Annotated in this window: 49 protein-coding genes, 1 rRNA gene and 2 pseudogenes (1 of these 52 running past the window's edge); 8 read left to right on the top strand and 44 right to left on the bottom strand. The window is 60.0% G+C overall.

Annotated elements, in window-relative coordinates:
- The 6 genes in view from rpsS to rpsJ are tightly spaced (at most 24 nt apart) and all read right to left on the bottom strand, a layout consistent with a single transcriptional unit that may run on beyond the window.
- Positions 1-94, bottom strand: the start of a protein-coding gene (gene rpsS / locus HMPREF0045_RS07830) for a 30S ribosomal protein S19 (RefSeq protein ID WP_005987231.1). 185 nt of this gene lie to the left of the window's left edge; only the first 94 of its 279 coding nucleotides appear in the window; its start codon is at positions 92-94; its stop codon lies off the left edge, out of view.
- Positions 95-106: 12 nt separating this feature from the next.
- Positions 107-943 (bottom strand): 50S ribosomal protein L2, encoded by an 837-nt coding sequence (gene rplB, locus HMPREF0045_RS07825; RefSeq protein ID WP_005987228.1) that lies wholly within the window; start codon positions 941-943, stop codon positions 107-109.
- 24 nt (positions 944-967) lie between these two features.
- A complete protein-coding gene (gene rplW, locus HMPREF0045_RS07820; protein WP_005987226.1) occupies positions 968-1,273 on the bottom strand; it encodes a 50S ribosomal protein L23 in 306 nt (101 codons plus the stop codon).
- Complete coding sequence (gene rplD, locus HMPREF0045_RS07815; RefSeq protein ID WP_005987224.1) at positions 1,270-1,914, bottom strand: 50S ribosomal protein L4; 645 nt, start codon at positions 1,912-1,914, stop codon at positions 1,270-1,272. The genes rplW and rplD overlap by 4 nt, the downstream gene beginning before the upstream one ends.
- 4 nt (positions 1,915-1,918) lie before the next feature.
- Positions 1,919-2,569: a 50S ribosomal protein L3 gene (gene rplC, locus HMPREF0045_RS07810; protein ID WP_005987222.1), complete on the bottom strand. Its 651-nt coding sequence runs from the start codon at positions 2,567-2,569 to the stop codon at positions 1,919-1,921.
- Positions 2,570-2,582: 13 nt separating this feature from the next.
- Positions 2,583-2,891, bottom strand: a complete 309-nt coding sequence (gene rpsJ, locus HMPREF0045_RS07805) for a 30S ribosomal protein S10 (protein WP_005987219.1) — start codon at positions 2,889-2,891, stop codon at positions 2,583-2,585.
- A gap of 689 nt (positions 2,892-3,580) precedes the next feature.
- Here rpsJ and HMPREF0045_RS10550 point away from each other — a divergent pair.
- The gene (locus tag HMPREF0045_RS10550) at positions 3,581-3,718 is read left to right on the top strand and encodes a hypothetical protein (RefSeq protein ID WP_021604411.1); all 138 of its coding nucleotides are present in this window, start codon (positions 3,581-3,583) and stop codon (positions 3,716-3,718) included.
- 426 nt (positions 3,719-4,144) lie between these two features.
- Here the strand turns inward: HMPREF0045_RS10550 and tuf are convergent, their stop codons facing one another.
- The 13 genes from tuf to HMPREF0045_RS07740 all read right to left on the bottom strand — a co-directional run bounded on the left by tuf (position 4,145) and on the right by HMPREF0045_RS07740 (position 20,467).
- Positions 4,145-5,335, bottom strand: a complete 1,191-nt coding sequence (tuf, locus tag HMPREF0045_RS07800; protein ID WP_005987214.1) for an elongation factor Tu — start codon at positions 5,333-5,335, stop codon at positions 4,145-4,147.
- 267 nt (positions 5,336-5,602) lie between these two features.
- A complete protein-coding gene (fusA, locus tag HMPREF0045_RS07795; RefSeq protein WP_005987211.1) occupies positions 5,603-7,729 on the bottom strand; it encodes an elongation factor G in 2,127 nt (708 codons plus the stop codon).
- 95 nt (positions 7,730-7,824) lie between these two features.
- Complete coding sequence (rpsG, locus tag HMPREF0045_RS07790) at positions 7,825-8,295, bottom strand: 30S ribosomal protein S7 (RefSeq protein WP_005987210.1); 471 nt, start codon at positions 8,293-8,295, stop codon at positions 7,825-7,827.
- A complete protein-coding gene (gene rpsL, locus HMPREF0045_RS07785) occupies positions 8,295-8,669 on the bottom strand; it encodes a 30S ribosomal protein S12 (RefSeq protein ID WP_005987208.1) in 375 nt (124 codons plus the stop codon). The genes rpsG and rpsL overlap by 1 nt, the downstream gene beginning before the upstream one ends.
- Positions 8,670-9,168: 499 nt before the next feature.
- Positions 9,169-10,110, bottom strand: coding sequence for a prephenate dehydratase (gene pheA / locus HMPREF0045_RS07780; RefSeq protein WP_040316284.1), 942 nt, complete (start codon positions 10,108-10,110; stop codon positions 9,169-9,171).
- A gap of 152 nt (positions 10,111-10,262) precedes the next feature.
- The gene (gene lysS, locus HMPREF0045_RS07775) at positions 10,263-11,897 is read right to left on the bottom strand and encodes a lysine--tRNA ligase (protein ID WP_005987204.1); all 1,635 of its coding nucleotides are present in this window, start codon (positions 11,895-11,897) and stop codon (positions 10,263-10,265) included.
- Positions 11,898-11,930: 33 nt separating this feature from the next.
- Positions 11,931-12,377 carry an aspartate 1-decarboxylase gene (panD, locus tag HMPREF0045_RS07770; protein WP_040316238.1) on the bottom strand — a complete coding sequence of 149 codons (447 nt, stop codon included), beginning with the start codon at positions 12,375-12,377 and terminating at the stop codon, positions 11,931-11,933.
- Between the two features lie 6 nt (positions 12,378-12,383).
- Positions 12,384-13,298, bottom strand: a complete 915-nt coding sequence (panC, locus tag HMPREF0045_RS07765) for a pantoate--beta-alanine ligase (RefSeq protein WP_005987200.1) — start codon at positions 13,296-13,298, stop codon at positions 12,384-12,386.
- A 10-nt stretch (positions 13,299-13,308) separates the two neighbouring features.
- Positions 13,309-14,217, bottom strand: coding sequence for a Rossmann-like and DUF2520 domain-containing protein (locus HMPREF0045_RS07760; RefSeq protein ID WP_081466841.1), 909 nt, complete (start codon positions 14,215-14,217; stop codon positions 13,309-13,311).
- A 127-nt stretch (positions 14,218-14,344) separates the two neighbouring features.
- Positions 14,345-17,056, bottom strand: coding sequence for an ABC transporter permease (locus HMPREF0045_RS07755; RefSeq protein ID WP_005987198.1), 2,712 nt, complete (start codon positions 17,054-17,056; stop codon positions 14,345-14,347).
- A 3-nt stretch (positions 17,057-17,059) separates the two neighbouring features.
- Positions 17,060-17,827: an ABC transporter ATP-binding protein gene (locus HMPREF0045_RS07750; protein ID WP_005987197.1), complete on the bottom strand. Its 768-nt coding sequence runs from the start codon at positions 17,825-17,827 to the stop codon at positions 17,060-17,062.
- 370 nt (positions 17,828-18,197) lie between these two features.
- The gene (locus HMPREF0045_RS07745) at positions 18,198-19,991 is read right to left on the bottom strand and encodes a PH domain-containing protein (protein WP_005987196.1); all 1,794 of its coding nucleotides are present in this window, start codon (positions 19,989-19,991) and stop codon (positions 18,198-18,200) included.
- Positions 19,991-20,467 (bottom strand): PH domain-containing protein, encoded by a 477-nt coding sequence (locus HMPREF0045_RS07740; RefSeq protein WP_005987195.1) that lies wholly within the window; start codon positions 20,465-20,467, stop codon positions 19,991-19,993. The genes HMPREF0045_RS07745 and HMPREF0045_RS07740 overlap by 1 nt, the downstream gene beginning before the upstream one ends.
- Positions 20,468-20,673: 206 nt before the next feature.
- Here HMPREF0045_RS07740 and HMPREF0045_RS11090 point away from each other — a divergent pair.
- Positions 20,674-20,865, top strand: a pseudogene (locus HMPREF0045_RS11090) (LLM class flavin-dependent oxidoreductase); the annotation flags it as partial.
- A gap of 33 nt (positions 20,866-20,898) precedes the next feature.
- On the opposite strand, the gene HMPREF0045_RS07730 reads toward HMPREF0045_RS11090, so the two are convergent.
- The 9 genes and pseudogenes from HMPREF0045_RS07730 to dacB form a co-directional block, all read right to left on the bottom strand.
- Entirely contained in the window at positions 20,899-22,803 is a 1,905-nt protein-coding gene (locus HMPREF0045_RS07730; RefSeq protein ID WP_005987194.1) for a heavy metal translocating P-type ATPase, read from the bottom strand.
- Positions 22,800-23,168 (bottom strand): Cd(II)/Pb(II)-sensing metalloregulatory transcriptional regulator CmtR, encoded by a 369-nt coding sequence (cmtR, locus tag HMPREF0045_RS07725; RefSeq protein WP_005987193.1) that lies wholly within the window; start codon positions 23,166-23,168, stop codon positions 22,800-22,802. The genes HMPREF0045_RS07730 and cmtR overlap by 4 nt, the downstream gene beginning before the upstream one ends.
- A 273-nt stretch (positions 23,169-23,441) precedes the next feature.
- On the bottom strand, positions 23,442-23,912 hold the full coding sequence (locus HMPREF0045_RS07720) for a DUF3180 domain-containing protein (RefSeq protein ID WP_005987192.1): 471 nt from the start codon (positions 23,910-23,912) through the stop codon (positions 23,442-23,444).
- The gene (gene folK / locus HMPREF0045_RS11085) at positions 23,909-26,530 is read right to left on the bottom strand and encodes a 2-amino-4-hydroxy-6-hydroxymethyldihydropteridine diphosphokinase (RefSeq protein WP_005987191.1); all 2,622 of its coding nucleotides are present in this window, start codon (positions 26,528-26,530) and stop codon (positions 23,909-23,911) included. The genes HMPREF0045_RS07720 and folK overlap by 4 nt, the downstream gene beginning before the upstream one ends.
- Positions 26,527-27,432 carry a dihydropteroate synthase gene (gene folP, locus HMPREF0045_RS07710; protein ID WP_005987189.1) on the bottom strand — a complete coding sequence of 302 codons (906 nt, stop codon included), beginning with the start codon at positions 27,430-27,432 and terminating at the stop codon, positions 26,527-26,529. Before folP ends, folK begins: the two co-directional genes overlap by 4 nt.
- An 85-nt stretch (positions 27,433-27,517) precedes the next feature.
- Complete coding sequence (gene folE, locus HMPREF0045_RS07705; RefSeq protein ID WP_040316281.1) at positions 27,518-28,102, bottom strand: GTP cyclohydrolase I FolE; 585 nt, start codon at positions 28,100-28,102, stop codon at positions 27,518-27,520.
- 103 nt (positions 28,103-28,205) lie between these two features.
- Positions 28,206-30,438, bottom strand: a pseudogene (ftsH, locus tag HMPREF0045_RS07700) (ATP-dependent zinc metalloprotease FtsH).
- Between the two features lie 3 nt (positions 30,439-30,441).
- Positions 30,442-30,996: a hypoxanthine phosphoribosyltransferase gene (hpt, locus tag HMPREF0045_RS07695; protein WP_005987181.1), complete on the bottom strand. Its 555-nt coding sequence runs from the start codon at positions 30,994-30,996 to the stop codon at positions 30,442-30,444.
- A gap of 178 nt (positions 30,997-31,174) precedes the next feature.
- Positions 31,175-32,557 carry a D-alanyl-D-alanine carboxypeptidase/D-alanyl-D-alanine endopeptidase gene (dacB, locus tag HMPREF0045_RS07690; protein WP_005987179.1) on the bottom strand — a complete coding sequence of 461 codons (1,383 nt, stop codon included), beginning with the start codon at positions 32,555-32,557 and terminating at the stop codon, positions 31,175-31,177.
- A 286-nt stretch (positions 32,558-32,843) separates the two neighbouring features.
- Between dacB and HMPREF0045_RS07685 the strand changes: the two genes are divergently transcribed.
- The 3 genes from HMPREF0045_RS07685 to HMPREF0045_RS07675 all read left to right on the top strand — a co-directional run bounded on the left by HMPREF0045_RS07685 (position 32,844) and on the right by HMPREF0045_RS07675 (position 35,724).
- Positions 32,844-34,391, top strand: a complete 1,548-nt coding sequence (locus HMPREF0045_RS07685; protein ID WP_005987178.1) for an MFS transporter — start codon at positions 32,844-32,846, stop codon at positions 34,389-34,391.
- A gap of 91 nt (positions 34,392-34,482) precedes the next feature.
- Positions 34,483-35,061: a TetR/AcrR family transcriptional regulator gene (locus tag HMPREF0045_RS07680; protein WP_005987176.1), complete on the top strand. Its 579-nt coding sequence runs from the start codon at positions 34,483-34,485 to the stop codon at positions 35,059-35,061.
- Positions 35,062-35,232: 171 nt separating this feature from the next.
- Complete coding sequence (locus tag HMPREF0045_RS07675; RefSeq protein ID WP_005987174.1) at positions 35,233-35,724, top strand: inorganic diphosphatase; 492 nt, start codon at positions 35,233-35,235, stop codon at positions 35,722-35,724.
- Between the two features lie 99 nt (positions 35,725-35,823).
- Here HMPREF0045_RS07675 and HMPREF0045_RS07670 read toward each other — a convergent pair whose 3' ends face one another.
- The 4 genes from HMPREF0045_RS07670 to HMPREF0045_RS10780 form a co-directional block, all read right to left on the bottom strand.
- Positions 35,824-36,651, bottom strand: coding sequence for an IS3 family transposase (locus HMPREF0045_RS07670; RefSeq protein ID WP_231196718.1), 828 nt, complete (start codon positions 36,649-36,651; stop codon positions 35,824-35,826).
- A gap of 32 nt (positions 36,652-36,683) precedes the next feature.
- Complete coding sequence (locus HMPREF0045_RS07665) at positions 36,684-37,199, bottom strand: helix-turn-helix domain-containing protein (RefSeq protein WP_005987171.1); 516 nt, start codon at positions 37,197-37,199, stop codon at positions 36,684-36,686.
- Positions 37,200-37,372: 173 nt separating this feature from the next.
- A complete protein-coding gene (locus tag HMPREF0045_RS07660) occupies positions 37,373-38,833 on the bottom strand; it encodes a C40 family peptidase (protein WP_005987169.1) in 1,461 nt (486 codons plus the stop codon).
- Positions 38,834-39,088: 255 nt separating this feature from the next.
- Positions 39,089-41,305, bottom strand: coding sequence for a glycoside hydrolase family 3 protein (locus HMPREF0045_RS10780; protein ID WP_005987167.1), 2,217 nt, complete (start codon positions 41,303-41,305; stop codon positions 39,089-39,091).
- Between the two features lie 262 nt (positions 41,306-41,567).
- Between HMPREF0045_RS10780 and HMPREF0045_RS07650 the strand changes: the two genes are divergently transcribed.
- On the top strand, positions 41,568-42,809 hold the full coding sequence (locus HMPREF0045_RS07650; protein WP_050807479.1) for an alpha/beta hydrolase: 1,242 nt from the start codon (positions 41,568-41,570) through the stop codon (positions 42,807-42,809).
- A gap of 31 nt (positions 42,810-42,840) precedes the next feature.
- Here the strand turns inward: HMPREF0045_RS07650 and HMPREF0045_RS09790 are convergent, their stop codons facing one another.
- The 3 genes from HMPREF0045_RS09790 to HMPREF0045_RS07635 form a co-directional block, all read right to left on the bottom strand.
- Entirely contained in the window at positions 42,841-44,313 is a 1,473-nt protein-coding gene (locus tag HMPREF0045_RS09790; RefSeq protein ID WP_005987163.1) for a restriction system modified-DNA reader domain-containing protein, read from the bottom strand.
- Positions 44,314-44,477: 164 nt separating this feature from the next.
- The gene (ppdK, locus tag HMPREF0045_RS07640) at positions 44,478-47,183 is read right to left on the bottom strand and encodes a pyruvate, phosphate dikinase (protein ID WP_040316277.1); all 2,706 of its coding nucleotides are present in this window, start codon (positions 47,181-47,183) and stop codon (positions 44,478-44,480) included.
- Positions 47,184-47,464: 281 nt separating this feature from the next.
- Positions 47,465-50,011: an ATP-dependent Clp protease ATP-binding subunit gene (locus HMPREF0045_RS07635; RefSeq protein ID WP_005987159.1), complete on the bottom strand. Its 2,547-nt coding sequence runs from the start codon at positions 50,009-50,011 to the stop codon at positions 47,465-47,467.
- 560 nt (positions 50,012-50,571) lie between these two features.
- Here HMPREF0045_RS07635 and HMPREF0045_RS07630 point away from each other — a divergent pair.
- Positions 50,572-50,874, top strand: coding sequence for a hypothetical protein (locus tag HMPREF0045_RS07630; RefSeq protein WP_005987157.1), 303 nt, complete (start codon positions 50,572-50,574; stop codon positions 50,872-50,874).
- A gap of 177 nt (positions 50,875-51,051) precedes the next feature.
- On the opposite strand, the gene dtd is transcribed toward HMPREF0045_RS07630, so the two are convergent.
- The 6 genes from dtd to HMPREF0045_RS07600 all read right to left on the bottom strand — a co-directional run bounded on the left by dtd (position 51,052) and on the right by HMPREF0045_RS07600 (position 54,859).
- The gene (gene dtd / locus HMPREF0045_RS07625) at positions 51,052-51,477 is read right to left on the bottom strand and encodes a D-aminoacyl-tRNA deacylase (protein ID WP_005987155.1); all 426 of its coding nucleotides are present in this window, start codon (positions 51,475-51,477) and stop codon (positions 51,052-51,054) included.
- Positions 51,477-51,842: a DUF2516 family protein gene (locus HMPREF0045_RS07620; RefSeq protein ID WP_005987153.1), complete on the bottom strand. Its 366-nt coding sequence runs from the start codon at positions 51,840-51,842 to the stop codon at positions 51,477-51,479. The genes dtd and HMPREF0045_RS07620 overlap by 1 nt, the downstream gene beginning before the upstream one ends.
- 56 nt (positions 51,843-51,898) lie before the next feature.
- Complete coding sequence (gene ygfZ, locus HMPREF0045_RS07615) at positions 51,899-52,408, bottom strand: CAF17-like 4Fe-4S cluster assembly/insertion protein YgfZ (protein ID WP_005987152.1); 510 nt, start codon at positions 52,406-52,408, stop codon at positions 51,899-51,901.
- 5 nt (positions 52,409-52,413) lie between these two features.
- Positions 52,414-53,175 (bottom strand): hypothetical protein, encoded by a 762-nt coding sequence (locus HMPREF0045_RS10775; RefSeq protein WP_005987151.1) that lies wholly within the window; start codon positions 53,173-53,175, stop codon positions 52,414-52,416.
- Positions 53,176-53,186: 11 nt separating this feature from the next.
- A complete protein-coding gene (locus tag HMPREF0045_RS07605) occupies positions 53,187-53,858 on the bottom strand; it encodes a heme-binding beta-barrel domain-containing protein (protein WP_005987150.1) in 672 nt (223 codons plus the stop codon).
- Positions 53,859-53,920: 62 nt separating this feature from the next.
- Positions 53,921-54,859, bottom strand: coding sequence for a hypothetical protein (locus tag HMPREF0045_RS07600; protein WP_005987149.1), 939 nt, complete (start codon positions 54,857-54,859; stop codon positions 53,921-53,923).
- 109 nt (positions 54,860-54,968) lie between these two features.
- On the opposite strand from HMPREF0045_RS07600, the gene HMPREF0045_RS07595 reads away from it, so the two are divergent.
- A complete protein-coding gene (locus HMPREF0045_RS07595; protein WP_005987148.1) occupies positions 54,969-55,649 on the top strand; it encodes a winged helix family transcriptional regulator in 681 nt (226 codons plus the stop codon).
- Between the two features lie 252 nt (positions 55,650-55,901).
- On the opposite strand, the gene HMPREF0045_RS07590 is transcribed toward HMPREF0045_RS07595, so the two are convergent.
- The 3 genes from HMPREF0045_RS07590 to rrf form a co-directional block, all read right to left on the bottom strand.
- Positions 55,902-56,516 carry a sugar O-acetyltransferase gene (locus tag HMPREF0045_RS07590; RefSeq protein WP_005987147.1) on the bottom strand — a complete coding sequence of 205 codons (615 nt, stop codon included), beginning with the start codon at positions 56,514-56,516 and terminating at the stop codon, positions 55,902-55,904.
- Between the two features lie 108 nt (positions 56,517-56,624).
- The gene (locus HMPREF0045_RS07585; protein ID WP_005987146.1) at positions 56,625-57,014 is read right to left on the bottom strand and encodes a DUF1304 domain-containing protein; all 390 of its coding nucleotides are present in this window, start codon (positions 57,012-57,014) and stop codon (positions 56,625-56,627) included.
- 277 nt (positions 57,015-57,291) lie between these two features.
- Positions 57,292-57,409 (bottom strand): 5S ribosomal RNA (gene rrf / locus HMPREF0045_RS07580).
- Between the last annotated feature and the right edge of the window lie 262 nt (positions 57,410-57,671).

Genomic DNA, 57,671 nt, shown 5'->3' with positions numbered 1-57,671 from the left:
TGATGACGTTGTGGGTGCCCTTTTCGTTCTGAGCGTCTACCTTCTTCTGCAGGTGCTCGTCGACGAAGGGACCCTTCTTCAAACTACGCGGCATATCAGGCTCCTATCAGCGCTTCTTGCCGGTCCGACGACGACGCACGATGAGGCGGTCGCTGGACTTGTTGGGACGACGGGTACGGCCTTCGGGCTTACCCCAAGGCGAAACAGGGTGACGACCACCAGAGGTACGACCCTCACCACCACCGTGGGGGTGGTCAACCGGGTTCATAACCACACCACGTACGGTCGGGCGGACGCCCTTCCAACGCATACGGCCGGCCTTACCCCAGTTGATGTTGGACTGCTCGGCGTTGCCGACTTCACCAACGGTGGCGCGGCAAGCAACCTCAACCATGCGGATTTCGCCGGAAGGTAGACGCAGGGTAGCGTACTTGCCTTCCTTAGCTACTAGCTGGGCGGAGGTACCCGCGCTACGAGCCAGCTTGGCGCCGCCACCGGGACGCAGCTCAACAGCGTGCACCACGGTACCAACCGGGATGTTACGCAGCTGTAGGTTGTTACCGGGCTTGATGTCGGCCTCGGGGCCAGACTCAACGCGGTCACCCTGGGACAGCTTGTTGGGGGCGATGATGTAGCGCTTCTCGCCGTCTGCGTAGTGCAGTAGGGCGATGCGGGCGGTGCGGTTGGGGTCGTACTCGATGTGAGCGACCTTGGCGGGAACGCCGTCCTTGTCGTGACGACGGAAGTCGATCACACGGTAAGCGCGCTTGTGACCGCCACCCTTGTGACGGGTGGTCACGCGGCCGTTGTTGTTACGGCCACCAGTCTTGGATAGGGGACGAACCAGGGACTTCTCGGGCTCGCTACGGGTGACCTCAACGAAGTCTGCCACGGAGGAGCCACGACGGCCGGGCGTCGTCGGCTTGTACTTACGGATTGCCATTTCGATCCTTTACCTCTCGTAGCCTCAGTTAGCTACTTCGCCAAAGATGTCAATGGTCCCCTCGCGCAGCGTGACGATCGCGCGCTTGGTGTCCTTGCGCTTGCCGATCCCGAAACGGGTGCGGCGGCTCTTGCCCTTGCGGTTAGCGGTGTTCACCGAAGCCACCTTCACGTCGAAGATGGTCTCAATGGCGTTCTTGATTTCGGTCTTGTTGGCCGAAGGCGCCACCAGGAAGGTGTACTGACCGCGGTCCATGCAGGCGTAGGACTTCTCAGAGACCACGGGGGCGACGATGACGTCGCGCGGGTTCTTGCTGGATTCGAGGCTCACTTGGACTCCTCCTCACCCTTGCCCAGGAAAGCGTCCAGGCCAGCGGTGGTGAAGACGACGTCGTCGTTAACGAGAACGTCGTAGGTGTTCAGCTGGTCGGCCCAGAGAATGTGTGCCTCAGGGGCGTTACGCAAGCTCAGGGCGCTCAGTTCGTCGGCGCGGTCCAGAACGATCAGGCTCTTGCGAGTGCTGATGTTGCGTAGAGCGCTCAGAGCGGCCTTGGTAGAAGGCTTGCTCTCGGTGACGAACTCAGTAATTACGTGCAGGCGGCCGTTACGCACGCGGTCAGACAGGGCGCCACGCAGAGCAGCAGCCTTCATCTTCTTGGGGGTGCGCTGGCTGTAGTCACGCGGCTGCGGGCCGTGGACGGTGCCACCACCGGCGAACTGCGGTGCACGGGTCGAACCCTGACGAGCGCGACCGGTACCCTTCTGACGGTAAGGCTTGCGACCACCACCGCGGACCATGCCGCGAGTCTTGGTGGCGTGGGTGCCCTGGCGGGCAGCAGCCAACTGAGCAGTCACAACCTGGTGCATCAGGGCGATGTTGGTTTCTACATCGAAGATCTCGGCGGGCAGAGCGGCGGTGCCGGTCTTTTCACCCTTGGAGTCAACGATGTCAACGTTGATTACGTCAGACATGCTTTCAGGCTCCCTTCACAGCGGAGCGAACCAGTACCACGGCACCCTTGGGGCCGGGGATGGCGCCGTTGACGAGGATGTAGCCCTTCTGAGCGTCCACGCCGCGGACCTTTAGGTTCTGAACGGTACGGCGCGCGTGGCCCATACGACCGGCCATGCGCAGACCCTTGAAGATGCGACCGGGAGTGGCGCAAGCGCCTACCGAACCGGGCTTACGGTGGTTGCGGTGTGCACCGTGGGAGGCGGAAACACCCTTGAAGCCGTGACGCTTCATAACACCAGCGAAACCCTTACCCTTGGTGGTGCCGGTGACGTCCACCAGCTCGCCGTCGGCGAAGACCTCGGCGGTCAGTTCCTGACCTAGCTCTAGGCCCTCAACGGAGGTACGAATTTCAGCAACGTGGCGGCGCGGGGACACGCCAGCCTTGGCAAAGTGACCAGCCATGGGCTTGGTGACCTTGTTTTCTTTTAGCTCACCAAAAGCAAGCTGTACGGCTTCATAGCCGTCGTTTTCAACGGTGCGCAGCTGGGTGACGACGTTAGTGTCGACACGCACAACGGTGACGGGGCGGAGGACGCCGTTCTCATCCCAGATCTGCGTCATGCCGAGCTTGGTGCCCAGCAGAGCCTTACGGCTCTTGTTCTGCGTAGTCATGGTGTAGCAATCCTCAGAGCTTGATTTCGATGTTGACATCTGCAGGCAGGTCGAGACGCATCAGCGAGTCAACAGCCTTGGGAGTCGGGTCGATAATGTCGATCAGTCGCTTGTGAGTACGCATTTCAAAGTGCTCACGACTGTCCTTGTACTTGTGCGGAGACCGGATAACGCAGAATACGTTCTTCTCGGTCGGCAGCGGCACTGGGCCTACGACCGTCGCACCAGCGCGAGTTACGACGTCGACGATCTTACGCGCCGAGGAGTCGATGACCTCGTGGTCGTAGGACTTTAGCCGGATGCGGATCTTCTGTCCCGCCATGGCGCCTAACCTCTTTCTTCTTGACGACCGGTCCACGCGCTCGGGCGTGTCGCATGCCGCGACTCACCAAGCCCCTATTAAGTAATTAAAAGGATTGCGAACCAGTCTGGACACACGGAATTCACAACTTGCGTTGCGTCCGTCAGACAATCACTGCATTGCTCGGAAGGCGACCAACCGAGATACAGCGGCTGCGCAGGGCAAGCCCCAAGCAACCCCTCTAACTTACCAGCGTTAGGCCGCAGTGGTTAAGGCACTGCATCACTTTATGTTTGTGAAGCCCAGCACTCTGCACTATCCATGCATCATCCATAGGCAAAATCAGTGCCACAAATACAGGCAAAATCATCCCTTCCCTATGATTTTTTCATGGGGTTTTATAGGCAACGGACGAAATGTCAGTATTTGTGAACAGGCAAAGCAGCAGAGATGGCTGGCGGGCCAGGCAGGCAAAGTAGCTCGGCAGACAGGGTTGACTGGCAGGGCAGGCTCAGAGTGTAGGCAGCACTGCGGCAGTCAGTATTTCGGCAGACAATATTTAAGCAGGGACAGCATTACAACAAGCCGGAGGGCCCGACAGACCCAACAGGCCCAGCAGACCCGGCAGCCCCCGCAGACAAGCCAACCAATAAGCAGAGCTCACGGGCAGGTCCAACAGACAATATTGCAGAAGCGCGGCCGACAGTTAGGTGTCTCCTGGTCTTCGCCAGCTGGGGGCATCCGTCTCCCGGGCACATCGCCAACCCTACTTCATCGCCAACTCCTACCACATCGACGACGCCGCCCACTCCCCCGCCTCTGGTGCAGCCCCGGTCGGCTGGGACTAAACATCACCAACGTACTCCAGCGGCGCCGTCGTTAGTTGGCACTGACTCCTGTTAGCCAAGCGGTATCTGAAAAACAAAATGACGACGACGCTCTCCCCTAAAACCTGCACTACCGCCGTCGGCCACCAACCCTGGTACACCTTCCCAGCAGCATCAGCCCAGCCAGGCTTACCCTGCCAACCCCAGCCAGTCTTGCCCCAGCCAGGCTTACCCTGCCAACCCCAGCCAGGCTTACCCCCCAGCCAGGCTTACCCTGCCATCCTCATGCCTGTTCACAAATACTGACATTTCGTCCGTTGCCTATAAAACCCCATGAAAAAATCATAGGGAAGGGACGATTTTGCCTGTATTTGCACTACCTGTAGATACAAATATCCCCGGCACCCACTGGGGGGCACCGGGGATATCAGTTAAAGATCAATCAGTTCACTTGATGATCTTGGTAACACGGCCGGAACCAACGGTGCGGCCACCCTCACGGATAGCGAAGCCGAGGCCCTCTTCCATGGCGATGGGCTGGATCAGCTGAACGGTCATCTCGGTGGTGTCACCGGGCATAACCATCTCAGTGCCCTCGGGCAGGGTGATAACACCGGTCACGTCAGTGGTACGGAAGTAGAACTGCGGACGGTAGTTGCTGTAGAACGGGTTGTGACGGCCACCCTCGTCCTTGGTCAGGATGTAGACGTGACCCTCGAACTCGGTGTGAGGAGTGATGGAGCCGGGCTTGCAGACAACCTGGCCACGCTCGACGTCCTCGCGCTTGATACCACGCAGCAGCAGACCACAGTTCTCACCGGCCCATGCCTCGTCCATGGCCTTGTGGAACATCTCGATACCGGTAACGGTGGTCTTCTGAGCGTCGCGGATACCCAGGATCTCAACCTCAGAGTTGATGGGGAGCTTACCGCGCTCAACACGACCGGTAACCACGGTGCCACGACCGGTAATGGTGAAGACGTCCTCGATGGGCATCAGGAACGGCTTGTCCATGTCACGGACGGGGGTGGGGATGAACTCGTCAACGGCGTCCATCAGCTCTTCAACGGACTTGGTCCACTCGGGGTCGCCCTCCAGAGCCTTCAGAGCGGAGACGCGGATTACGGGGGCGTTGTCGCCGTCGTAGTCCTGGCTGCTCAGCAGCTCGCGAACCTCCATCTCGACCAGGTCGAGAAGCTCTTCGTCGTCCACCATGTCGGACTTGTTCAGAGCAACCATCAGGGCGGGCACACCCACCTGACGGGCTAGCAGAACGTGCTCACGGGTCTGGGCCATCGGACCGTCGGTGGCGGCCACAACCAGGATGGCGCCGTCCATCTGAGCAGCACCGGTGATCATGTTCTTGATGTAGTCAGCGTGACCGGGGGCGTCCACGTGAGCGTAGTGACGCTTCTCGGTCTCGTACTCGATGTGCGCGATGTTAATGGTAATACCGCGCTGCTTCTCCTCAGGAGCCTTGTCGATGGAGTCGAAGGGGGACTCCTCGTTTAGGTCCGGGTACTTGTCGTGCAGCACCTTGGAGATGGCGGCGGTCAGAGTGGTCTTACCGTGGTCAACGTGACCGATGGTACCGATGTTAACGTGCGGCTTCTTACGTTCGAACTTGGCCTTTGCCACTTGTGTCCTCCTGGACTCGGGTAGATCTACGCATACGCGACATGCCAATGATACCGGCTTGTGGGCGCTTAGACCTACAGGAAATTATGAGTTGAATCTATCGGAATAGGGTGCCCGGCGCTAGTTGACATGATCTAGAGGGTTTTCTAGTTATCACTTGGCCTGTTGGGGGGCCTACCGGGCGGTGGGGGCGGGGGCGACGACGTCGAGCAGCGGATTAGCCTGTAGCTAACTGCCTGCCGTGGTCGCCCCTTTCCCTAGGAACAATCAGTTACCGCGAACCTTGGCGATGATCTCGTCGGCCACGTTGCGGGGAACCTCGGCGTAGGAGTCGAAGGTCATGGTGTACACGGCACGTCCCTGAGTCTTGGAACGCAGGTCACCAACGTAACCGAACATTTCGCTTAGCGGCACCTGGGCGCGAATAACCTTTACACCCACGGCGTCTTCCATGGACTGGATGGTGCCACGGCGAGAGTTAAGGTCACCGATAACGTCACCCATGTACTCCTCAGGAGTACGCACCTCGACGGCCATGATCGGCTCTAGCAGAACCGGGGAGGCCTTCTTGGCGCCCTCACGGAACACCATGGTACCGGCGATCTTGAATGCCATTTCGGAGGAGTCAACCTCGTGGTAGGCACCATCGATCAGGGTAGCCTTGACGTCCACCATCGGGTAGCCAGCCAGTACACCATTGAGCATGGCGTCCTGGATACCGGCGTCGACGCTGGGGATGTACTCACGCGGCACGCGACCACCGGTGACGGCGTTCTCGAACAGGTAGTGTTCGCCTTCTTCAACTTCACTCGGGTCGAGCGGCTCGAAGGTGACCTGAACCTTAGCGAACTGACCGGAACCACCAGTCTGCTTCTTGTGAGTGTATTCGACCTTCTCGACCTTCTTGCGGATGGTCTCACGGTAGGCAACCTGGGGAGCACCCACGTTAGCCTCAACCTTGAACTCACGACGCATACGGTCAACCAGAATGTCCAGGTGTAGCTCACCCATACCACCGATAACGGTCTGGCCGGTTTCCTCGTCCAGGCGCACGGTGAAGGTGGGGTCTTCGTCGGACAGCTTCTGAATAGCGGTCGACAGCTTCTCCTGGTCACCCTTGGTCTTGGGCTCGATGGCCACGTGGATAACCGGGTCCGGGAAGGTCATGGACTCAAGCACGATCGGGTCGCTCTGGGCGCACAGGGTGTCACCGGTGGTGACGTCCTTGAGGCCGATGAAAGCGTAGATGTGACCGGCGTGAGCGGTCTCGACCGGGTTCTCCTTGTTGGAGTGCATCTGGAAGAGCTTACCGACGCGCTCCTTCTTACCCTTGGTGGCGTTTAGTACCTGTTCACCCTGGCTTACCTTGCCGGAGTAAACACGTACGTAGGTTAGCTTGCCGTAGAACGGGTGGGCGGCAACCTTGAATGCCAGGGCGGAGAAGGGGGCGTTCTCGTCGGCGGGACGGGTCAGCTCGGTCTCCTCGTCGCCTACCTTGTGACCGGTTACGTCGGGCACGTCCAGCGGGCTGGGCAGGTAGTCAATGACGGCGTCCAGCATGCACTGCACACCCTTGTTCTTGAAGGCGCTACCGGCCAGAACCGGGAAAGCTTCACCGGCGATGGTCAGCTTACGGATACCGGCCTTGATTTCCTCAATGGTGAGTTCTTCACCTTCGAGGTACTTCTCCATTAGCTCTTCGCTGGTCTCGGCAACAGCCTCAACTAGCTCGGTGCGCAGGATTTCGGCCTGGTCGCGTAGGTCTTCGGGGATCTCTTCGTATTCGACGACGGAGCCACGGGTTTCCTTACCGTCGGCGTCCTTCTCCGGGAAGCGCACAGCGCGCATCTCGATCACGTCAACTACACCAGAGAACTCGTTCTCAGCGCCGATGGGGAAGTTAATCACCAGCGGGGTGGCGTGTAGACGCTCACGAATGGTCTTAACGGAGTAGTCGAAGTTAGCACCCAGCTTGTCCATCTTGTTGATGAAGCAGATGCGGGGCACGTTGTACTTGTCAGCCTGACGCCATACGGTCTCAGACTGAGGCTCGACACCTTCCTTACCGTCGAAGACAGCCACGGCGCCGTCGAGCACACGCAAAGAGCGCTCAACCTCAACCGTGAAGTCCACGTGTCCGGGGGTGTCAATGATGTTGATCTGGTTCTTCTTCCAGAAACAGGTGGTAGCAGCGGAGGTAATGGTAATACCGCGCTCCTGCTCCTGCTCCATCCAGTCCATCGTCGAGGCGCCATCGTGAGTCTCACCGATCTTGTAGTTAATACCGGTGTAGAACAGGATGCGCTCAGTAACGGTGGTCTTGCCGGCATCGATGTGAGCCATGATGCCGATGTTGCGGACCTTCTTAAGGTCGGTCAACACTTCGAGTGCCACAGGTGGTGTCCTTCGGTTGTGTTTAAAAAGTAACTACCGCAGCGGCAACCAACACCAGCTTCACCAGGCTGGCCACCGCCGTCGGTATAGCTGTACTACCAGCGGTAGTGAGCGAAGGCCTTGTTGGACTCGGCCATCTTGTGGACGTCTTCGCGACGCTTGACAGCGGCGCCTAGACCGTTGGAGGCGTCCAGAATCTCGTTCATGAGACGCTCGGTCATGGTGTTTTCGCGACGCTGGCGGGAGTAGTCAACCAACCAGCGCAGAGCCAGGGTGGTGGCGCGGCCGGGGCGAACCTCAACCGGAACCTGGTAGGTAGCACCACCGACACGACGGGAGCGAACCTCAAGGGTAGGACGGATGTTGTCCAGGGCGCGCTTGAGAACGCTTACCGGGTCCTGATCGGTCTTGGAGCGAACACCCTCAAGAGCACCGTAAACGATGCGCTCGGCGGTGGACTTCTTACCGTCCAGGAGTACGCGGTTAACCAGCTGGGTTACAACCGGGGAACCGTATACGGGGTCAACAACGATAGGACGCTTAGGTGCGGGACCCTTACGAGGCATTACTTCTTCTCCTTCTTGGCACCGTACTTGGAACGAGCCTGGGCACGGCCCTTAACACCCTGGGTGTCGAGGGCGCCACGGACGATGTGGTAACGCACACCGGGGAGGTCCTTAACACGACCACCGCGCACTAGCACGATGGAGTGCTCCTGCAGGTTGTGGCCAACACCGGGGATGTAAGCGGTGACCTCAATACCAGAGGACAGACGCACACGGGCGACCTTACGCAGAGCGGAGTTCGGCTTCTTCGGGGTGGTGGTGTACACACGGGTGCATACACCGCGTCGCTGCGGGCTGGCCTTCAGCGCGGGGGTCTTGGAAGACGAGCGCTTCGAGCTGCGGCCCTTGCGGACGAGCTGCTGAATAGTAGGCACTACTGATTCTCCATCTTAAGTGCTTGAATCTGACAAATTTTGCTATCCGCGCTGGTAATTGTTACGCCTTGACGACGCCGGACGCTGATCCCTCAGCCACTTGCTAGATGAAAACTAACTAGGCTTTGCGGCGCACGTTGCCACGAAGCTCTAGGCCGGCCCGCAGCAGTCAGCTTTAACGCTGAGTTCTAAACGCTGCGTCCGGAACCGCGTGGCGCGGTCCGTCGGTTCCCGCCGTGGCAGACCCACGTGGCCAACAAACCCTGTTTGTACACAAGATTAAAACTGCTAGCTGGGAACGGAAGCGTCCGCCTATGCGGACACCGTCCCTAAGTTTACGGCCCCCACCCGGTTTTGACCAGAACGCTGGAGGCATAAAGCACTGTGGCGGTGGACTCAACCACCGCCACAGTTTTGTGTGCCGTTTTAATTTGGCTTTATTTGGCTTTACTTAAGCCTCGCGCAGCTTAAGCTTTGCGCCGCCTAAATTTCATGCCGCCTAAATTTCGCGCCGGCCAATATCAGCCCGGCCCGCCAGCAAACCCTCAACCCAGTTGCGGGCGCTGCGGAAGGCGTCGTCGGAAGTACCCACAGCCGGGGCGTTAGCGACGCCGTCGATGCGCGGATACGAACCCATAAAACGCACCCACGGCGAGTGGCGATGCAAACCCACCAAAGCCGCCTGCACGCGCTCTTCAGATACGTGCCCCACGATGTCAATGGAGAACTCATAGTTACCCAGGCCATCGCCGCTGGGGCGCGACTCAATACGCGACAGGTCCACTCCGCGCACAGCGAACTGCTCCAGCATGGTTAGCAGCGCACCGGACTCGTTAACCGGCAAGGCCACCTGAATGGTGGTTTTGTCGGCCCCAGTGGGCGCCGGCAGTGATCCGGGGCGTGAAACCAGCACAAAGCGGGTCACCGCGCCGGGGTTGTCGGCCACATCCTGATACAGCGCCTGCAAGCCATAGCTGCTCACCGACACCGCATTACACAGGGCCGCATCAAAACCAGCCTCGCCCTGGCTAAGCAGCTGGGCGGCGGCAGCGGTGGAGGTGGCGGGCACATGCACAGCGCCAGGGAAGGTGGACTCCACCCAGCCTCGGCACTGGGCCCAGGCGTGGGGGTGGGTGCCGATGCGACGCACCTGCTCAGGGGTAGTACCCGGACGCACGGCCAGCTGGAACACCACGCTGACGTGCATCTCCCCCACAATCACCAGTGGCTGGCCGTGGGCTAGCGCGTCCAGGGTGGCGTTGACGCCGCCCTCAATGGAGTTCTCAATGGGCACCACGGCTCGATCTGCCTGCCCGTTGCGCACTGCCGCGAGCGCCTGGGGGGCGCTGGTCATGGGCAGTAGCACCGCGTCGGGGCTGGCTACCTGGCGTACGGCTTGCTCGGTGAAGGTGCCAAAGGGCCCTAGAAAGGCGATCCGCAGCGGGGCGCCGGCCTGTGGGACAGCCGGGGCTTGCGGGCCGCCGGATTGCGGGCGGGCGCCCCCAACCTGCGGGCTGGCAGCGGCGCTTGGGCCGCCGGCTTGCGAGGCAGCGGCTCCGGCGTCGGCGCTACTTTGTGCTGGTACGCTCACGCTCAGACGCGCTTTACCAGCGGGAAGGTGATGGTTTCGCGAATACCCTGGCCGGTTAGGGCCATGAGCAGACGGTCAATACCCATACCCATACCACCGCAGGGCGGGAAGCCCTGTTCCATGGCTACCAGGAAGTCTTCGTCTAGCACCATGGCTTCGGGGTCGCCGTTGGCGGCGGCTAGGGCCTGGGCTTCGAAACGCTGGCGCTGCACTACCGGGTCTGCCAGCTCAGAGTAGGCGGTGGCGGCCTCAAAACCGCGAATGTACAGGTCCCACTTTTCGGTTAGGCCCGGGCGGGAGCGGTGGTAGCGGGTTAGCGGTGAGGTGTCCTCGGGGAAGTCATAGACGAAGGTGGGGCGCCATAGCTTGTTGCCCACTAGTTCTTCGAAGATGTCTTCAACGATCTTGCCGTTTACGGCATAGTCGTCAACTTCCAGGCCCACCTTTTCGGCCAGCTTGATTAGCTCTGCGCGGGGGGTGTTGACGGTGATTTCTTCACCTAGGGCCTCAGAGACGGAGCCGTATAGGTCGATCTTGTCCCACTCGCCCGACAGGTCGTATTCGGTGCCGTCAGCTAGGGTGACTACTTCCTCACCTTCGCTGAAACCAAAGGCGTCGCGGGCGGCTTGTTGCACTAGGTTGCGGGTTAGCTCAGCCATGCCGTTGTAGTCAGAGTAGGCTTCGTAGGCTTCCAGCGAGGTGAATTCGGGGCTGTGGGAGGAGTCCACGCCCTCGTTGCGGAAGTTGCGGTTCATTTCGAACACGCGGTCTACCCCGCCAACTACGGCGCGCTTTAGGTAGATCTCGGTGGCGATACGCAGGTAGAGATCCATGTCGAAGGCGTTCATGTGGGTTACGAACGGACGCGCCGCTGCCCCACCGTGAATTACCTGCAGGATCGGGGTTTCTAGCTCAATGTAGTCGCGCTTGTAGAAGTTTTCGCGGATTGAGCGGTTGACGGCGGCGCGGATACGCACCATGTCACGGGCGGCAGGGCGCATGATTAGGTCTAGTTCACGACGGCGCACGCGCTGCTCTTCGGACAGGCTTACGCTCTGGCCTTCTTCGTTGGTCCAGGTCTTGGGTAGGGGACGCAGGGCCTTGGAGGCGATGCGCCAAGCCGGGACGAGCACGTCGTCGTCGCTGGCCTGAGCCACCTCTACGCCCTCACGTAGCTGCGGGGCGGCAAATACGCTCAGCTCACCGCGACGCGAGGAACCTACCTGGCCGTGTACGAATAGGTGATCGCCTAGGTCGACGTCGGTCTTGAAAGCTGCCAGTGAGGAGTGGCCCTGGGTGGGCATGGCCTTAGCTGACAGCATGGCCTGTAGGGTTACCCCGGCGCCGTCCTGGAGGGTGACGAAGCATAGGCGACCGGTGTTGCGCAGGAAGATTACGCGTCCGGCCACGCCCACAGTGGACTGCGGGTCGTTTTCGTCAGCCATCTGGCCGGCTTCGAGTGCCCCGAAGCGCTCACGCACGGCGGCGATAGTGGTGGTTACCGGGACAGACACCGGGTAGGGGTCCCAGCCTTCTTCGCGCAGGCGCTCGCGCTTGGCGGCGCGCACGGCGAATTGTTCGTGTACGGGGGTTTCGGCTGCGCTCTTGGTTTCGCTTGCGCTGTTAGTTTCGCTCACGAGCGCTAGTTTAACCGCCCACTGCGGCCGCCTCTAACCCTGAGTGCGATAGTCGGCGAAGCTCACGCCGCTAGATTGCAAACCGGAGAAGTTGTCGGGAACCTGGCCGGGTTCGTTGCCGGTTTCAATGATCTTGTTGGCTTCATCCACGAACACCACATGGGGGGTGTACATGCTGGCGGTGACGTCATCCATCTGCCCATAGGCGATCAGGATCACGATGTCGCCGGGGTTTACTAGGTGGGCTGCGGCGCCGTTGATTTTGATGCCGCCAGCCCCGCGTTCACCGGGGATCACGTAGGTGGACAGGCGGTTACCGTTGGTGCAGTCACAGATATCTACCCGTTCACCGGGCAAAATATCGGCTGCTTCCAGCAGCGCCGCATCAACAGTGATAGAGCCAACATAGTTAAGGTCAGCTTGGGTGACGGTAGCCCGGTGGATTTTACCGGTCATCATGGTGCGAGTCTTCATGGTCAAGTAAGCCTAGCGCAAAGTAATCAAAGTGTTATCAATTAATCGCGTAGAGCCTACCTTAGCGGCTAGCGCTAGCAGGGCCGACTCCCCCGCTACCGGCTGGTATTTTTGCGGGTCTAGCCCCAGGCCAGCGCCGGCTAGATCCACGAAGGAGTCAGCTCCCACCACGGCCACGTAATCAACTTCAACCCCGTCAGCATTGGCCAGATAGGCCAGGGCAGCCTGTCGCACCGCTGCGCCGTCGCCCCCGTTTTCAGCTGCGGCAATACCGGCCTTTAGAGCCTGAGATAGGGCCAGGGCCTGCTGGCGCTGAGCGGGGGTGAGATAAGCATTACGCGAGCTCATAGCCAACCCGTCGCTTTCGCGGCGAATATCAACTGGCTCAATGCTTAGCGGCACCGACAGGTCACGCACCATGGCGCGCACGATAGCTAGCTGCTGGGCGTCTTTGCGGCCAAATAGCGCCCAGGTGGGGCGGGTCAGGTGCATCAGGTTGAGAACCACCTGGCACACGCCGGCAAAGTGGGTGGGGCGGGTGACGCCTTCAAGCACGGTGGCGATGGGGCCGGGGTTGATAGTTACTTGGGGATCTCCCGAGGGGTAAATCACTTCCGGGGTGGGGGCGAAAACCACTAGTTGGTTTAGCTGCAGCTCATTTTCGGCTACTGTGCGTAGTTTTTCGACGTCGCCCTCTAGGTCACGCGGGTAGGCGTCCAGGTCCTCGCCGGGTGCGAACTGCAGGGGGTTGACGAAAATGGTCACCACTACGGTGCCGCCGGCCCCTACCAGCGCACCGGCGCGGCGCAGCAGGTCCAGGTGCCCTTCATGCAAGGCGCCCATGGTCATTACCACGGCGCGGTTGGGCTCATTTGCAGCAATAGCGGCGGCTAGTTCTTCACGGGTATGGGCCAGGCTTAGCAACATGGCTACCAAATTAGTCCGGGTCGATCACCTGGTATAGCTGCTGGGCCACTTCAGTGGTGATTTGGCTATTAATCTCACAGCGCTGGGTGGTTGCCCGGGCCAGGGCACGGTAGCTGGCCGGGATATCCCGGTCGCGCCCGTCAGGCTCTTTGGCCTGCTCCAGGCTGTCTAAAGCGTTTAGGTGGCTACTTACAGTGCCGACGTCGCCGCGCGAGATAGGCCCGGTTAGGGCGCCTTCTCCTTCGTTTAAGGCCCGCTCCAGGGCAGCGTTTAGTAATGGGCGCAGCACGGCGGCGGCGTCTTCAATGCCGATAGTGTTCAGGGTACGCATTGCCTGGGTGACCAGGGTGACTAGGTGGTTGGCACTGTGGGCCAGGGCGGCGTGGTAGACGGGCCGATCACTGTCAATCACGCTGAAGGGTTCGCCGCCTAGTTCCACCGCGAGCGCCTGCACGATTGGTAGGAATGCGGGGGCGGCGGCCACCGCCATGGGGCAGCCAATTAGTCGCGGCAGGTCTAGGGATGTGCCCGAGAAGGTCATTACCGGGTGCAGGGCGGCGGTGATGGCCCCGGCTTGGGCGGCAGGGGCCAGTACTTCTAAACCGTAACTGCCTGAGGTGTGTAGCACGATTTGTCCCATGCGCCAGCCTTGGCGAGAAGCGACGCCGCTGACCAGGCCTGCTAGAGCGTCGTCGGGAACTGCCAAAATAACTAGCTCTGCGCTGGCTACAATGTCGTCCACGCTGGCCAGGGGCACGCCGGGAACCATCACTTGGGCGCGTTCGCGTGAGGCGGCGGAGACGGCGTGGATACCCACGATTTCGTGGCCTACCGCGCGTAGGGCGCTGGCTAGGGGCGAGCCCACTTTGCCGGCGCTGATAATTCCTATGCCAAGCCGTGAGGCACGCTGTTGATTCACGCTGGCAATTATATGGGCCCGCCACACAAAAACCCCGGGCCGCAGTTCACCATTGAGGCACCCTCCGGGGCGTTACTTTCTCACACCGAGTATCCGGGGATACACCGAATACAGTGACTATGCCGGGTTAGCCGCGCATACCCTCAACCGGGGACATGCGAGCCGAACGAGCCGCCGGCAGAGCCGAAGCGAGCATCGCGGCGAGCACACCCACAATGAGGATGACCACGTACCAGACGTACGGCAGGTCAAGCACGAGCGGGGCGCTGGCACTCACGGCAGCCATCACGATCTTCGCAGAAACCGCACCGATGACCGTACCAGCAATCATGCCGAGCACCACTGCTGCGAGCGTAATCAGGATCGCCTCAATGGAGATCATGCGGCGCAGCTGCTTGCGGGACAGGCCCAGCGAGCGGAGCATCGCGTTCTCACGGCGGCGTTCGTTGACCGACAGGGTCATCGTGTTTGCCACACCGATGATGGAGATGATCACTGCGAGCAGGAGCATCACCAGGGTGAAGGTCAGCATAACGGTCAGCAGCTGGTCGTAGGTCTGACGTTCCTGCAAACCACCGGTAAAGGAGCTGTCCGGGCTGATTCGGTTCAGGTCAGCCTGCAGGGTCACATTCTCGCTGCTGGTCAGCGGGGTTGCCGCACGCACCAGAACGACGGTGCTATTACCGCGTGCCTGGCTGGTGACGGTCAGATGTGCTGCCTTGGTCTGAGCTTCCTCAGCGGCGGGGTTGGCAACTGCCTGCGGGTTCTTGGCGTCCTGCAGCTTAGCGGCGGTGGCAGGGTTGACGATCAGCAGGTTCTGCTTGGTTTCGGACTTGACGGGCTTGAGTTCCAGTTCGCCGAGCGGGCCGCGCGCTTTCAGTCGGCTGGACTCATTCAGTCCGAGAGAGTTCCAGAGTGCCTGAGGTACGAGCACAGTGTCGTCGGCAAGGTTCGAGTTTTCGTCCGGCAGGATAGCCTTCAGGTCGGAGGAGCTTAGCGCCACCAGGTCAGCGTTCTGGTTGACGCTCTGACCCTCGTACTCGACGGTGTAGTCAACCACGCCGGCGGCGTAACCAACAGCGGCCGCTTGAACGTTCTTAATGCCCTTGGCCTTGGAGGCAATCTCTTCCGCCTTGGTCACGGTGGAGGCAGCCTCAGACTGGTCATAGGAGCTGTACTTCGCCTGCGCAGAAATCGGGTACTGCTGATCCAGCGCCTTGACGAACGATGCGCTCAGAACCGTGTAGCCGGTCAGCACAATCGACACGACCAGGGTACCGACGAGCACGGTACGGCCGGTGGAGACGGTGCGCTTGGGCGAACGCAGCGCGTTGGCGAGCGCAAGCTTACCGGTCTGAGTGCGGGTGACCATGCCGAGGGCACGTACCAGCGGGGGCAGCACCAGCGGGGTGATGAGGAAGACCGCAATACCGAGCAGCAGTGCTGCGAACATGCCGAGGAAGATTGCGAAGTTACCGTCGCGGTCCGTGCTGGTTGCCTTATCAAGAGCAGTCACAACAGCGACCACGCCACCGATGGCGAAGAGCACGCCGAAGATCGGGCCGACCTTACCGGGCTTGCTGACTTCGCGGTTGGTGTGCTCGCTCATCGCGCTAATCGGTGAGATGCGCAGGGCGCTTCGTGCCGGGGAGAGCGACGCCAGCACCGTGACGATGGTGCAGATCAGGGTACTGATAATCACCGGGGTGATGGAGTACGAGATCATGATGGTCGAAACCATGCTTCCCACCAGCATGCCGACCGGGAAGGTCAGCAACGCACCGATGAGGGAGAACACCACGCCCACGGTAATGGATTCGACGAGTAGCATCCGCACGAGGGAGCCGCCGCGGGCACCGAGGGTGCGCAGCAGGGCGAGCTCGCGGATGCGCTGGCCGACCAGCACCGCAAAGGTGTTGGAGATAACGAAGGACGAAACCAGCAGAGCCAGGGCCGCGAAGGCACCCAGGACCACGCTAATGGAGGTGAAGACCGTGGAGATACTCTTCTGGTAGTCTTCCAGCAGCTGCTGACCAGTCATGACGCGCGGGTCGTTCTTGGTGTCGCCGCTGCTGAGGGACTCCTGCAAGCTCTTGAGTTTGGCGTCGGTTACGCCGTCCTTGAACTTGAGGTAGATGAGGTTCGCGCCACCCCTGCTCCGGTAGCCTGCCGCCGAGCTACTGTTTTCTGTCTCGGCTGCTTTCAGGGTGGCTTCACCGAGGCTGGTGCCACCAATGAAGACAGCCTGGTTGGTGGTGGAGCCTTCAAAGCCGGGGTCGAAGAGACCGACGACGGTGTATTCGGCGGTCTTGTCAGTACCGGGTGCACTGACGGATTCTACAACGTCGGTGCTGGTGACCTTGCTGTTCAGCGAGAGGTTGTGCTTCTTCGCGAAGTAGGTAGAGACCATGATTTCGTGGTCGCTACCGGGGATTTTGCCCTGCACCTTGTACGGGAAGAGGCTCGAGTCGGCGGGTAGCTGGTTGTACTGCACCTGGGCTGCCTGGTCGCCGGTGCCGATCGTACCCGCAACGGCGTACTGCACCCAGTAGCCGGAGAGCAGGTCGCTCTGTTCTACTTTCTGAATCTGCTCACGGGTCAGGTAGATGGCGCTGCTGTCTTGACCGTCGCTGGTTGTAGCGGCGGAGGCGACGACCGCCTCGGCACGGGAGAGCACGTCACTGACGGAGGAGTTGACGGTCGCCTGCAGCGAGTTCGTTAGCATCATGATGGCGGCGATGAAGAAGGAGGAAATCGCGATGCCTATGCCCGTGAGGACGTATTTTCCTTTGGAGGCGCGCAGGTTGGAGCGCGCCACCGTGTTCAGTGTGGTTGCCACGGCTTATCGACCTTCCAGCTGTGCCATTGCGCCGAGGACGGCGTCGTAGGTGGGTTCGATCATTTCGCCGGCGACCATGCCGTCCTTGATGAAGACCACGCGGTCTGCGTAGGAGGCGGCGTTTGCGTCGTGGGTGACCATGAGGATGGTCTGTGCGTGGTCGGTTACGGCGGCACGCAGCAGGCGCAGCACCTCGGCGCCGGAGTTGGAGTCGAGGTTACCGGTCGGTTCGTCGGCGAAGATCACTTCGGGGCGTGCAAGCAGGGCGCGCACGATGGCGACGCGCTGCTGCTGACCGCCGGAGAGCTGTTCGGGGCGGTGGTCGAGGCGGGTTTCCAGGCCGAGGGTCTTGACCAGGTAGTCACGCCACTGCGCATCGGGCTTCTTACCGGCGAGGCCCAGGGGCAGGTCAATGTTCTGGCCCGCGGTGAGGGTGGGTACCAGGTTGAACGCCTGGAAGATGAAGCCGATTTGTTCGCGGCGGAACTCGGTGAGGGCGTTGTCCTTCAGGCCGAAGAGTTCGGTACCGCTAATACGGATGGAAGTTGCCGGGTTCGGGTCGGGGGTGTCCAGGGTTGCGATGGTCTGCATCAGCGTGGACTTACCGGAGCCGGAGGGGCCCATGATGGCGGTGAACTTGCCCTGCTCAAAGTCAACGGAGACGTTGTTGAGGGCGTGGACGGTAGCTTCGCCCATGCCGTAGGTTTTGGAAAGGTTTCGTGCGGAGACGGCAGGCTGTGCCGTCTGGGCGTGAGGAGTTGTCGTAGTCATAGTTCAACTATTTAACGCTATATGGCGCTGACTACAGGGTTTTTCTCATCCTCCAGGTTGATTTTGGTGGGTGTTCACCGGGCCTTTAGCTACGGATGCGGGGCTCCTCGCTACTTCCGCGGGCTGAGATGAGCCTGTGGTGGGCGGGGCGGGGCGCGGACCTCATCCTTAAGTATGAGTGGCGGCCCAATCTGCGTTCTCACCCCGCTTCTCTCTCCCCCCGCTTCTCTCCCCCTCTCTGCCTCGCGCCTAAACCTATATACATAGTGCATGCGAAAAGCCTCCCATTCCCTGGACTTCAATTTCGATGTCCAAGAAACGGGAGGCAGTTCAAGGCTGGGCCCGGGGCTAGTTAAGTTACGGTTGGCTATTAGCTTGGGTGGGTGGTGCTAACGCGCCCTAGCCAGTTTTCTTCGGCGGCGCGGCGCATGCGGGCACGATGTGCCTGGTGCGCCCACAACTGGCGGGCCTGGCCAGTGTCTAGGTGGCGGATCACCGGCTTGATCGGGCCGGGCACCATATCGAACTTAATGTTGGCTACATCCACTAGACGCTCGAAGGGGCCTTGGCTTAGCGCCAGGGATTGGCTGCGCTCGTGGGTGAGCACAATCAGGCGTCGCTTGAAGCGCCCGGCGCGGATAAGCACGGCGGTGTCGGTTACGGCCACCGCGTTACGCTTGTATAGCAGCGGGTCGAGCCAGCGGGTGCGGCCCGGGGCGCACCACAGGTGGTCGCCGCTGGGGTTGGCAGTGCCGACGCCGTAGGCCATGTTGCTTAGCAGGGCTTGCGGGTTGGCGCTGGCTAGCTCTGGAATAACCAGCCATAGGGCGTAGAGAGCTTGACCCCAGTCACCTACTGGCAGAAGCGAGTCGGCGGTGAAGTTGGCTTTGTTTTCACCGGTGGAATCAGTGCCCTCACTTGCGCCGCTGACGCCGGCGGTGAGTACCTCCACACGCCACCAGCCCTTTAAGCGCCACATTAACGGTTGGGTTAGCTCGACGGCGTGAATGCGGTTAGGTGGCAAGGTACGTGAATAGGTTTGGGTTAGGCCTCCGTGCAGACGCAGGCCCACGCGGGAAACCGCTAGGGAGAAGTTGAAGTCGTGGTTAAAGCGACCCCACAGGCTAGAGGCCATGGCGCTGGCTGCAGCAAATACACCAAAACCAGCCCCCATAATGGCGCCAGCGTTACTTACCCCGCTTAGCGCTAAAACTCCGGTAATAATGATGGCAATTACAGCCACCGCGCTCACCACTAGGGCCGGGGTGAGCAGGTAGGAGCCAATTAGCCTAGTGGTGCTGACCGAATACAGGGTTTGTTCTTGCAGCTGCGCGCCCGCAGCGTACTGACCGGCGCCATACTGGCCGGCCTGAGTGTAGTGATCACCTTGAACATACTGGCCCGGCATTTGACCGCCCGGCTGCGGCGGCACCTGAGCCCCGGCAGCCTGCACCGCCTCCGCAGGCACACCGTTCGCCGTCGGCATTTGACCGCCCGGCTGCGACGCTGGCTGCACGCCTGGAACCGGCGCCCCAGGAGCCATCTGAGCCAGGCCCATAGCCGCCCCCTCATGGGGAGCCTTAGCAGCAAAAGCCGCTTCCAACAGCTGGGCGCGAATCCCAGCCAACTCAGAGTTCTTCAGATAAGACAGATCCAGGTTAGAGCCACTGCCACCAGCACTTTCAATACGCACTGTACCCAAACCCAGCAGGCGAGCCACCAGGGTGCGATTGATATCTACCGACTGAATGCGCTCTAGATATACGCTGCGCTTATTTTTAAAAATAATGCCCTGGTGCAAAGTAATGGATTTAGCATCCAGAGTGTAGCTCATGCACCGCCAAGACACATACGCATACAGGCCCATAATTGCCAAAAACGCAACCACGCCCACAAGCACAACCAGCACCACTAAGCCCACATCATCAAGCAGGTGGTAATTTTCGGCTTGCTCAGATAGCTCACGTATTTCCTGCAAATTCTGGTAAGCCAGGAAAGCAAGCAGCGCCAACACTAGCTGCCAGGTTTTAAGGATTGGGGTCAACCAGTGCAGGCGTTGGGGCTGACCTAACGCTATGGGTTTAGGGGCGCCAGCTTGCATGCGCTGATTAAACAGCTCACGCGAAGAGGCATCAAAGCCGTTTGCAGGCAGAAATTCACTCATCACAGCCCTGCCATCTGGGAGCTACCAAGGCGGCTAAGGTGTTCACGTAGCGCCTCAGCTTCACCAGTGGGTAGACCCTGAATATTGGAAATAGTTGAGGCGCTCGCGGTGTGTAGGCGCAGGTCAGAAATGCCAAACATGCGCATCAGCGGGCCCTGGCTTAGATCCACATACTGCATACGGCCATAGGGCACCACGGTAACTGTGCGCCACATGGCGCCACGCTTGTAGATCAGCTCCGTGTCGGTTAGGGCGTAGCCCATGTTTTTGACCTGGCGCGGCACTAGCCACAGTAGCCAGCAGGTGATCAGCGCAAACAGCCCAAACACCGCCCAAAGCAGCGGGGAAATTGCTAGCGCGGCCACAGCGCTGCCACCTAAAAGCAGCAGCATAAAAATGACTACGTTGATCAGTCGCAGCGCTATCAGCGAGTGCGAAACCGGGCGAAACTCAATATCAGCTGGGGCAAGTGACATGTCTACTCCTTAGAACTACCCCATATATACCTGATCAGTTTTACCTTTAGGTCCCGTTTTCATAATCCGAAATTCCAGCCGTGTCGACCCACACATTATTTTAGTTTAATATTCAACCATACTGAGGTCAACAGAAAGGCTCAGCTATGAAGAAAATTGGTTTCCTCTCCTTTGGACACTAGGGCCCCTACCAGGGATCCCAAACTCGCACCGCAGCCGACTCCCTACTACAGGCCATTGACCTAGCTCAGGGCGCCGAGCAGCTTGGTATTGATGGGGCTTATGTGCGCGTACACCACTTTGCGCGTCAGCAAGCCAGCCCCTTCCCGCTTCTAGCCGCCATGGGGGCGCGCACCTCCAAGATCGAGCTGGGCACCTGCGTCGTCGACATGCGCTAGCGCATGTCTGAGTTATGGCATTGGACGGAACACCTATTGCTTGCGGGCACGCGCAGCCCGCAGTCCGTTGGCGATGACGACGACTTCGGCGACCTCGTGCACGAGGACGACCGCTGCCAGGCCGAGCACGCCGGTGATCGCCAGCGGCAACAGCACAGTGATGATCGCCAAGGACAGCACGATGTTCTGGTTGATGATCCTGCCGCCGCGGCGGGCGTGGAGCAGAGCCTGCGGGATGAGGCCGAGGTCGTGGCCGGTGAAGGCGACGTCGGCGGACTCGATCGCGGCGTCGGAGCCGGTCGCGCCCATCGCGATGCCCACGGTCGCCCCGGCCAGGGCGGGCGCGTCGTTGATGCCGTCGCCGATCATCGCGGTCGGCGACGTCTCCGAGAACCCGGCGACGATGCGAGCCTTGTCCTCGGGACGCAGCTCGGCGCGCACGTCGCCGATCCCGGCCAGCTTCGCCAGCGCAGCAGCGGTGCGGGAGTTGTCGCCGGTGAGCATGCTCACCTCGACGCCCTGGTCACGCAAGGTCCGCACGACCTCGGGGACCTCGGGGCGCAGCTCGTCGCGGACGCCGATCGCCCCGGCCAGGAAGCCGTCGACGGTGACGAGCACGCAGGTCTGCCCCTCGGCCTCCAGGTCCTCGACCCGGGCCTTGAGCGGACCGGCGTCGATCCAGCGCGGACTGCCCACCGCCACCCTGCGGCCGTCGACCAGACCACCGATGCCGTGCCCGGCCTCCTCGGCCACGTCCTGCGCGGCGGGGGTTCCCCGGCCCGCGGCGGCGATGGCGGCGGCGAGTGGGTGCGTCGAGTGCTGCTCCACGGCGGCAGCCCAAGCAAGCACCTGCGCATCGTCGAACCCATGGGCAGCGACGATGGCGGTTACCTCGGGCCGGTTGCGGGTCAGAGTGCCGGTCTTGTCTACGGCCAGGTGCCGGATGCCGCCGAGGCGCTCGAAGGCGGCCCCGCTCTTGATGACGACGCCGAACTTGGTCGCCGCGCCGATCGCGGAGACCACGGTGACGGGCACCGCGATCGCCAGCGCGCAGGGGCTGGCCGCGACGAGGACGACCAGGGCGCGGGTGATCCAGGTCTCCGGGTCGCCGAGCAGGGACCCGAGCACGCCGACGAGGACGGCGAGGACCATCACGCCGGGCACCAGCGGGCGGGCGATCCGGTCAGCGATCCGGGCTCGGTCGCCCTTTTCGGCCTGGGCCTGCTCTACCAGCTCCACGATCGTGGTCAGCGAGTTGTCGGTGCCCGCGGCGGTCGCCTCGACCTCCAACACGCCGGCGCTGTTGATCGCGCCCGCCGACACCGCTTCTCCGGGCGCGACCTCGACCGGGATCGATTCACCGGTGATCGCCGAAGTGTCCAGGCTCGACCGGCCCGAGCGGACCAGCCCATCGGTCGCGACCCGCTCGCCAGGGCGGACCAGCAGCACGTCGCCGATGGCGATCTCCCTGGCCGGGACCGAGGCGGAGGTCCCGTCGCGCAGCACGGTCGCGGTCTCCGGCACGAGCTTCAGCAGCGCGCGCAGCCCGCCGCGGGCGCGGTCCATCGCCTTGTCCTCCAGGGCCTCGGCGATCGAGAAGAGGAATGCCAGCGCGGCCGCCTCCTCGACGTAGCCGAGGATCACCGCGCCCACGGCGCTGATCGTCATCAGCAGCGCGATCCCGAGCTTGCGCTTCACAACGAGATTCCGGATCGCACCGGGCACGAACGTGTACGCGCCCAGCAGCAGGCCCGCCCAGAACGCGACCAGCGCCGCGATGTGCAGCCCCGACCACTCCAACGCCAGGCCGGTGCCGAACGCGACGCCGGAGAGGATCGGCACGACCAGGCCGGGATCACGCCACCACGGGCGCTCTGCTTCCTCTGCCTCGTCTGCGGGGCTGGTCGTCGGCTCGTCGCAGCCGCAGGCGGCGCTCACGAGGCGTCCCCCGAACTGCTCGCGGCGCAGCAGCCCGGCACCGAGCAGGCCGGGTCGATGCACGGCGCGCTCTCGTCCACGGCGAGGGTCACATCGACCAGTGCCGTCAGCGCCGCGGCCAGGTGCGGGTTGGCGATCTCGTAGCGAGTCTGGCGACCCTCGGGCTCGGCGACCACGATCCCACAGTCGCGCAGGCAGGTCAGGTGGTTGGATACGTTCGAGCGGGTCAGCCCCAGCTCGCGCGAGAGCACCGCGGGGTGGCTCGGGCTGTCGAGCAGGGACATCAGGATGCGGGAGCGCGTCGGGTCGGCCATGGCCCGGCCGAGCCGGTTCATGACGTCAAGACGCGAAGCAATGGTCAGCATGCACTGAACTATACAGCAGCCGCTGACCTAATGTCTAGTTGTCGCGGCGGCGGCGGACCAGAGCTGTCGCGCCTCCAGCTTCGCCGTCGCGGCAGCTGACAATGTTATGGTCACTATCCCCAACCAGTTGGGTGTGGACTTTAACTTGAAACTGCTTGAAGCAATTGCTCAAATTGCCCGCGCTTTAGGCTGGCATAAGGGTTAAAGCCGCCCACTGTTGCTCACCGCGCCGCTAGCGCGCGGCGGCCAGGCGGCACCGTCGGAACTAGAGAACTAGGCGGTGGCGCCAGCGCCGGGCTCTGAGGAGTCGTCGGAGTTATCCACAATGCACCAACGCTCCACTATCAGCCCGGCTACCATCCAGGCTAAACACCCCAACGCGCAGAGCCCGGTATTCCAGCGCAGCGAAAGCATAAACGGCGAGCCCAGCGCACCTAAAGCAAAACCTAGCGCCCCCAGGTAACCCCCGGTAGCCAGGGCTCCGGTAATCGCACAAGCTTGCGCGGCACTAACCGTTAAAGCCGCGCGCATAGGGTTAACCCATTTGGCGTCATGCTGATAGCGGCGTACTCGGTAGCCGAAAGCCAAAATCAACAACGCCGCCACTACGGCCGCAATGCCCCCATGCAAGGCGATAGCTGGGGGCCAGCCGTTTATTTGGGCCCCTAGACTCATAATCGCCCAGCCACAGCTGGCCCCCAGCAGGGCCAGCAAGGCTAAGACACGAAGCCGCGTGCGTTTCATTGACCGTTGTCTTGTGACTGGTCCTCACTGCTATCGCTGTCTTCATCAGCGTAAGGCGGTTCAATGTACTGGCCGGTAGGTAAGGTGGGTAGGTTGTCGGTTTCCAACCAGTCCAGAGCCAGCCAGCGCACCCCGTCGCGGTCGGGGGCCACATCAGCCAGCTGAGCGGTGTCTTGGCCATCCAGGCTCAGCTCACTGTCGGCGAAAGACCAGGGCAGCAGCACGAAAGCACGCTCGTGTGCTCGCGGGTGCGGCAAGGTCAGATCTGGCGCGTCAGAGGTGACACCCTCGTAGCAGATGATGTCCACATCCAGGGTGCGAATGCCCCAGCGCTCAGTACGTACTCGGCCGGCCTCGTCTTCTAGACGGTGACACACAGCCAGTAGTTCACGCGGGGAAAGCCCAGTTAAACCAACAATTACCGTGTTGAGGTAGTCGGGCTGGGGCTCCTGATCCGGGAGGGTTACGGCGGCGGTACGTGCCAAGGGGGCGACGTCGGTCAGCTCAATTCCGGGGGTGTCTTGCAGCTTGTGGACGGCGTCGCGCAGGGCTGCTAGTACCCCACCTACGTTGCCACCCAGGGAGAGCACAAACTCTGCAGCGTGGGGTGGGCGTCGGTCTAGCGGGTCACCACTTTGGTTGGCGGCGTCGTTTTGTTCCAGCTGTGAAGTGGGATCAGTGTAAGCGTCCTGCCAGGTGGGAGTCTGGGAGGCAACCCAGCTGTTGCTGGTATCTTGCCAGGGGTCACGGCGGTTGTCGAAAAGCTCGCTGATCAGCGAGTTAGAGCCAACCATGGTGTCTTGCTCGTAGTTGAAGTCGAATGCTTCATGGGGCGTAGCCTGGGTCACCGGGTGGTGGTGGTGACCGTAAGGAGGCATTGCCGACTGGTCGCCGCCCTCTAGCTCGGTAGTAGTGAAGTGATCTGCCGGGGCTTGAGCGGCCAGACCCTGCCCATCAGCCTGGGGGTTGGTGCCCAAAGCCGTAGTTTCCTGGAAGTCAACATACTCGGAGTTGTCCTCAGCCTCAGGGTTGGTACCCAAAGCTACGGTGTCCTGGTAGTCAACGTAGTCAGCGTCGTCTTCAGCCTGCTGGGTGTCTAGGTCTGCAGTTTCCTGGAAGTCAACGTAGGCGTTTTCTTCCTGGCCCGCTTCATCTACGTGTTCAGCCTCAGCAGCAGGCTCGACGGCGTCTGCCGGCTCAGGTGCTTCTTCTGGCGCCCCCTCACCCTCAGCAGCTGATGCTTCAGAGTGGAAAACTTCGTTGATGTTAACTAGGCGCGTGGGGTCTTCCTCTTCCTCACCGGAGGCGGCAGAGGCAGCATATTGTTCGTCAGCGGCTGGCTCAGCGCTGGTTACCGCAGCATTGAACTCAGCTTCCTTTGCGGCAGCTGCGGCAGCTACCTCGGCTGCTTCTTGGGCAACTTGCGCCTGCAGTTCTTCGAAAGAGTGGTGGGGCTGCTGCGGCTGCTGCTCGCCATCCTCAGTGCGTAGCGAGTGCCAGTGCACCTGGGAGGGGCCAGAGTCGTCCATGTTATGTAGCTCGCCGATAAAGCCGGCGGCGCCCTGCGGACGTTGCTCGTCAGAGTATTCGTCTTGCTCGCTGTATTCGTCTTGCTCACTGTGAGCGGCAAAATCCTCGCCCGAGTGCTGGGCGGGAACCGGCGCGGCGTCAGCCGGGGCCGCCGGCTCGCTCTCAGCGGCGTGGCCGGGGGCGTAAGCGGCGTCGTCGGCAGAGCCAGCTTGCCCGTCAAATAAACCGTCCTGCTCGGCGCTAGAGCCAGCGCGAACTGCACTGTCAGCTGCCGCAGCTGCACCGGTAAGTGCCGCCCCACCGGCAGCCACCGCGCCAGCGCCAGCAGCCTTAGCGAAATCACCCGGCAGGTCATCTACCGGCAGCTGGGAGCGTTCACCCCACGGCGGCGGGGCCGGCTGGTCCTCATCCACCTCGGTGAGGTAGTCGTCTAGGTCATCGGGATCAGCGAAAGCGTCAGGCTCATCAATGATGGCTACCTGCTCATCAGTCTCGCTACGGTGGGCGCCATGCTCGCCCAGCGAGGACGGGGTGGGGGCCACGGCAGCGGATGTGGCCGCAGCTGAGGCGCCGGTGAGGGTGTCCAGGCCAGAAACCGCTGACAAGCCGGAAACCGCAGATAGCCCTGAGACCGCTGAAAGTGCAGAGGCCGGTGAGGCCGTGAAAGCCAGGTTCCCCATCTGGTCAGGCCCGGCCACAGCCAAAGCCATTAGGGTACGCCCACGTACCAGGGTGACGGCGACGTCGTCGAAAGCCACCTCCAAGGGGGCCTGCGGCTTGTGGATGGTCACCTCCACACCAGCTACCGCCGAAAATGCCAGCACGGACTGGGCCACCCGGTCAGCCAGGGTTTCAATCAGGTTCACCGGCTCGCCGTGAATAACATCCACCACGGCGTTAGCCACCTGTGAATAGTCCACGGTTTGGGCGATGTCGTCACTAGCCGCAGCCCGGTCGAGTACGCCCGGCTCCAAAAACAAGGTCACGTCAGCGCTAAAGATCTGACCCTCGGCACGCTCGGAGGGCAGGACACCGTGATAGCCGCGCGCAGATAGTCCGCGCAAGGTTACGGTATTGGGAGTGCTCATCGAGATTCCTTCCACAGGGACGCGGCGGCGATTGCCTCACGCGAGGGGATAACTTGATGTACGCGTACCGCCCAGGCCCCTCCAAGCGCCGCGAGTGCGCTGGTGGTGGCGGTGATGTTGTCGCGTTGGGCCGGATCGGCGGCGCGAGCGGTGTCAGTGCCGCCAGCTACCGCCAGGGTTAAAAAGCGTTTGCGTGAAGCCCCAATTAGTACCGGGGCCGCTAGCTCTTCTTGCAGACGCTGCGTCGCCGCAAGCAGCTGCCAAGACTGCTCATGGGTTTTGGCGAAGCCTAAACCCGGGTCCACAATGATGCGTTCTTTGGCTAGCCCGGCTGCTTGGGCTTGCTCTAGGCGCTGGTTCAGTTCGTTGATTACACCTGCGACGACGCCGTCGGGGTAGTCAGTTAGGCGGTCCATGGTCTGGGGGTTGCCGCGCCAATGCTGGCAAATGTAGGCGGCCTGGGTGCCGGCCACGGTGCGGTGCATGGCCGGGTCAGCTAGCCCGCCTGAAACGTCATTCACGATGGTGGCGCCGGCCGCAACTGCCGCCAGGGCGGTGGCCGCGTGGATAGTGTCTACACTGATAACTGCCTGCGGGCGCGCCTGCAGTATCGCCTCAATTACCGGCACAACACGCGCGGTTTCTTCTTCAATATCCACCTTAGCGGCGCCCGGGCGAGTAGATTCGCCCCCGATATCGATTATGTCGGCGCCTTCATCTAGCAAAACTAAAGCGTGCTTTAGTGCCGCATCACGCTGGTACCAGCGGCCGCCGTCGGAAAAAGAATCGGGAGTTACATTCAAAACCCCCATCACTAAGGTGCGGTCGCTGGGCAGACTACACCCGGGTAACTGAGGATAATGGCGCGCGCTCACGTGCTTAAGTGTATCTGCAATATGCATGGGCTGTGACCGCTAATCACCAAGAACTGCACAGTACTAGGCATCTAGGTAGTTCACGTAGCCGCATTTATAGCCCAACTAGTCCCTAGCCCCGGCGCCCTAAAATCAGGCTCATTGCCTCCGCGCGGGTAGCTGGATTGCGCATAATGCCGCGCACCGCTGAGGTAACCGTGTTAGAGCCGGGCTTACGCACCCCACGCATAGACATGCACAGGTGCTCAGCCTCGACTACCACCAGCACTCCCCTACAGTGCAGGCGCTCGACCATAGCGTCGGCCACCTGGGCGGTGAGGCGTTCTTGCACCTGGGGACGCCGGGCGTAGCCCTCCACCAGGCGCGCTAGCTTGCTTAGACCGGTTACGTGTCCGTCAGTGCCGGGAATGTAGCCCACATGTGCCACCCCGTGGAAGGGCAGCAGGTGGTGTTCGCACACCGAATACATAGGGATGTCACGCACCAGCACCATTTCGTCATGGCCCACGTCAAAGACTTTGTCCAGGTGGTGGGCAGGGTCTTCGCTTAAGCCCGCAAATAGCTCAGCGTAGGCGCGCGCCATACGCTGGGGAGTTTCGCGTAGTCCGTCACGTTCAGGGTCTTCCCCAATGGCTACCAGCAGGTCATATACGGCTTTACGCACGCCCTCAGCGTCATAAGGGCGCGTCTGGGCCAGTACCGACGGCGCCGCTTGGGTTTCCGGCTGGGCCAGTGCCGACGGCGCTGCTTGGGCTTCCGGCGCGGCTTGCGAGCGCCCAGTTTCAGCGTCGGTTGCCTCGCTAGTCACGGCTGGTCTCCTCAGTTTCAGCTGCCTTAGCCCCAAATGCTGGCTCAGTATTAATCTCAGCGGCGTTCTCTGTCCCAGTGCCGGACTCTAGCTCAGCACCACTTTCAATCTCAGCGCTGACTTCAGTCTGCTTTTCGGAGCGTTCAGCCTGCTCAGCTCTGGTCTTAGCTTCCAGCTGCTCCCAGTCAGGGTCAGCAATCGCGTCCACCTGGGCGTTTAGGGCCTCCAGCTCACCGCCATGCCAGCGCGGGCGCTTGGGCTGCTTTGCTACGGGAGCGAAGATCTGGGCTAGCTCGCCCTCAAGAATGGTTTCCTTCTCCAGCAGTTGTTGGGCTAGGCGGTCAAGCACCGGGCGGTTACGCACCAAAATCTGCAAGGCATCCTGGTAGGCACTCTCTACCAGGGCGCGCACCTGCTCATCAATTTGTGCAGAAACCGCCTCAGAGTAGCCCGGGCCGCCCAGGGAGGCCATAGCGTCGCCGTCGTCGTTCTTACCCAAACGCACGGTACCTAGCAGATCACTCATGCCGTACTCAGTGACCATGCGGCGGGCGATAGCGGTGGCCTTCTCAATGTCGTTAGAGGCACCCGAGGTGGGGTCATCAAAAATGATTTCCTCAGCGGCGCGCCCACCCATGGCGTAAACCAGCTGGTCTAGCAGCTCGTTGCGGGTCACCGAGTACTTGTCGTCAGAGGGCATCACCTGGGTGTAGCCCAGGGCGCGTCCACGCGGCAAAATCGTCACCTTGGTGACCGGGTCAGAGTAGGCCCCGGCCGCCGCACATAGGGCGTGACCAGCCTCGTGATATGCGGTTATAGACTTTTCGTGATCATTCATAACCCGAGTGCGCTTTTGCGGGCCGGCAATAACGCGGTCAATGGCCTCGTCTAGCGCACGGTTATCGATCATATGAGCGTTGGCACGTGCAGTTAGCAGCGCGGCTTCGTTAAGCACATTGGCTAGCTCAGCGCCGGTAAAGCCCGGGGTGCGCTTAGCTACCAGGGCCAGGTCGACGTCGTCGGTCATGGGCTTGCCTTTAGCGTGCACCTTCAAGATGGCTAGGCGCCCAGCCATGTCGGGAGCCTCCACGGCTACCTGCCGGTCAAAACGGCCCGGGCGCAGCAGGGCGGGGTCAAGCACGTCAGGGCGGTTGGTGGCGGCAATGACGATTACGTTAGAGCCGGTGCCAAAACCATCCATCTCCACCAGCATCTGGTTGAGGGTTTTGGCCGGCTTCGTCGTGACCACCGGTAGTGGCGCCAGAGGCACGCGAGCGCCCCACGGCGTCGATCTCATCAACGAAGATAATTGCCGGGGCAGCGGCCTTGGCCTGCTCAAACAGGTCACGCATACGCGAGGCACCCACACCCACAAACATCTCAATGAACTCTGAACCGCTCATGGAGAAGAAAGGCACCCCGGCCTCGCCGGCTACGGCCTTAGCCAGCAGGGTTTTACCGGTTCCAGGCGGGCCGTAAAGCAGCACGCCGCGCGGGATCTTTGCACCCACGGCCTTAAACTTTGCCGGCTCGGAGAGGAATTCACGGATTTCTTGTAGTTCTTCTACGGCCTCATCTACCCCGGCAACGTCGTCAAAGGTGACGTCAGGCATTTCTTTGGAGCCAATTTGGGATTTAGAGCGGCCAATGGAGAACAGGCCGCCCCGGGAGCCGCCTTGCATTCGTCCCATCACAAACCACATTGCCCCCAGGAACACTGCCGAGAGCAGCAGGATTTGCAGGAATGAGGACCACCAGGAGGTGGTGGGCACAACCGAGTCGTAGCCGCCCTTGGGGTTGGCCTTTTGAACTAGCTCGTTAACTTCCTTGGCCTGGGCGGTGACGTAGGTGAACTGTACTCGTTTACCCGCGTTGTATTCACTTTCCCCAGCGATACGCGGGGCTTGCACATAGTCGCGGTTTAGCCGCACCTGCACTACCTGGTTGCCGTCAATAATGGTGACGCGCTCAACTCCCTTGCCGCTCTTGAGCAGGGCCAGGCCAGAGGAAGTGTCAATATTGGAGTAGCCGAGCAGCGAGTTAACCACCCAATAGCCGGGCACCGCCAAGATCAAGAACAGCAAGAACAGGTGCATAGGCCGCAGTTTGCGGCGGCCTTCATCTTTTTTCTCACCGTCACGCTTGTCGCGCTTATCTGCTGCTTTTAAGTCCTTGCTGGGCTTAGAGCTGCGCTTGTAGGGGTCTTTCTCGCTTTGGCTCGGCATTAATCAGCCTCCGTAGACGTGTTCGGCCAAGGTGGCCACGAAAGGTAGGTTGCGGTAGCGCTCGGCGTAGTCCAGGCCGTAGCCAACCACGAATTCATTGGGGATATCGAAGCCGATGTAGCGGGGGTTAATTTCCACCTTGGCGGCTTCGGGTTTACGTAGCAGGGTGGCAATCTCAACGGACTTGGCGCCACGGTTAGTTAGGTTGCTGACCAGCCAGGATAGGGTTAGGCCGGAGTCAATGATGTCTTCGACAATGAGGATGTCGCGTCCGGTCACGTCGCAGTCTAGGTCTTTGAGGATACGTACGACGCCGGAGGACTTGGTGCCTGAACCGTAAGAGGACACAGCCATCCACTCCATCTGGGCAGAGAAGTTCAGGCGGCGTGAAAGGTCACTGACTACGTACACGGCCCCCTTGAGAACGCCCAGCAGCAGCGGGTTGCGTCCGGCATAGTCGACGTTGATTTCGGCAGCAATCTGGTCTAGGCGCTCGTTTAGCTGGTCCTCAGTGATTAGCACGCGGTCCAGGTCGGTGCCCATGTCAGAAACGTTCATATTTATCCGTTCAAGGAGAAGACGTTGCCATTGCGCGCCTGGCGCGTGCGGCAGTTAGGGTTCCACCGCGATATGGCACTGAAATACTAGATTGCCACTTTCGCCACTAATTGTGCCACTGCAACAGCCGTCACTTTTATCTCTTTATCAACTGGCGAACTGTAAAAGTTCAGCTGGCTTAGAGGTTACGCAGCGGGGTGATTAGGGCGTCGTCGACGGCGGCCAGGGCAGTTGCTTCTTGACCATCTGGAATGTTGTTAAGCACCACTGAGAAGCTAAGCTCGCGTCCCGAGGCAGTGACGATAGTGCCGGTCAGGGAGCGCACGCCTGACAGCGAGCCGGTCTTGGCACGCACCCAACCAGCAGCGGAAGTGTTGTTAAAGCGGTTCTTCAAAGTGCCGCTATAGGCCGAAACCGGCAGGTCACTGAGCAGTGTGCGGCCGTTACCCACCCCGTCTTTACCAGCGGCGCGGGTCATGATGGTGGCCAGTAGATTGGGGCTGACCTGGTTTTTGACGCTTAGGCCTGAGCAGTCATCCATGGTTACCCCCGAGACGTCGTAGCCATCCTTTTTCAGCTGGGCCAGCACTGCCTTGGTGGCGCCGCTAAAGTCATGGGACTGGCCCCCCGCCACGGCCACGAGCCGGCCTTCCACTTCAGTCATGGTGTTGTCTGAGAGGGTTAGTGACACACCCAAGATTTCTGCCAGGGTGGCGCTGTCTACTGAGGACACTTTGGCGGAGTTGGCGCCGCGCTGGGCCCGAGTGGGTTGGCCTTGCACGCTAATGCCGGCGTTTTTGAGGTGGGTGATGAACACGGTGGTGGCTTCCATGGCCGGGTCTGCCGGGTAGGGGCCGCCGTAGTGGCTGGTTACGTCAATCATTAGCGGCTGCACCTGGGTGGCCCAGGAGCTGTATTCGCTGTCCCAGCTGGGGTGCCAGGTGGCGCCAGTAAATAGGGTGTCATCTAGGGCCACATTAACGTTGGTTACGCCTTTGGCTTTGAGGGCAGCTGCGGTTGAGCGGGCCAGGTCACCTAGTCCGGCATGTCCGACGACGGCGCCGGCGTCTCCTTTATCTGCAGCTAGGAGCACGTCTCCCCCACCTACCAGGGTGAGGGTGGTGCCCTCTAGGTAGGTGCTGGTTTGTACGCGGTGATTGGCTCCCAGAGCGCTAAGCGCAGCGGTGGCGGTCAAAACTTTGTGACTAGAGGCCGGCACCATGGCGGAGTTGGCGTTGGTGGAAGCAATGTCTTTGCCAGTTAGGGAGTCTTTAACCACTACTCCAACAGTGCCTCCCGCTAGGGCAGGGTTGGAGGTTAGGGAGGTAATCAGCGACTGCACCTGCGAGCTTTCAGGAACGGGCGCATTAGCGTTTAGCGCCGTGACACTAGAGGCAGCGGGAGTAATGCCAGACGCCGTCGGGAAAGGATGCGGAGAAAGATCCACGCTAGCGGCAGTGACAAACCCAGGTACCACGTCCAGAGCGTCAAGCAGCGTGTAGTACCCGCCGGCCACCAGTAAGGTAGCCACGCTGAGCGAGGCAGCAACCAATTTACGCATGCTGTTATTTCCATTCTTGCAGGCAGACCGAAACAAGTTTGTGGACGCCGTGGGGGATTTGGCGACTACTGGGTTTAAGAGCGATTACGTCAGATCAAGGCTAACCTCAACCCCAGCGACGAGCGCTCTCAAGGTAAGGATATCGCCTTCACCCTATATACGTGCCGACGCGCCGCATAAAACTGTCGCCTTACACACTTATTTGCCCAACCAGGTACCACCCCAGACAAAGAGGAGTATTGTTTCACCTAAAGATAACGTTGTTTCACATTAGAGGAACATCAATATGCAATCTATGCAGTCACTGCCAGCTAGCTCCAGCACGCAGAGCAGACCGCAGCGCGCAAATAAATGGATAGCGCTCACTGCGCTATGCCTGGTGGTGTTGCTAGTTGTAATGGACAACACCATCGTCAATGTGGCGATCCCTACGCTAAGTGAGGCCCTAAACGCCTCGTCCACAGATTTGCAATGGGTGGTAGACGCCTACACCTTGTCGTTTGCTGCTCTGCTACTGCCGGCCGGAAAACTCAGTGACCGCTGGGGGCGCAGGCGGATGCTACTGATCGGCTTGGTGGGGTTCACCCTATTCTCCGCCGGCGCCGCCTTTTCCTGGGCTTTATGGCAGTTGGTAGCACTGCGCGTGGCGCTAGGAGTCAGCGCCGCCATGATCTATCCGGCAACCTTGTCGCTGATCATCGTTATCTTTGACAATTCCAAATACCGCAGCTTAGCTGTTGGCCTATGGGCGGCCACATCCGGTGTAGGTATCGCTTTAGGGCCTATCATCGGCGGTATTTTGCTCGAACACTACGCCTGGAATTCCATTTTCTGGGTGTGTGCAGTTATTGGCTTGGTGGCTTTGGTTTGTATTGCGGTGGCAGTGCCCGAGTCGCGTACATTCCACAGTGAAAAATTCGATTTCCCTGGCACAGTGCTGTCAGTTACCGGCGTGGGGCTGCTGGTGTGGGCAATTATTGAGCGCCCAACTTATGGCTGGCTGTCTTGGCAGGTTATTGGCGGCATTTGCGTGTCCCTGCTCGTATTGGCAGCATTTGCAGCAGTTGAGTGGCGCACGCCAGCTCCCCTCATTGACGTTTCACTCTTCCGCCGCGCCATATTCACCAGCAGTACCTGCGCAATTTGCATTGCTTTCTTCTGCCTATTTGGGTTCATCTTTATCACCACCCAATGGTTCCAGGCTCTGCGCGGCTACAGCGCACTAAAAACCGCCTTGTCAACCTTGCCTTTCGCAGTAGTTATGGCTGCTGTGGCCCCGCTTGCTACACAGCTAGCTAAACGTTTTGGACACCGCGTGGTGGTAACAGCAGGACTAGTTTTCCTCTCAGCAAGCATGTTTGTGGTTACGCAAGTTGGCGCCCACTGCAACTATTGGTTGGCGGTTGTGCCAACTATGGCGCTTATGGCGGCCGGCATCGCCCTGGTTCAAGGGCCCGCAACGGATGCTTTAATGAGCACGGTTCCAGAAAGCTCAACCGGCGCGGCTTCAGCAGTAAATGACACAATCCGCGAGATTGGCGGCACTTTGGGCGTGGCCGTTATGGGGTCTGCGATTGTCTCGGTCTATCCCGACAAGCTCGCAGGTGCCTTGTCTAGCCTGCATATCCCAGCCGCTGTAACAAAAGCTGCTCAAGATTCTGTGATGGCAGCGCATTCAATACTGCCGCATTTACCAGTAGCCATCCGCCACAGCGCACAGCAAGCTATCGAAACCAGTTTCATGAGCGCCACGCACGCTGCCTGCTGGATTGCTTCTGGCCTGTCTCTAGCATTTGCCCTACTGTGCTGGCTCACTTTGCCCAAACACAGCTAAGACATTCTTCCACAGTAGAAAGAAATATCTATCATGAGTACCGATATGACAAATCGCTGCTAGCTGGCACAGCGCCCCGGAGAAGCAACTAATGGATAACCAGAAAAAGAACCAGCGCACCCCCACCGCTGAAATCAGGGGGCTCATACTTGATGCTTCAAAACGGATCATCGAAGAAGATGGCTATGAGGCTTTCACTATCCGGCTGCTATCAGAAAAAGCCGGGGTATCCCCCGCTAGCATCTACCGTCATATCGGCGACAAGCAAGCTGTCATTAACACTCTCATAGATGAGAGCTTCCTTCAGCTGCGCGAAAAGCTTTTACGCGTCACCACCACAGATCCCCTGCAACGCCTATATGACGCGGGAGTAGTCTACCGTCAGCATGCTAAAGCATCGCCTGGAATCTATGCCCTGCTGTGGCGTTGGCATGCCGGCGCTAGCGCCCAGGCCTGTCTGGACTCTATGACAGAGCTAGTACGCTACGGCCAGGTGGCTGGGAAGATCCGTAAAGATGAACCTGGATTAATCGCTTGGTCTATCTGGTCTGCTGTGCACGGCTTCGTCCAGTTTGAGACTCGCCCGGAGCATGACGTCCCTGTCGACGACGACGACGCAGCTTATTCCTTCTTGCTTCAGCTACTTATTCGCGGCCTTAGCCTCACTTGAGCCTAAGAGAATCGCAAAGATTTGCCCAAACCCTGCGCCAATGAGTCAAACTAGTGCTATACACAGTTCTAGGACCAAACGGCCCTACCATCGGCAGGCTGGCTTGAGTAAACGCACCCGTTGCAAGCCCAAAACATGTCCTGGCTTTGCGGGGCGAGGAAGGAGCTCAAAATGGAATTCGATGTAACCATTGAGATCCCCAAGGGTAACCGTAACAAATACGAGATTGACCATGAGACCGGCCGTATTCGCCTGGACCGCATGTTGTTCACGTCCACCCGTTACCCGGACGACTACGGCTTTATTGACGACACTCTAGGTGAGGACGGCGACCCGCTAGACGCCCTAGTGCTACTAGAAGAGCCAACTTTCCCGGGCTGCGTGATTCGTTGCCGTGCGCTAGGCATGTTCCGTATGCGTGACGAAAAGGGTGGTGACGACAAGGTCCTGTGCGTGCCCGCAGCTGACCAGCGTGCTTCTTGGCGTACCGATATTGAGGACGTCAGCGAGTTCCACCGCCTGGAAATCCAGCACTTCTTTGAGGTCTACAAGGACCTAGAGCCGGGCAAGAGCGTAGAAGGCGCCCACTGGGTAGGCCGTGAAGAGGCCGAGGCTGAAATTCGCCGCTCCTTCGCTCGCCTGCGTGAGCACGAAGGCCACTAACCCCATCCCAATCCCATTGTCCTTGAGCTTGTAAATAAAACTGTCCCCCTGGCCGTAGTGAACTGCGCCCCGAAACTTGGACGCTTTAAATGGTAGCCGTTATGCGGCTTCCTGTAGGGCCTGATCCCGGTATTCTGCCGGGGTCAGGCCCTTGAGCTTTACTTGGCGTCTTGTTGTGTTCCAGTGCGTGATGTAGGCATCGAGGTCGGCTTTGAAGCTCTCGAAGGTTTGCCAGTCTTGGCCGCGGAAGAATTCGTCCTTGAGGTGCCCGAAGACCTGTTCGGTGGCACCGTTGTCGATGCAGTTGCCTTTGCGTGACATGCTCTGGATGAAACCGTTATCGGCGAGCGTTCTGATATAGGTCTCGTGTTGGTACTGCCAACCCATGTCCGAGTGCAAGATCGGCTCGGCCCCTGCGGGTTTAGAGTCCATGAGTATCTGGAGCATCTCTTGTTGTTGGGCGAGGTTGGGGCGCATGGAGATGGAGTGGGCAACGATCTCTTTGCTGGCAAAATCGTAGACCGGAGCGAGGTAGGCCTTACCGAAGGAGAGCTTGAACTCGGTGACATCGGTACCCATTTTCTGCCAGGGGCCGGTCGCCTTGAAGTCGCGGCCGATGATGTTGTCGAAGCTTTGCCCCACGGATCCCTTGTAGGAGTTGTACCTGTGGTAGGCCCTCTCGCGGCATATGCCGCAGCGCAACCCCATCTCGCGCATCATCTTCAAGACCGTCTTGTCAGCAATGCGTTCCCCTTCCTCAGCGCGCAGGCACATGGCTACCTGCCTGTGACCGCACCCGTTGGGGGTACGCGAAAAGATCTGGGCGACCTTGGGACGTAGCTGCGCTCTAGTTGGCTGCTGAGGGTGAGCCAGCGCGTAGTAGTAGCTCGACCTGGCAAGGCCGGCCGCCTCGAGGAGATCACGCACCCTGTGTCCATGCCCTGAAAGCTCGGCGACCACTAGGGCTTTGTCCCGGTTTGGGAGCGCCTCTGCGCCTTCAGGGCAATCGATTTTTTTAGGTACGCCACCTGCGCCTCAAGCTTGCGCACGCGCTCGGCGAGTTCCTCCTCACGCGTTGGTGGCACCGCCCCCATACCTGATCCCTTTGGCCTGCCCTTGGGCTTGGGCTTAAGCGCCTGCGCGCCGCCCTCACGGTACAGCCTGCACCACTGCTTCAACGATGTCGCACTCGCAATACCGAAACGCGTCATCGCCTCAGGCTTACTCATCCCACCATCAACCACGGCCCTCGCTGCGGCGACCTTGGTCTCATAGTCGTATCTGGCGTGCTTAACTCCCATGGCAAGAAGCCCGTCCTTCCCAATTACGCGGTACGTCTTCTGCCACCCTCTCACAGTCTCGGCAGACACACCCAGTCTCCTGGCGGTCAAACGATAGCTAAAGCCCCTTTCAAACATCTCCACCGCCTGCTCCCGAAGCAAACGATCATGCCTCAACCTCAGATGCACAGACATGAAAAGCCTCCCATTCCCTGGACTTCAATTTCGATGTCCAAGAAACGGGAGGCAGTTCATAGCCAGGGGGACAGTGCTTTTACTTTGTAGACGCGCGTTTAAGGTTGCAGGTCTCAGGCGCCGCCTACAGGTCTAGTTATAGGCGTGTGGCGCGGTCAGCGCCAGCCATAGGATCACAGGCGCACGGCGTAAGGCATGATGCCCGAGTAGCGCACGCCGGTTACGCGCACCGGCACACCAAAGGTGGGTGCCTCAATCATCTGGTCATTACCCAGGTAGATGGCCACGTGATAGATAGACCCAGCAGAGCCGTCAGAAGACCAGAAGATCAGGTCACCAGGCTGGACGGAGTCCAGTGAGACGTGGGTGCCTTCCCAGTACTGGGCGCGTGAGGAGTGGGTCAGGCTCACCCCGGCCGCCGCCCAGGAGAGCATGGCCAGACCAGAGCAGTCCACACCAGAGTAGGACTCGCCGCCCCACACATAGTCCACACCGATGAAGGTGTAGGCCTTGGCGATTGCCACATCCGCACCACCGGAAGGGGCGGGAGTCGGGTCGGGCTCAGGTTCCGGTTCCGGCTCGGGAGTGGGCGCGGGGGCCGGTTCAGGCTCAGGGGCCGGGGCAGGTGCCGGCTGGCTGGTTTCGCTGGGGCTGGGAGCCGGCTCAGGCGTAGTGGTTTGGCTTGGCTGCGGATCAGGCGCAGCACTCTGGCTAGGTTGCGGGTTAGGCGCAGTAGTTTGGCTGGGCTGAGGGTCAGGCTGGCTGGGGGTAGGCGAAGCGGTTTCCTTGGCCTTAGCCTCGTTCTGCTTTTCCTGCTCTTCCTTAGCCTTGGCCTGGGCAGCAGCCTGCTGAGCCTGCTTGCGAGCTTCCTCGTTCTTACGGTTTTGTTCAGCCTGTTCAAGCTGTTCTTGACGCTGGGTTTCCAGGGCCACAGTGGTGTTGCGCTGAGCTGCCAGCTGGCTGATCAGGTTGGCGCGTTGCGTGGTGGCCTGGCTTTGGGCAGCCTGGGCGGCGTTAGCGGCAGCCTGAGCAGCATTCTTGGTTGCTTCAGTTTTTTGCGTGGCGGCGCGCTGAGCTGATTCTTTCTGCGCGGCAATGCCTTCCATAGTGGTGGCTACCGATTGCAGCGCCTGCACTTTTTGCAGTTTTGCGTCAGTGTTTTCGCCCGCACGGTCCAGCGCGGCCTTCTGGCTGGCAATGTCTCCCAGCGAGCGCCCGGTCAGGTAGGGGGAGACTATGTCGAAGGGGTTGCCGCCGTCCTGGTAAGTCTGTACGACGACGTCGGAGAGGGTTTTGCGGGCCTGGTGCGTCTGCTTGGTGGCGGCCGTGGCCTTAGCTCGCGCAGCAGCGGTGGCTGCCTTGGCTTTGTTTAGTGCATCAAGGGATTGCAGATAGTCCTCAGTGGCGATCTGGGCCTTCATGGTGGCGTTTTCAGTGTTGGCCTTAAGGGTGGCCAAACGCGCCTCCAGGGAAGCGATAGAAGCAGAAGTGCTAGCTTCCTTCTGCTTTGACTTGTTGATGTCGTCTTGGCTGGGGCCATCTGCGAAGGCCACGGGGTTTGCGGACAACACCATCGACGCCAGTACCACAGCAACTGTGTTGCGGAAGGCGCATGATCGTTTGTTCTGACTCACGAGGACTCCAATGACTAGGGATATTGACTGATGGCTGCGGGGTACAGCCCCTGCTTATTTAGCCCTAGATTAATGCCCTGGAGCCCCAAAGGAAACAGTTTCATCACAATTCACATAATCACCATTGTTATCAGTTTTAACATTCCTTCAAGATTCAATTATTATTTAGTGGCCTTGCACACAAATTGAGGGGCAACCCAAAAACGGGCTACCCCTCAAAATTTTTCTATTCACAACCAAAAATGGCTGCTAGCACTACCTAGTGCGGCTACGCAGCGCCAAACCGCCACCTAGCAGCGCCAGCGCAAAGACTCCGAACAGCCCAGTTTCCACCCCGCTATGAGCTAAGCCACGTTTGGGACTTTTGGTGGGGCTGGGCGCTGCTGCGAGGCTAGCGCTGGGTTTAGTAGTGGACTTCGCGGCGCCAGCTTCGCAAGTGGAAGGTGTAAGCGCCGCCGCTGGGGCCGTGGCGGCCGCAGCTGTCGCTGTGGTAGCCGCAGTTGGGGCAGCCGTCAATGGGGCCATAGTCGCGGGCGCCGTCGCCGTAGCAGAACCAGCCCCTAGACCAAACCCACGTGCATAGGCCACCCCGCTACCCCCGGGCACGCTAACTGGCAACTTACCAAGCGCGCTAGCCTGGCCGCTAAGCACATCCACCGCAGCGGCTAGGGCCACCGAGTTATTGGCGTAAATTTCCGCCACCACCTGCGGCGCTGACGCCCCACTACGGTAGCGAGCCAGCGGGTAGGGCAAACTGGTGTTAATGACGATCACCTGCTTGCCGGTGGCCACCAGCGCGTCAATGGCTTTGAACTGCTGGGCGCCAGGAGCGTAGCTAGCAAAAATCACCGTATCCACATTGGCCGCTTGGTGCACCCAGGCGGAAATCTCACTATCGGAAGGATCCTCTTTAGCATCGGGATCCTGGGTGAAAACCACACTGAAACCAGCGGCTTTAAGGGGCTCAGGCAATAGCTCCGGGTTAGCCCAGGAACTGCCGGCCACCAGCACGCGCGTCCCCTTGGCTGCGTCCAGCGGCGCCTTACCCTTAGAGTCATTGCGCAGCAAGGTAACTGAGCTACGGGCAATCTGCCTGGCCACATCCTTACTAGCGGGCGTGCCCAGCTTGGCTTTTACGCTGGCGGTATCAATCGGCTCAGTTTTGAGCACTCCGCGCTTTTGCTTCCACTTCAAAATGCGCAAAACTGATTGGTCAATTTGCGCACTAGTGAGTGATCCGTCTTTAACTGCAGCTTTGACCCCGTCAACTACTGCAGCGGCGTCCTTGGTATTTAGCAAAATGTCACTGCCAGCTTGCAGCGCTTTGACCGCTACCCTGGCGCGAATAGGGGCCAAGAATTTTTTAAACTCTGTGGAGGCCTCACGGGCCGAGTCCGCCTGAGTTGGGTCTTTATCAGCTTTTTGTTTGGCGCTGTCTTCCTTGTTCTTAAGCTCCTTGTATTTAGCCTGCTCAGCGGGGGTCATTACGGCCAACTGGGCCCCTTCCATGTCTAGGGCGTCAGTGGTGATCACCCCGGTAAAGCCCAGCTCTTGGCGCAGCAGCCCGGTAAGTACCGGCTTAGATAAGGTAGCCGGCAGCTTTGGGTCAATAGCGTCGACGACGATGTGGGCGGTCATGATCATGTCGACGCCGCCGCTAATGGCTGTTTTGAAGGGCACTAAATGCTGATTTAGCACCTGACGCGAGTAGGTTACGCGCGGCAGGCCCAGGTGGGAGTCGGTGTCGGCGTCGCCGTGACCGGGGAAATGTTTAGCGGTAGCCGAGACACCCTGGCTTTGGATGCCTTGGATTTGGGCTCCGCCTAGCTGGGCCACCAGGTTGGGGTCATCGCTGATAGCACGCAAACCAATAACCGGGTTGTTGGGATTGGTGTTAACGTCCAAAACCGGGGCAAAATCAGCGTTAATCCCCAGCGAGCGCATTTCGCAGCCCAGCACCTGGCCCTGACTGTAGGCCAGGGACTGGTTGGCGGTGGCACCTAGCGCCATATTGCCGGGGAAGATTGTGGCCGGGGCGCCTACGCGCGAAACCATGCCACCTTCTTGATCGATAGTGATGCCTAGCGGCACGTTACCGTCAGCTTTAGCGGCAGCCTGCAAACCGTTTGATAGGGCTGCCACCTTGGTTACGTCAGTGTTTTCAGAGCTGAAGTTGTGGGCCCAGTTGAAGTAGAGCACGCCGCCTAAGTGGTATTTCTTAACCGCTTGGGCTGGGGTGGATATGCCAGTGCCAAAAATGGCCTGGTTGTCACTGCCGTAGGTGGCGTCATCTGCACTGTCACCGTAAACGTGGGTCCACAGCAGCTGCCCCACTTTTTGGTCCAGATTCATTTTGGCCAGGATCTGCTCAGGGGTTTGCTCCGCCGCCTGCACCTGGGGGGTTAAAGCGGTCGGAACTAAAGCGCTTAAGGCGAGGGCCCCTGCTAGCGCTAGGGAAACCAGCGATCGCATGAAGCCTCCTTTAATCTTTTAGAAGCAATAATTGTCGTCACTATTATCCATCCCTAGCCCGTTTACCGCCTGTTACCAGCACTTTTAGGTTAAGAGCTTTACCAGTGTGCGAGCGGGCGCGGCGCCAGAAGCGATCAGGGCACATATCCCTGTGTAGACAAACGATTTACCGCCGCGCAGGACCAGAGGCGATAGGGCAAGTGCTGGCCAGCCGGTTTCACAAGCTGACCAGGCCCAGGAGCAGATATTGCAAAATAGTGCCGTGGAAAATCGTGCTGTGGAAACCTTCGACTCCCCCGCTGCTATTGACTGGCAGCTACAGGTAACCCCTTACACTCCCCCGGCTGCCAACCAGTGGGGGCCGGATATGTTTGGCCCCGGCTTTAGCGCTTACACTCTGCCTTTAGCTGACGACGGCGAAGGTGACAGCCCCGTAGCCACCCTGGTGCGTCATGAGCCGGCTGCTGATCCACATATGCATCAGCAACCAGATAAAACCCGCTTTGTGGTGCTTAGCTTGCATGGCTGGAATGACTATTTTTTAAACCCCGGCATGGCTCGCTCATATGCGCGCCTGGGTGGTGCTTTCTATGCGCTTGATCTGCGCCGTTACGGACGTTCACTACGACCAAACCAGATTCCATTTTGGTGTACCAGGCTAGAAACTTATGACGAAGAAATAGACGCTAGCCTAGAGATTATTAGGCGAGCTTATCCCCAGCTGCCAGTACTAATGCTGGGCCACTCAACCGGCGGCCTGATTGCCTGTCTATGGGCGCATCATCACCCGGGGCAGTTAGCTGGCCTGATTTTGAACTCTCCCTGGTTGGAACTGCAAACCACACCCCAGTTCCGCTCAATTTCTGCACCGGTTATTCACCGCCTAGCCCAGGCCACACCGCACGCTGTAATCATTCCTACCCAGGTAGCTAACGATTTGGGCCCGGTTGAAGGTGACTCATTTTTCAAACTTTATGACGGCTGGGATCAATCTAAAGAAGGCCCACTGCCTGAAGGGGCTGACCCGACTGATCCCTACTACAGCGGCTGGCAAACTAACTGGGATTGGAAATGGCGCAAACTACCCAATATTCAAGCCGGTTGGGCTAGCGCCATCATGACTGGTCACCAGCATGTGCGTCGCGGCTTAAACATTGACTGCCCGCTGCTAGTACTCACTTCTAAGCACTCGCACCTTACGCTTACCTATGGGGACCTGCCCGAACGCGATAAAGACACGGTTATTGATGCGCGTCGCACTCGCGCGCGCGCCAATGAGCTGGGCCAATGCATCACACAACTACGTATTGCTGACGCGGTTCACGACATTTATATCTCCCGCCCCAGCGTGCGTAACCAGGTAGTGGCCCAAGTTGATCACTGGCTAGCCAGTTACACGGCTATAGATTTCACCCCGGCTAACGAGCCAGAGGCCAGCCATCCGGCGAACTTTACGGAGCGGCTAATAGCTAACTGGCAGGCCCTAATCAATCCAGCCAGCTAGAACCGGGCCAGTTCGAATCCGGCCAGCTAGCTTAGCGCCCCTGACGGCGTGAACGCACGGGGCGTCCCGGCCGGCGCGGACTGCGCTCAGCAGCAGCGATCAGCTCTTCTAGAGACTCATACAGGCTGGGGCCATCGGCGCCAAAACGCCACACATCCCAGCCATCAACCGACTTTGCCGGTTCGCAGTGGTGGGCTGCCTGGCCGGGTTCATCAAAGCTGGTTCCATCAGAAACCCTAATCATGCCGTCCGGGCGCAGCTGGGCGGTGTGGAAAATTCCTTCGGTTACTGACTGCCAGGTGATCTGCACCGGCTCGCTCAAAATAGAGGCCAATGCGTTCAAAGCTAGACGCGAGTCCTCACCGCTGGGGTGTGAACGTGAAACCGTAGACTGCCCCGAGTCGCGGCGCGAGAGGCGTCCCTGGCCAGTTACCCGAGCCCGCACACGGGTAGCACGTACCGGCTGCCCATTACGTGAAGGAGCAGACTGGCGATAACCAGGAGTTACAGCCGGGCTAGGGGCCGGGGTGGGGGCGGAAACAACAGTCGGAGACACAGCGGCTGGGGAGACTGCCGTAGGAGCGTGGGGGCTGTACTGGTTAGCTGCCCGCTGAGCGCGGCGGCTACGTCGAGAAACCGGCGACGGCGACGTCGTCGAGCCCGCAGCAGAGCCAGCCCCCTGGGAAGCAGCACTGCCCTGAGAAGTAGCACCCCGGGAAGCAGCGGCACCCGGGGAGGCAGGCGCAGCCGAGGGCTGAGAATGAGAAGCAACGGGAGTAGGAGCTGAGGGGGCAGCGGGAGGTACAGGAGCCGCCGGGGTGGCCACCGAGGGGGCCGAAGCAGCGGCAGATGTGGAGGTAGCAGCAGAAGGTGCAGAGGCAGCAGCAGTGGCCTCAGACTTACCCACCTCAATACCCTCATCCATGGGGTCACCAGCCGGCAAAAGCTTAGCGCTCACCGGCAGGTGGTGGGAGTCGATACGGTCAATTTCCACGAAATTGCGGCCGCTGGAAAGCGAACGCACTGAAAGCGAGAATACTTCCAGGCCAGAGTCGCTCAGCACCGACAGGGAAGAAAGTACGTCAGGAGAAACAGAGGGAGACACAATGCTCAAACGCGGGCCAGGATTAATACGGGCCGGCATGGTCTCGCGGAACGCCGTCCAATCCTTCTGAAAAGCGGTGGGGCCCGCCGGATATAGGCTAGCGATCTCCGCCCAGCCTAGGTGAGAAGTGGCGTTTAGGCGGCCCATCGCAGCCACAACCGTGGTTGAATCCAACTTAGGTAGTAGCTCCACCGCCACCACCTGGCCAGAGCCGTCAATAGCCACTAGCGAGTGGCCAGCGTCTAACTGTTTCCAAGCAACCGGAAACAGCGGCCTACGCAGCACCTGCGCCACCTGTTCACGCACCAAATCAAGGGCCTGACGGTGTGCGGACTCATCGGCAACCCCACCCAGCTGAGCCGGGACTAGCGCTCCCTGTCGGATTTCAAAAATCGCCACGTTTGCCTCATCTGTAGATTCCTGACCGCCCTTATCATCTCACACTCCTAAACACTGGGGCAGCCTGTGTTCAGCCAGCGCTAAAGCGGAGTGTGTGGCATTAGCGCCAAAAGATAGGTGACCGCCGCCCATAGGACGACGGTCACCTAACTGAAGTTAAAAACTCAGCCGTTGATCACAGCGGCGCGGCCAGCCTCCAGGCGGGCCACCGGCACGCGGAACGGAGAGCAGGACACGTAGCTGATGCCCAGACGGTGGAAGAAGTCGATCGAGTCGGGGTCACCACCGTGCTCACCACATACACCCAGCTTCATGTCAGCCTTGGTCTTGCGGGCACGCTTAGCACCGGTCTCCATTAGGCGACCCACGCCGCGCTCGTCGATGGTCTCAAACGGGGAGGTACCGAAGATACCGGCGTCCATGTAGTGGCCGAAGAACACGCCTTCGACGTCGTCACGCGAGAAGCCCCAGGTGGTCTGGGTCAGGTCGTTGGTGCCGAAGGAGAAGAAGTCAGCTTCCTCAGCGATGGTGTCGGCGCTGATGGCGGCGCGCGGCAGCTCAATCATGCAGCCGATGGGGAAGTCGAGCTTGTAGCCGGACTGCTCGCTAACCTCAGCCAGCACCTTCTCAGCGCGCTCACGGGCGATCTGTAGCTCACGCACCGAACCTACCAGCGGGATCATGATCTCGGGCTGGGGGCTGCCACCGGCGCGTAGACGCTCCACAGCGGCCTCAGCAATGGCGCGGACCTGCAGCTCGATCAGGCCGGGCAGGGTCAGCAGCAGACGCACACCGCGCAGACCCAGCATGGGGTTGGCTTCGTGGTTCTTGCGCACCACGGCCAGCAGCTTCTCGTCAGCCGGGTCCAGGGTGCCGCGTTCGCGGTCCAGGGCCACCTTGACGCTCAGCTCGGTTAGGTCAGGCAGGAACTCGTGTAGCGGCGGGTCGATTAGACGCACGGTCATGGACTTGCCGTCCATGGTTTCGAGCATCTTGACGAAGTCACTCTTCTGCAGCGGCAGCAGCGCGGCCAGGGCCTGCTCGCGCTCTTCGTCAGTCTGGGCCAGGATCAGGTCCTGTACGAACTGCTTGCGCTCACCGAGGAACATGTGCTCGGTACGGCAAAGGCCAATACCCTCGGCGCCACGGTGGATTGCGTGACGGGCGTCGTCGGGGTTGTCAGCGTTGGCGCGTACACGCAGGCGACGGCGCTCGTCGGCGTGACGCATCAGGCGGTGCACGCTGGCAACCAGCTCGCGGGTGTCGGCGTCCTCGGCGCGGTAGAGGGCCTCGTCTAGGCCGCGACGCAGGTAGGTCATAACCGGGGAGTCAACTACCGGGACCTCACCTAGGAATACTTCACCGGTGGTGCCGTCTACGGCGATTACGTCGCCAGAGTGCAGCACAATCTGCTTGCCGTCACGGTTAACGGTCAGGGTGCGGGCTTCGGCGTCGACCTCTAGCTCTTCAGCGCCACAGACACAGGTCTTACCCATGCCACGGGCGACGACGGCGGCGTGGGAGGTCTTACCACCGCGGGCGGTGAGCACACCGTCAGCGGCAACCATGCCGGGCAGGTCATCAGGGTTGGTTTCGCGGCGAACCAGGATGACCTTCTGGCCTTCAGCGGCGCGCGAGACGGCCTCGTCGTTGTCGAAGACGATGCCACCTACAGCCGCACCCGGGGAGGCGGGCATAGCCTTGGTCAGCAGCTGACGCTCTACATCGGTGGCGAACTGCGGGAACATCAGCTTGGTTAGCTGTTCACCGGTAACGCGGGTGAGAGCCTCGTCCAGGGTGATGAGCTTTTCGTCAACCAGCTGGCTGGCTACGCGGAAGGCGGCGGCAGCGGTGCGCTTACCGACACGGGTCTGCAGCAGCCACAGCTTGCCGCGCTCAATGGTGAACTCGATGTCGCACAGGTCGCGGTAGTGGGTCTCCAGCTTGCGCATGGCGGCGCGCAGCTCACGGTAGGACTCGGGGTCAATGTTCTTAAGGTCGGCTAGCGACAGGGTGTTGCGGATACCGGCCACAACGTCCTCACCCTGGGCGTTGACCAGGTAGTCACCGTAGACACCAGAGTGACCAGTGGAGGGGTCGCGGGTGAAGCACACACCGGTACCGGAGGTCTCGCCCATGTTGCCGAATACCATGGTGCAAACGTTGACGGCGGTGCCCAGGTCGTGCGGGATCTTCTCACGACGACGGTAGATGTGAGCACGCTCAGTGTTCCAGGAGCGGAACACGGCTTCGGAGGCCATGTCTAGCTGGGTGCGCGGGTCCTGGGGGAAGTCGATGCCCGCGTGTTCCTTAACGATCTGCTTGTACTGGTCTACTAGTTCCTTGAGTGCGTCTACGTCCAACTCGTAGTCCAGCTTGACGCCCTTTTCTAGCTTCTTTGCGTCTAGGGCGGAGGAGAAGTGTTCGCCTTCAATGTCCAGTACGGTCTTACCGAACATCTGGATTAGGCGGCGGTAGGAGTCCCAGGCGAAACGCTCGTCGCCGCTTGCCTTGGCCAGGCCCTCAACGGACTGGTCGTTTAGACCAATGTTGAGCACGGTTTCCATCATGCCCGGCATCGAGAACTTAGCACCTGAACGCACCGACACCAGTAGCGGGTCCTCAGCGTCGCCTAGCTGGCGGCCTAGGTCTTCTTCTACGCGACGTAGCGCGGTGGTTACCTGTACAGCTAGCTCCGGGGGAACGACGCCGTCGTGCAGGTATGCGCGACAAGCGTCAGTAGTGATAGTGAAGCCAGGAGGCACCGGCAGTCCCAGGCGAGTCATCTCAGCCAGGTTTGCACCCTTACCGCCGAGCAGATCCTTCTGGTCCTTGTCACCCTCACTGAACATGTATACGTACTTGGGCATCTTCGCCTTCTTCTTGTCGATGCTTGCCTTACCATGCGGGGCGTGACGGTAAGTCACGCACCGACAAAATCCTAATGTGACTTATGGCCTAAATTCAAATTTTCGTGCCCTAAACTGGCCAATATTTGTAAATATGTTAAAGCTTTTTGCGTGTGCAGGACTACAAACAGCGCTACAATCCCCCACCAAACGTAAAGCGGGCCGCCCCCACTGGTGGGGGCGGCCCTCGTTGCATTAGCTTCCTAGCAGGCCTAATGCGTTAGCTTCAGACAGCTTAAAGGTCAGACACCTTCAGCTTCAGATTCGGCAGCCTTAATTTGTGCTTCTTCAGCTTGTTCACGTTCCTGCGTCTTAGCCTTGGGCAGGCGGGCGGCGCCAGGAATGGCAGTGAAGGTGAATTCACCCAGCAGACCTTCACCCTGAGCATCGACCAGGATGTGGCTGCCGCTAGCAATCTCACCGAACAGGATCTTCTCACTGAGGGCGTCTTCAATGTCACGCTGCACGGCACGGCGCAGCGGGCGAGCCCCAAGCACCGGGTCAAAGCCACGCTCAGCCAGTAGCTCCTTGGCGGCGTCGGTCAGCTCAATGGACAGGTTCTGCTCTACCAGGCGCTTGTCGAGGCGGGCGATCATCAGGTCCACGATCTGGCGCACCTCGGGCTTGCTCAGCTGCGGGAAGACGATTAGGTCATCTACACGGTTGAGGAACTCGGGGCGGAAGTGCTGCTTGAGCTCACGGTTAACGTGAGCCTTCATTTCCTCGTAGTCCATGGTGCCACTCTCGGTGGACTGGAAACCGGTGGCTACCGACTTACCAATGTCCTTGGAGCCCAGGTTGGTGGTCATGATGATCACCGTGTTCTTGAAGTCAACCACGCGCCCCTGGGCGTCAGAGAGGTGTCCGTCTTCAAGGATCTGCAGCAGCGAGTTGAAAATGTCCGGGTGGGCTTTTTCAACCTCATCGAATAGCACCACGGAGAAGGGGCGACGGCGTACCTTTTCGGTCAGCTGGCCACCTTCGTCGTAACCAACGTAGCCGGGAGGGGCACCAAACAGGCGCGAAACCGTGTGCTTTTCAGCGAATTCACTCATATCCAGCTGGATTAGGGCGTCTTCGTCGTCGAACAGGAACTCAGCCAGGGCCTTAGCCAGCTCGGTCTTACCCACACCGGTGGGACCGGCGAAGATAAAGGAACCGCCGGGGCGCTTGGGGTCCTTGAGTCCGGCGCGGGTGCGGCGGATGGACTTGCTCAGCGCCTCGATAGCCTTGTTCTGACCCACGATGCGCTTGTGCAGCTCGGCTTCCATGTTGAGTAGCTTGGTGGATTCAGCCTCAGTCAGCTTGACCACCGGAATGCCGGTACTCATGGCCAGCACTTCAGCGATCAGGTTTTCATCCACTTCGGCTACCTGGTCTAGGTCGCCGTTCTTCCAGGCCTGCTCCTTGGCGGTGCGCTCGCTACCCAGGCGGCGTTCGTCGTCGCGTAGGGCGGCGGCGCGCTCAAAGTCCTGTGCGTCGATGGCGCTTTCTTTTTCACGCTTAACTTCAGCGATGCGCTCATCAATTTCGCGTAGCTCCGGCGGGGCGGTCATGCGGCGGATGCGCAGACGCGCGCCGGCCTCGTCAACCAGGTCAATGGCCTTGTCGGGCAGGTAACGGTCATTGATGTAGCGGTCGGAGAACTTAACGGCCGCTTCAATGGCCTCATCGGTGATAATGACGCGGTGGAAGGATTCGTAGCGGTCACGCAGCCCCTTTAGGATCTGAATGGCCTGCTCAATGGTGGGCTGGTCTACCTGTACCGGCTGGAAGCGGCGCTCTAGGGCGGCGTCCTTCTCGATCTTGCGGTATTCCTCTAGCGTGGTGGCACCGATGGTCTGTAGCTCGCCGCGCGCCAGCATGGGCTTGAGGATGGAGGCCGCGTCGACGGCGCCCTCAGCCGCACCGGCGCTGACTAGGGTGTGGATCTCGTCAATGAACAAGATGATGTCACCGCGCGTACGTACTTCTTTAAGCACCTTCTTTAGGCGCTCTTCGAAGTCACCACGGTAACGCGAGCCGGCCACCAGCGAACCCATATCCAGGGAGTAAAGCTGCTTGTCGCGCAGAGTTTCGGGAACGTCGCCATGCACGATGGCTTGGCTGAGGCCCTCCACCACAGCGGTTTTACCTACACCGGGTTCACCGATTAGTACCGGGTTGTTTTTGGTACGGCGCGAGAGGATCTGCATGACACGCTCCATTTCCTTGGAGCGGCCAATTACCGGGTCTAGTTTGCCTTCACGGGCGGCTTGGGTCAGGTTGCGGCCAAACTGGTCTAGGATGGCGCTTCCCGACGGCGTCCCCTCCTTGAGTGCAGAGGCACCGGACCCCACGGTTTCTTTGGCGTCATAGCCGCTAAGCAGCTGCATTACCGCCTGACGCAGAGCCGCCAGGTCGACGTCGAGATTACCCAGAGCCTGAACCGCCACACCTTCGCCTTCACGCAGCAAACCGAGCAGGATGTGCTCAGTGCCGATGTAGTTGTGGCTTAGCTGCAGGGCTTCACGCAGGCTGAGCTCAAGTACTTTCTTGGCACGCGGGGTGAAGGGGATGTGACCACTAGGAGCAGACTGGCCCTCACCAATAATCTCCACTACCTGGGCACGTGCCTTGTCTAGAGTTACGTCCATTGACTCTAGAGCTTTGGCTGCTACTCCCTCACCTTCGTGGATGAGGCCCAGCAACAGGTGCTCTGTGCCAATGTAGTTGTGGTTGAGCGCGCGCGCTTCGTCCTGGGCTAGGACGACGACGCGGCGAGCTCGGTCCGTAAAACGTTCAAACATTCGGGGCTGCTCCTTGGCAGGTCCATCGACAACTGTATGGCTTAAGGCTATCCCGCTTTCCTATATAGCGGTCTAGTGGTTTCGCACGCGGCATATGCAAAGTTGAGCCTAGTCGACTCAGGTCGGCTAAAACCGTTACTCGCGCCACGTTTTATTTGGATTCCAAGTAATCCGATCGACTATTTCATACAACGACCTAAAATCCTGGCGCCCCAAAGTGGACGTTCTAAAAACCGGGAGGACTACCCCTAACGGAAGAACAAGCAGACCCGTCGGAAGGGCAAACGGGTCTGTCGGAAGGGCGAGCAGACCCGCCGGAAGGGCAAACAGGCCGAAGCTAAGCCCTCCCCTGCGGGCGCGCGACGCATACTTTGCCGCGCTATTCCATAAAAAATCTCGATTCCCTAGGGATTTAGAGATCTTTTCGCTAAATACAGCAGGTCACTTCTGTCAAGTAGTGAATAGTTATTTTCTCTATGAAAAATAGCACATTTAGACTACAATATTTGCACGCGTTTAGTGACTGTTCAGGTTCCGCGTTCTAACTGGAGGTATAAAACATGCGCATCGTCAAGCAAACGCTTGCAGCCCACAACCGTGTTTCTGACGGACAACTTGTAAGCGCCCTGCTGGCTTTAGGTTGCGCCGGAGCAACGTGGCTCATTTCCCCTTCAATGCCCCTGTGGGCAGCTTCAGTCAGCTTCATGCTGTTCTTTGTTTGGCTGGCCACCATCGACCGCATCACCGGGATTTTGGAGCCGGCCACCGGGCCCGGCACGCTCAAGTCCACCGCATCTAACAAGCACGGCGCACTGCTGCTAACGGCGCTAATCGCCGTCACGGTGATCGCAGCCTGCCTATAAACCTACTGGGCAGACCATGCCTATATAAGTGCCGTACCCATATGGGTAGGTCTTGTTGGCCGGCAAGGCAATTTTCCTAGGCTGGCCGCGCCCATATGGGTATGGCTGCAGGTTCATTGGGGCCACTATGCAAGGGAGCCTGGCATTGCCAGGCTCCATTAGTTTTGCAAGTCGCGTCTAGGCCTCAAGCTCAATAGTGACCGGCCCATCGGCCTGCATATCAATCACCATGTGGGCCCCAAACTGGCCCGTGGCCACCTCAAGCCCCCGCGAGCGCAGATCCTCAACCACGGCCTGCACCAACGGCTCGGCCACATCCGCCCCGGCCGCCTGGTTCCAGCTGGGCCGGCGTCCCTTGCGGGTGTCGGCATAAAGGGTAAATTGGGAGACCACCAGCACCGGCGCGGCGGCGTCGGTTACCGATAGCTCCCCTTCTAGTAGCCGCAAGTCCGCGATTTTACGGGCAATTAAGGCCACCTGGGCGGCGCCGTCGTCGTGAGTAACCCCCACCAAAGCCAGCAGGCCCGGGCGGTCAATAGCACCCACTACCTGGCCGTCAACACTAACTGCGGCGCGATTAACGCGCTGGATAACCGCCCGCATCAGCTACGCCGGTTGTTGCGGTCGCCTTCGTCAATGACGCGCAGCTTGGAGCGCACGCGGGCCGGGGCTAGCGCCGCCAGCTGGGGACGCACCCCCGCCAGGTACACTGCCGAGGCCGCCACCGCGATCATGCCGAAGAAGGAGTACCAGCCCAAAACCACGCAGGCCAAGCCCGCCCCAATGTGTACCCCGATCCAAGCGGATTTGCTTAGGCGGGAGGCGGCCGGGAAGAGGTTAGCCGGACGCACCAGGGTGTCTAGCAGCGCCCAGACGATAATCAAAAACGCGCTGACAGCCAAGGCGATATTGACTATGGCCACAAATTGGCTTAGATAAAAGGCCACATACGCCAGGATTTCGCTCATACATACCTCACTTAAGTTCTTGACTGAGTCTAACGGCTAAGCCGTGTTTTCTGGGGCTAGCCATGCTCAGGGCGCAGCCGCTTTAAACCCAGGCCCGGACGCTGGCTGGGTGAGGCTTCAGCCTTGCCAGCAGGATCAACCAGTAGCTCTTGGCTAGCGCTTTCGTAGCCGGCTTCCAGATCCACCGCCAGCTCGGCTTGTGCGGGCACGCCTCGACGCACTAGGGCCAGGGCGATATTTCCCAGCTCCCAGTGGCGTGCCACGCTGGTTATTGTGCCCACGGCCTTGCCGGCGGGGTTGTCTCCGGCGGGCAGGTACACGCGTGCGCCTACCTCGGGTAGCTGTCCTTGCCAGCCGGCTAGTTGCAGCTGTACTAGGCGACGCGGGGGCCGGCCCAGGTTGACCGTGCGGGCGATGGTTTCTTGGCCCGGGTAGCAGCCTTTGTTTAGGTGCACGCCGGTGCGTAGCCAGTCCAGCTCATTGGGGATGGCGCGGGCGTCCACTTCACGCGCCCAGCGCGGCAGTCCGGCTTCGATGCGCAGCGCCTCCCAGGCCAGCTCACCCACTTGGGTTAAGTCCGTTGCTTGGCCGGGGACTGTCTCTTGGCCCGACCCTTGTTCTTGGCCGGGGCCGCCTGCCCAGCTTCGAGGGCCACTACTACCCCGCCGGCGCGGTAGTTGGCGCCGGGGTGGCGCGTGCCGGTGAAGTAGGTGCTGCCGCCGGGGGTGATGCCCGGCCAGGGGTCGTGCCAGGTGGTTACTAGATTTTTGACGACGTCGGCCAGCTTTTGCACCCCGTCACCGATAGCCCCAGCTACCTGCAGATCTGGACGCACCTGGGCCTGCACGCGCAGCATGAAGCGACGCGAGTTAAGCAACTGGGCTAGCCCATCACCGCAGCCAGCATCCACCAGTAGCAGCACGCTTTGCTCGCCCGAAGCTGCTTGCTCAGCCTGGGCTGGCGCGCCCGGCGTAGCACTGGAGGCACTTGCCTGCCCAGCGGCGTCGTCGGCAGTGCGCGCGGCGCCGTCGGCAGCGCGCGCGGCGGCGTCGGCACCTGAGAGGCCACCAGAAACCGGGGCCGGCACCAAGGCGGACACAGCCAAGGCGGCGTAGAGGATATGGCCGTTAGCGTCCAGGAACAGCACCTGGCGGCTCTGGCCATCATTTTCCAGGTCGGTTAGCACCTGGCTGGAGACGGTGGTCAGGTAGCCAAGCCGGTCAGCGCCGCTTACCTCAACGACGTCGCGGCTAAGCCACGCCCATGCCTGCCCCTGAGCTAGTAGCGCCTGCTCGCGCAGGGGGTTACCAAAGTGTTCGGGTGCAAAAGCCATAGCTGTTTAAGCTACTTCGCGCTGGGCTCGTCAGCGCGCTCGCCTAGGGCAGCGCCCATTTCAGGCTCTTGCTGGGCCTCGTCTTCAACGCGGCTGAGGCGGCCAGAAGCATAGGTTTTGAACTCTTTACGGCCAAAAGCATCCATGTCCTGGGTCCACATCAGCTCAGAGTTAACCAGGCCGTACATGCGGGTCATGCGTTCTAGCTCAGCGGAGAACTCGCTGCGCTGCACGCTGGTGGTAGCTAGCTCAATGCGCGGGCCCTGCACGGCGCCTTCCCATACGGCGGCGTGACCGGCCGGGTCTGCGCTAATGATCTCCAGGTTGGTGATGGGAGTTACCGGGCCGGAGGCAGCTTCAGGAGCTTCAGGCTTGTACTGGCCCACCGGACGCCAGTAAGAGGTTTCAGTGGACCACACCTGGGCGGGGGTGATCTTGCTGGCGCCTTCAGCGCCGCTCATTTCGAAGTCGAGGTTCTCACTCTTGGTGGAGTCAACGGTCCAGATAGTGATGGTTTGCTTCAAGTAGGGACCGCCGTCGTGCTCGAAGCTCATCTCCTGATATACCGCCTGCTCGGGAACATCCTCGCCGTAGGTAAGAATGCCGTAGCCACGCCACTTACCTAGCAGCCAGGCTAGGGGGTAAAGATCGGGAGAAATATCGTCAGGAAAAGTAAAAGCCACGTGGCCAGTGTACGCGTCAGCCAGCTAGCTGGTCACGAAAGTTAGCCAGCCACGAAAGAAAGTCAGCCAGCCACGAAAGCGGCCATCACCCTGGCAATGTAGTAGGTGGGGGCGCCCACAGCCAGCACCGGCAGCACAGCTGAAGTGATGGCGGCGCGACCGCCGGGCACCCAGCGGTGGGTCCACAGCACACGGTTAGCGATTGCCATCAGCAAACCAGCCACGAAACCGATCACCAGGCAGCCCGCGCCGGAACGTAGGGCCGTGTCTACCGCCTGGTGGGAGGGGCCAAAGAAGCCAGCCAGAGCCAGGGCCACGGCCACGGCGCAACTAGTTAGGGCCGGGATGATCACCGTCAGCATTTCTAGCACCCACGCGGGCACCTCCAGTACCGTCAGCGAAGCCCCAATCAGCAGGGCCACAGCCGTGGGCACAATAACGCTAGAGGCAGCCAAGCCGGAGGAGAACACGCACCAGGCAGCCCCGGAAACCAGCACCACCACCCCGGACAGGGAGGTAAATAGTTCTTCCAGCAGGCCTTCGTGGGCTCCGGAACGCATTTGTAGGGCAAATACTGCCAGCACCCCAATACCAGCTAGCTTGGTGGCGTCACCGTATTCGTCGGTTAGGGTGAGCGTGACGGCACTGGCGATCCCAAATAGTGCCAGGAAAATACCGGTGACATTGTCGTGCTCGGCCTGGATCAATGCCGGCCAGCCTTGAGCGAAACACACCGCCAAGCCACACACCAGCAGGCAGGTAACCCAGAACGGGGATACGGCAGTTAGTGCCAGCAATAGCGGCATAACCCCAGCCATCGCCAGGCGCGTCCAGGCAGTGTCCACCAGACCGGTTTCCACAACGCCGTCGCTGGTGTGGTATTGGGTCCCGTAGCGGCGCGCGGCCTGTTCCTTCACGCTGGTACGTGTCCGCTTACGCCCGGAAACCTGGTTCTGGGCGGGTGCGGCAAGGGGTTCTGATTGCGCAGGCGAATTAGTCACCCTTGAATCGTCCCATATGCTGCCGATCCATGCACCTTAACCACCCAAAAGGCCGTAAACTTGTGCCTGGTGTCGCATTAGGGGTATCAGTACTTTAAGGAGGAAGCAAATGAGGCTGGTCATGCTTAGCAACGAGCCTGAGGCCAGTGCCGTGCTGCCAGCCATCGCTTTTCTCGAACACCAGGTGCAGGTTTTGCCGCCCCAGCCTGATTCTTATGGGGCGCTTGAAAATGCCGACGTCGTAATGGTTGATGCCCGCACGGATCTGTTGCGGGCGCGGCCCCTATGCCAACTGCTGGCCACCTCCATGGACTATACGGTGCTGGCTGTGATTGAGGAGGGTGGGGCTGTGGCCCTGACTTCCTCTTGGGGGATTGCCGATTTTGTGATTGCTTCTGCTTCCCCGGCGGAGTTAGCGGCCCGGTTGCGGCTGCTGGAGTCTAGCGTGGTTGCAGACAGTAATGCTGGCTCTAGTGGTTCTAGCGATGAGTCGATCCTGGAAGTTGGCGACATTGTGATTGACACTGACGCTTACACGGTACGTCTGCACGGCCAAACCCTGGATTTGACCTATAAGGAGTTTGAGCTGCTTAAGTATTTGGCTGCTAACCAGGGCCGGGTGCTTACCCGTCAGGCTTTGCTCGACGCCGTGTGGGGCGAGGATTATATTGGCGGTTCACGTACTGTGGATGTGCATGTGCGGCGTCTACGCGCCAAGCTTGGCGGTGAGCATGATCATCTCATTGGCACCGTGCGTAACGTGGGTTATCGATTGGACTTGGACGAGTAACCGTGTAGAGTTGGGGCCGGCATCGGGTCGTGACGGGCCCCGGGCTCCAAAATCTGCCGCTACGAGCGGCCTACGCGCCGACTGGCGCTCTCCGACCCGGTGCTGCTTAATCTTTTCTGCGCTTTTAATCCCTTTTATAACCCTTACTTTAACGGCCTTGCCGGGCCTTGCTTTAGCGCTCCTGCTGGGCGGGGTTTTAGCGGCCCTGCTGGCCGAGGTTTTACCAGCCTACTGGGCTTTGCTTTAGCTGCCCTACTGGCCGGAGTTCTCATACAAGTTGCGGATTACTTTGGCTGGGTTTCCTACGGCGACGGCGCCGGCTGGGATGTCCTTAACCACTACCGATCCTGCACCCACTACGGCGTCGTCACCAATGGTGACCCCGGGGCAGACGATTACCCCGCCACCAAGCCAAACATTGTTACCGATAGTGATGGGTTTGCCGCCTTCTAAGCCGCTTTTACGGGTGGGCGGATCCAACGGGTGGATGGGGGTTAGCAGCTGCACGTTAGGGCCGATTTGGCAGGAATCACCGATGACGATGTCGGCTACATCCAGCGCGATTAGCCCAAAGTTAATGAATACGTTGTTGCCTACGCTGATGTGGCATCCGTAGTCGACTGCTAGCGGGGGTCGGATGGTTACGCCTTGGCCGACGTCGCCCAGCACTTGTCGCAGCAGGGCGTCTGCCTGGCCTTTCTCGCCGGCAAGGAAGGCCAGGCGGTATTCTTCCAGGAGTTTGCTGCTACGGGCTGGGATTTCATTAAAGCGCGGATCGGTGGGGTCTACGCGGTATAGCTGCCCGGCCCGCATACGTTCCCAGTTGCTGCGGTTGTCTTCTACGGCGACGGCGTCTGTCTCACTCATACCAGAACGATACCCATACTTAGTGGCAAAGACCCGCAGTTTAAACTCTGCGAGCCACAGGCCACGCGAGACGCCATGGTCTACTCAACGCCAGGGTCTCCTTGGGCGCTATACCAGAACGATACCTAGGGTTAGGAAGATGATGGCTAGTAGCGGGGTGGTACCTTGTTTGAGGGCGGCTGGGCGCTTGTCTGGGCTGGCGATGAATAGCAGTGCGGCTGCGGCCAGCATGGAGCCGGTCCCGAAGAACATTAGGCTTAGGCCTACTGCGTGGCTGGCTGTGTAGTAGATGATGGCGCCTAGAAGTATTTCGATAGCTAAAAATAGGTTGTAGAAGCCTTGGTTGAAGGCCATCTCTTTAGTGTTGGCGGCCTGCTGGGGGCTCATATTGAAGGTGATAAGGGTTTTCTCGTTGGTCCAGGAAATGGATTCCATTTTGAAGATGAGCACGTGAATGAGCGCTGCAGCAATAGCTAGGACTAGGCCGGTAATAAACATCTGTATGCCTTTGAATTTGAAGGGATGAGTTTAAATGGGGCCTGGCAAGGGTGGCCCGTAAGTATAAAGGCAGCTTTAGGCTGCCTTTAAGTCGTAAAAGTCGGCCGTTATGGCCGACGAGTTGGGAACATAAAAGTAGGGGGCGTGTTAGAAAACCTAACACACCCCCTACAATGCCCGATCTTCGAAGCTACAAAAAAGTTCGAGGCTACAAAAAATGGTGGTGGGGGTGTCAACCCCACAATCAGGATCAACACCCCCACCACCATAAGGAAACGGTTGGCAGCGCCCTACTCTCCCACAACCCACCAGTTGCAGTACCATCAGCGCAGAAAGGCTTAACTTCCAGGTTCGGAAAGGATACTGGGTGTAACCCCCTCGCTAAAACCACCAACACAACCAAAACAAGCAACACCCCAAAAAAGGGATAACCACTCACCAGTCAGTGAAACAATATATCCACTTAACAACCCAACCCACAAACCCATTAAGGATTCGAGGCCGTGTTGGTCGTGAACCGCACAGTGGACGCAAACACCATCAAACAAACACCAACCAAAGCTGATGCAACAAGTTATTGTTAGTAATCGGTCAATTAGTACTAGTAAGCTGGTCACCTTACAATGTCTACACTCCTAGCCTATCAACCCGGTAATC

The organism is Actinomyces graevenitzii C83, from assembly GCF_000239695.1.
Classification (GTDB): domain Bacteria; phylum Actinomycetota; class Actinomycetes; order Actinomycetales; family Actinomycetaceae; genus Actinomyces; species Actinomyces graevenitzii.
This window is presented reverse-complemented; position numbering and strand designations above follow the sequence as displayed.

What these genes read in the sequence shown, in the direction of transcription:
- rplB (WP_005987228.1), bottom strand. Translation starts at nt 943, where the DNA reads ATGGCAATCCGTAAGTACAAGCCGACGACGCCCGGCCGTCGTGGCTCC.
- rplD (WP_005987224.1), bottom strand. Translation starts at nt 1,914, where the DNA reads ATGTCTGACGTAATCAACGTTGACATCGTTGACTCCAAGGGTGAAAAG.
- rplC (WP_005987222.1), bottom strand. Translation starts at nt 2,569, where the DNA reads ATGACTACGCAGAACAAGAGCCGTAAGGCTCTGCTGGGCACCAAGCTC.
- rpsJ (WP_005987219.1), bottom strand. Translation starts at nt 2,891, where the DNA reads ATGGCGGGACAGAAGATCCGCATCCGGCTAAAGTCCTACGACCACGAG.
- rpsG (WP_005987210.1), bottom strand. Translation starts at nt 8,295, where the DNA reads ATGCCTCGTAAGGGTCCCGCACCTAAGCGTCCTATCGTTGTTGACCCC.
- panC (WP_005987200.1), bottom strand. Translation starts at nt 13,298, where the DNA reads ATGTTGCTAAGCCTGGCCCATACCCGTGAAGAACTAGCCGCCGCTATT.
- HMPREF0045_RS07750 (WP_005987197.1), bottom strand. Translation starts at nt 17,827, where the DNA reads ATGACTACGACAACTCCTCACGCCCAGACGGCACAGCCTGCCGTCTCC.
- HMPREF0045_RS07745 (WP_005987196.1), bottom strand. Translation starts at nt 19,991, where the DNA reads ATGAGTGAATTTCTGCCTGCAAACGGCTTTGATGCCTCTTCGCGTGAG.
- HMPREF0045_RS07740 (WP_005987195.1), bottom strand. Translation starts at nt 20,467, where the DNA reads ATGTCACTTGCCCCAGCTGATATTGAGTTTCGCCCGGTTTCGCACTCG.
- cmtR (WP_005987193.1), bottom strand. Translation starts at nt 23,168, where the DNA reads ATGCTGACCATTGCTTCGCGTCTTGACGTCATGAACCGGCTCGGCCGG.
- HMPREF0045_RS07720 (WP_005987192.1), bottom strand. Translation starts at nt 23,912, where the DNA reads ATGAAACGCACGCGGCTTCGTGTCTTAGCCTTGCTGGCCCTGCTGGGG.
- folK (WP_005987191.1), bottom strand. Translation starts at nt 26,530, where the DNA reads ATGAGCACTCCCAATACCGTAACCTTGCGCGGACTATCTGCGCGCGGC.
- folP (WP_005987189.1), bottom strand. Translation starts at nt 27,432, where the DNA reads ATGCATATTGCAGATACACTTAAGCACGTGAGCGCGCGCCATTATCCT.
- hpt (WP_005987181.1), bottom strand. Translation starts at nt 30,996, where the DNA reads ATGAACGTTTCTGACATGGGCACCGACCTGGACCGCGTGCTAATCACT.
- dacB (WP_005987179.1), bottom strand. Translation starts at nt 32,557, where the DNA reads ATGCGTAAATTGGTTGCTGCCTCGCTCAGCGTGGCTACCTTACTGGTG.
- HMPREF0045_RS07685 (WP_005987178.1), top strand. Translation starts at nt 32,844, where the DNA reads ATGCAATCTATGCAGTCACTGCCAGCTAGCTCCAGCACGCAGAGCAGA.
- HMPREF0045_RS07680 (WP_005987176.1), top strand. Translation starts at nt 34,483, where the DNA reads ATGGATAACCAGAAAAAGAACCAGCGCACCCCCACCGCTGAAATCAGG.
- HMPREF0045_RS07675 (WP_005987174.1), top strand. Translation starts at nt 35,233, where the DNA reads ATGGAATTCGATGTAACCATTGAGATCCCCAAGGGTAACCGTAACAAA.
- HMPREF0045_RS07665 (WP_005987171.1), bottom strand. Translation starts at nt 37,199, where the DNA reads ATGTCTGTGCATCTGAGGTTGAGGCATGATCGTTTGCTTCGGGAGCAG.
- HMPREF0045_RS10780 (WP_005987167.1), bottom strand. Translation starts at nt 41,305, where the DNA reads ATGCGATCGCTGGTTTCCCTAGCGCTAGCAGGGGCCCTCGCCTTAAGC.
- ppdK (WP_040316277.1), bottom strand. Translation starts at nt 47,183, where the DNA reads ATGCCCAAGTACGTATACATGTTCAGTGAGGGTGACAAGGACCAGAAG.
- HMPREF0045_RS07635 (WP_005987159.1), bottom strand. Translation starts at nt 50,011, where the DNA reads ATGTTTGAACGTTTTACGGACCGAGCTCGCCGCGTCGTCGTCCTAGCC.
- HMPREF0045_RS07630 (WP_005987157.1), top strand. Translation starts at nt 50,572, where the DNA reads ATGCGCATCGTCAAGCAAACGCTTGCAGCCCACAACCGTGTTTCTGAC.
- dtd (WP_005987155.1), bottom strand. Translation starts at nt 51,477, where the DNA reads ATGCGGGCGGTTATCCAGCGCGTTAATCGCGCCGCAGTTAGTGTTGAC.
- HMPREF0045_RS07620 (WP_005987153.1), bottom strand. Translation starts at nt 51,842, where the DNA reads ATGAGCGAAATCCTGGCGTATGTGGCCTTTTATCTAAGCCAATTTGTG.
- HMPREF0045_RS10775 (WP_005987151.1), bottom strand. Translation starts at nt 53,175, where the DNA reads ATGGCTTTTGCACCCGAACACTTTGGTAACCCCCTGCGCGAGCAGGCG.
- HMPREF0045_RS07595 (WP_005987148.1), top strand. Translation starts at nt 54,969, where the DNA reads ATGAGGCTGGTCATGCTTAGCAACGAGCCTGAGGCCAGTGCCGTGCTG.
- HMPREF0045_RS07590 (WP_005987147.1), bottom strand. Translation starts at nt 56,516, where the DNA reads ATGAGTGAGACAGACGCCGTCGCCGTAGAAGACAACCGCAGCAACTGG.
- HMPREF0045_RS07585 (WP_005987146.1), bottom strand. Translation starts at nt 57,014, where the DNA reads ATGTTTATTACCGGCCTAGTCCTAGCTATTGCTGCAGCGCTCATTCAC.